We start from the raw sequence: 55,536 nt of genomic DNA, 5'->3' as shown, positions 1-55,536 counted from the left end.
AGGAACTTCCAGGATATCGGATCAGTCGCCACGCCACTCTTCAGGAAGCTCGGCGCCGAGAGCCGCTAATGGCGCCCTCGCCTTAGTCGCCACTTCATCGACCTCATCGGCGGCGATCGACCCCCAGGTGATCCCTCCCCCCGCGCCGATGACGGCACTGTGCTCGCTTATGACGATGCTGCGGATCACCATCGCCAGATCGATCGCACCATTCGCGCCGACATAGCCGAAGCATCCGCTGTAGACACCGCGCGGGCGGCCTGCCTCGAGTCCGTGCAGCAGTGTCATCGCAGACAGTTTCGGTGCGCCGGTCATGCTCCCCGCGGGGAAGACTGCATCCCACAACCTCTGCACGGTCAGTCCTGCTTTCGGCACACCGCTCACTGTGCTCACGAGCTGGTGCACGGCGGGATAGGACTCCACCTCCCACAGTCCCTCGACCCGGATCGATGACGGCTCGCATACCTGCGAGAGGTCATTGCGCATGAGATCGACGATCATCACGTTCTCAGCGCGCTCCTTAACGCTTGAGACAAGCTCGGCGGCCAGGGCGGCATCCGACTCCTGATCTTCTCCTCGCGGGCGAGTGCCCTTGATCGGACGAGTGCGGATGCGTCCATCGGATGCGTGCAGAAAGGTCTCGGGGCTCGCGCTGAGCAGAGCTCTGTCGCCGATGCGGATGAATCCGCCGTGATGCGCCGGAGTGACTTCGCGCAGACGCAGGTAAGTCTGGATGGGATCGTGAACCCCTGCGACGCTGAATCGCGTCGTCAAGCACAGCTGGTACGCGTCTCCCGCGCGAATCGCGTCACGGCAGCGCTCGATCAGCGCCGCGTACTCGGCCGGCGTGTGCCGGGCTGCAGCGACGTGGCGCGGCGCCGCCACCGGATGCCGCGGTATCGCAGTGCCGTTCGCGACGAGCGGCTCGCCGAGTTCCCAGACGGCGCCGGTCGCGTGGTTCACAGCTATCGCCGCGCTCACCCGCAGCCATGCAGGCCCGCCCTCGGAAGGACCCGTCGGCGCGCCCGCCGCGGCGACTCCAGATTCGAAGTCGAGCCAGCCGACCCATCCGCCGCGGAACGGCGGCAGATCGTCCGCCTCCCGCGAATCAGCATCGATTCGGACGCTGCCCGGCCCCTCAGCATCCAGTTCGCCGATACCGAGGATGCTCCACCCTTCGGTGGCTCCCGCACCCGCATCCAACCAGAAGACGTCAGCGCTGTCCGCTGCCAGAGAAGCGAACACGAGCGCGAGATCCGCGCTCGTCTCCACGCGGCGAGCGGCGAGTAAGAGATCGTGGGGCACGATCTCAGCGTAAGGTGCGTATCCTCATGTGGGTGGACGACTTCCTGCTCTGGCTTCTGGATGCTGTGCAGGCCGTTGATCCCATTGCCCGCACACTCATCGCCGGTCTCGCGGTGATGCTGGAGACCAGCATCCTGATCGGGTTGATCGTCCCCGGCGACACGATCGTGATCATCGCCTCGATGGGAGTCGACGGCCCCGTCGAGGCCATCGCTCTCGCGATCGCGGTTGTCATCGGCGCACTCATCGGTGAGAGCATCGGCTTCTGGCTCGGTCGGTGGCTCGGTCCGCGCATCCGGCGCTCCTGGATCGGGCAGAAGATCGGCGAGAAGAACTGGACGCGCGCAGAGATCTACCTCCAGCGGCGCGGTGGGCTCGCCATCTTCCTCTCTCGGTTCCTTCCCGTGCTGCACTCCCTCGTGCCGCTCACCGTCGGCATGAGCGAATACTCCTACCGTCGTTTTCTCGCCTGGACAGCACCCGCGTGCGCACTGTGGGCTGTCGCATACGTGAGCATCACGTCGCTCGCAGCCGGCGGGTTCCGTGAGCTCGTCGAGCGTGTGCACTTCGCGGGGTATCTCTTCGTCGGCGTGATCGTGCTCTTCATCGTCGTGCTCTTCTTCGCCAAGAAGATCCTGCAGAAATGGGAAGCTCGCCACATGCGCCCCACGGGATCAGACGAGAGCACGACGCGCGACATGAAAGACTGAGTGGATGTCTGAAGACAGTCCCCCCAAGACCAGGATCCACTGGTTCGCGCGCCTGGAGCGTCGGGTGCATGCGTGGCGCGAGAGCCGCGCGCGCCGTCGCGGACGCACCGCGACTGTTCTTCCGTTCGCCGGCTACGGCGGTACAGGGTGGACCCGCGTACTCGGTCGAGTGCTGATCGTCCCCCCGCGCCGGCGCGGGGCCGATGGCCAGTACGGTTCAGTGCGGGGATGGCGCAGTTTCGTCGGAATCCCGGTGGGTTCGGCCCGAGTGAGCATCACGATCGCCGGGCGCACACATGAAGTGGTCGCCGACCGCGGTGGTGTGGTCGATGTCGTGCTCGAGACGGACTTCCCTCCGGGGTGGCAGAGCTTCACGATGACAGTCGAGGGTCAGGAGCCTGTCGAGGGCACGACGTTCATCGTCGGCGATGACGTCAAGGTCGGCATTCTCTCCGACATCGATGACACGGTGATGGTCACCGCTCTCCCCCGCCCGTTCATCGCGGCATGGAACTCGTTCGTCGTCGACGAGCACGCCCGGATCCCGGTACCCGGCATGGCAGTGCTGCTCGAGCAGCTCATCCGTCAGCATCCGGGTGCCCCGATGATCTACCTGTCTACCGGAGCATGGAACGTCGCTCCCACCCTCAGCCGTTTCATGAGTCGCCACCTGTTCCCGCGGGGCTCGATGCTGCTCACCGACTGGGGCCCGACGCACGACCGCTGGTTCCGCAGCGGTCGTGACCACAAACTCAGCAATCTGCGCCGGCTCGCCGAAGAGTTCCCGAACGTGCGATGGCTTCTGATCGGCGATGACGGCCAGCACGACGAGTCGATCTACACCGAGTTCATGGCCGAGCATCCTGACTCGGTCGCCGGGGTCGCTATCCGTCAGCTCTCCACCGCCGAGGCGATGCTCGCCGGTGGGCGCGCGGCAGCTGACGATCACTCCGCGGATTCCGCGCCCTGGGTGGCTGCGTCCGATGGCGCGGGCCTCCGTGAGAAGCTCACGGCCGTGGGCATTCTGCACTGACTGCACAACCGATGATCTCGCTCGAACATGAAACCTGGTCGGCGCGCGAGCACGCCCACCAGCAGCGTGCCGACGCTCTCACCGCCGCGCACCGCGAGCGTGCGTCACGGGGCGAGAAGCATCCGGTCTGGGATTTTCTGTTCACCTACTACTCGCATTCGCCTTCGCAGCTGCGACGCTGGCATCCCGGCGCGGGCGTCCAGCTCGAGGATGCCCCAGAGCGCAGAGAATGGCGCTGGTATGCGGAAGGCCCTGCCTCCGGATCAGTCATTCCCGACGCTGCGTCGTTCGCGAACGAGAAGTCGGCGCTCGCAGACCTCATCGAACGCATCCTGCGCCGCACGGCCGCGCGCCCAGGACAGTTCGGATGCTTCGGACTCCACGAGTGGGCAATGGTCTACCGCGAGGACGAGCATCGGCACTCCGCTCCCCTGCGCTTAGGGCAAGCCGAGACGGATGCTGTCGTGGAGGCGCACGATCTTCGTTGCACGCACTTCGACGCGTTCCGCTTCTTCACACGTGATGCGGTGCCGCGCAACCGGCTGTCGCTCACACGCGCCGACCAGCCCGAGCGAGAGCAGCCCGGTTGCCTGCACGCGGGTATGGACCTGTACAAGTGGGCGATGAAGCTCGGGCCGCTCATTCCCGGAGAACTGCTGCTCGACACGTTCGAACTCGCCCGTGACATCCGCCTGCTCGATATGGAGGCGGCACCGTACGACCTGTCGGCATGGGGTGTGATCCCGGTACCGATCGAGACCGCGGAGGGCAAAGCCGAGTACGTGCGTCGTCAGCGTGAGTTCGCCGAGCGCGGCAATGTGCTGCGCGGTCGCATGCTCAGCGCTTGGCTGGGAGCCGACGTCCTCAGCGCTTGAGGGCGTCGGCAATCGGCTCGGACGACTCTGCCGTGCCGTTGCCGAATCGGATCGTGCGGCCGATCGTCAGAGGCTGTTGCAGCGTTGCCGCGATGACCGCGGCGACATCGGCGCGTGCGACCTTGCTGCGGCCGAGTGCGTCGAGTTCGATGCGACCGGTCGGCTCGTCGAAGGTGAGCGCGCCGGGGGCGAGGATCGTCGCTCCGAGGTCAGTGCTGCGCAGGTGCTCATCTGCCGCCCACTTCGCATCCGCGTACGGGAAGAACGAGTCCGTCTCCGGGATGCCGTGGTCGGCGGTCGATCCGAACCAGGACACCATGATGTAGCGGTCGGCGCCCGCTGCGGATGCGGCATCCATCGATCTGATCGCGGCGTCGCGATCGACGGCGTAGGTGCGCTTCGGGTCCCCTCCTCCGGCTCCCGCCGACCAGACGACGGCGTCATGTCCGCGGATGAGGTCGGAGATCGCCTCTGTGTCGAGCTGTTCGAGGTCAGCGACGAGCGCGACTGCCCCGGCGCCCTCGACGTCACCGGCGTGGTCGGGGTTGCGGATGACCGACGTGACCTCGTCGCCGCGGGCGACCAGGAGAGGAGCGAGATGCAGAGCAATGCGACCGTGGCCGCCGAAGATGATGACGCGAGACATGGCTCCAGGCTAACCGGGTCAGCTGCTCATCGCACGACTCTGGGACAGCGCGTTCTGCACGCCCTTGGCCGCGGTGCGTCCCGCGCGGTTCGCGCCGATGGTGCTGGCGGACGGACCGTAACCGACGAGCTGGATGCGCGGTTCCTTCACTGCGGTCGTTCCGCGGCCGCGACGATCGAGCTGGATGCCGCCGGCTTCGCTGCGCAGGCGGAGCGGTGCCAGGTGACCGATGGCGGGTCGGAAGCCCGTCGCCCAGAGGATCGCGTCCACACGTTCGAACGAGCCGTCAGCCCAGCGCACGCCGTCGGGTTCAATGCTCTGGAACATCGGCCGACGATCGTCGTACGCACCGAGACGCTCGGCCTCGCGCTCCTGCTCCCGAAGCATCAGTCCGGTGACGCCCACGACACTCTGCGGCGGCAAGCCCTGTGCGACGCGCTGCTCGACGAGTGCGACGGCCGCGGCCCCGGCCTCCGGAGTGAAATCGTCGTCACGCCAGACCGGTTCCCGGCGAGTGACCCACAGCGTATCGGTGATCGGCGCGAGCGCACCGAGGAACTGCACCGCGGAAGCACCTCCGCCGACGATCAGCACGTGCTTGCCACGGAAGTGGTCGGGACCGGGATAGTCGATCGTGTGCAGCTGTTCGCCGAGGAACGTCTCCATGCCCGGGTAGTGCGGAAGGAATGGCTGCGTCCACGTTCCGGTGGCGTTCACCACAGTGCGCGTGCGCCATTCCCGCTCACCCGCATGCACGACGAGGATGCCGTCGCTCTCGGTCACGCGATCCACATGGACCGGCCGGAGGATCGGCAACTCGTAGTCGCGTTCGTAGTCGGCGAAGGATGCCGGAACCGCAAGGTTCGCGCGCTGCGCATCACGTGCCGGAGCTTCTGCTCCCGGGAGCTCAGCGACGCCGTGCACGTCTCTCATGGTGAGCGCGTCCCACCGATGCTGCCACGCACCGCCCGGTGCGTCATTCGCGTCGAGCACGAGGTGATCGATCCCGAGACGTGTGAGGTGGAAGGAGGTCGAAAGACCCGCCTGGCCTGCGCCGATGACGATGCTCTCTCTGGGTTCCATATCTGTGTCAACGCGTACCTCGACGGGACTGTTCCCGCAGACCCGCCCGGCATGATGGCGATTCGCGCCCACTGCTTCGGGTGTTGTATTCTTTTCAAGTTGCCTCGTTCACGCGAGGAAATGATGGGCCTGTGGCGCAGCTGGTAGCGCACCTGCATGGCATGCAGGGGGTCAGGGGTTCGAGTCCCCTCAGGTCCACCAAAGAATCCCGTGAGAGATCGCGGGATTTCTTCGTATGCCGTGAGGGACGACCCTCGACGGATTGCTCAGATGGGGACGGCCCCGCGAGGAGTCCCGTCCATGCGAAGCCTTACCCGGTTCATCGCCGCATCCGACCTCGTCCAGGTCGCTGTCGGCTGGGGTGCCCTCGGTGTTCTGCTGTTGGCTGCTCCCCTGCTCCGCCCGCCGGCGCCAGCGCCACTTCTCGTCGTCGCACTCGTGATCATCGTCGCAGTGATCCTCGTGTGCGCTTTCGGCGTCGTCACACAGGCTGAGGCACTCGCCCGCCGCCTCGGCGACCCCTACGGTTCGCTCGTACTCACCCTGTCGATCGTGATGATCGAGGTTGTCCTGATCTCCGCCGTCATGCTCGGCCCGGGCGAGCACACCACGATCGCGCGCGACTCCGTCATGGCCGTGTCGATGATCATTCTGAATCTGGTCGTCGGTCTGGCGCTGCTGCTCGGCGGCATCCGTTATCGCGGTATGACGCACAACCGCACCGGCACTTCCGCATATCTCGGGATGCTGGTCGTCCTGATCGCCCTTGCGTTCGGACTTCCGGCAGCCATCGGAGATGGCGGCGCGTTCACCATCTCGCAGGCGATCGCCGTCGTCGCTGTGACCGTCGTGCTGTACGGCTTCTTCCTCTACCGGCAGATGGGTGCGCAGGCAGGCGACTTCACAGAAGTCGATCCATCCCTCGCTCACTCGACAGCGCTGGCTGCTGAGGCCGACGGCGACAGCATCCGTGACATCTTGCGCGCGCACCGCATCGAGATCCTCACCCGGCTCATCCTGCTGATCACTACTGCGGTGCCGATCGTGCTGCTGTCGCACGATATGGCCGCCCTCCTCGACGACGGCCTTGGACGACTCGGCGCACCGCCGGCACTGGCTGGCGTACTCATCGCGGCGATCGTCTTCCTCCCCGAGTCCATCACCGCGATTCGCGCCGCACTCGGTCGTGAGGTGCAGCGTGTCATCAACCTCTGCCACGGCGCACTCGTCTCCACCGTCGGCCTCACGATTCCCGCTGTTCTCCTCATCGGGATGGCAACAGGACAGAGAGTCGTCCTCGCCGAGACTCCCGCGAATCTCCTTCTGCTGGCAGCCACACTGCTGCTCTCAGTCGCCACTTTCGCCGCGAAGCGGGTGAACGCGATGCAGGGCGCCGCACACCTCGCACTTTTCGCCGCATACACGATCGTGCTCTTTGCGTGACGAGGTGCTCGCCTCGGTGCGAAGATGAAGGAGATGCCGACGGAGGAGAAGGTCATGACTGAAGCGCCACTGACTCACACGAATCTCACTGAGCTCCAAGAGAACCTGCTTGAGAAGGCACGTGGCTCCTCCGCACGTCGCGCAGCCACGACGATCTACGGCGGACATGATGCGGTGCTCCGACAGACCGTGGTGGCGTTACTCGGCGATGCAGAGCTCCCCGAGCACGAAAGCCCTCCTGAGGCGACGCTGCAGGTGCTGAGCGGTCATCTGCGGCTCACCGGTCAGGGGCGATCGTGGGAACTCGGTGAGGGCGACATCATCCCGATCCCGCCGGAGCGTCACGCGGTCCTCGCACGCGAGGACAGCGTGTTCCTGCTGACGGTGCGCCGCTCGGTCTGAGCTGGTTCAGACGCCAGGCCGCACCGACAGATCGGTGATCTGTGCGTCGCGTGGCAGGTCGAGCGCGGTGAGGATGCTGGTGGCAACTGACTCAGGATCGATGAAGCGCGTGGGGTCGTACTCCGCGCCCTCCTGCTGGTGCACACGTTCCTGCATCGGGGTCGCTGTGCGCCCTGGGTAGACCGACGTCACACGCACGCCATTCTCGGACTCTTCTTCACGCAGCGAATCGGCCAGTGCTTTGAGGCCGTGCTTGGATGCCGCGTACGCGCTCCATGCGGCATGCGCACGCAGACCTGCGCCAGAGTTCACGAACAGCACCTGTCCGCGTGACACGCGCAATACGGGCAGCAGCAGTCTGGTGAGCTCGGCCGGCGCCATCAGGTTCACCGCGAGTTGACGCGCCCACACGGAGGGCGACAGATCTGCCACGAGCCCCAGGTCGACGACGCCCGCAACATGGATGAGAGAGTCGATGCGCCTCGGCAGCTGTTGCTTCGACAGCGCCCACGACAGGCGCCCTGGCTCTGCCAGATCGCCCACGAGCGTCGAAGCCCCCGGAAAACGCTCCGCGAGCGTGCGTGCCCGACCAGCATCCCGAGCCATGAGCACGAGATCATCACCGCGCTCGAGCAGGCGCTGCGCGAGTGCTGCACCGATGCCGGATCCGGCGCCGGTGAGCAGATGCGTGGTCATCTCAGACGCGCTCAGCGGTATCGGAGAGCTCGAAGGGAACGACAGGGCAGTCCTTCCAGAGCCGCTCCAGGCCGTAATAGACGCGCTCTTCGCCGTGGAAGACGTGCACGACCAGGTCACCGAAATCGAGCAGCACCCACCGCGCCTCGGCGCGACCTTCACGGCGCACGCGCTTGTGCCCCGCTTCGAGGAGCTTGTCTTCGATCTCGTCGGCGATCGCGGCGACGTTGCGCTCGCTGTTTCCTGTGACGATGAGGAAGATGTCGACGAGCGGAAGCGGCTCCGACACGTTCAACGCGACGAGGTCTTCTCCGCCCTTGGACACCGCGGCATCGGCCGCGATCTTCAGCATGGCTTCAGCGGTCTGAGGTGATTGCATCATCCGAACACATTCGTAGTGAAGGCGACGACCAGCGCGACCGCGAGGGCGAGCGCGAGCCCACCCGCCGTGATCGCCAGTGTCAACATGAGTTTGTTGCCCTTTTCGGGCGCCGGGGGTCGGATGACCTCACCGGCAGGCTTGAGCGTGCTGATCGCGGAGCTCGCCGCGATCGGCGTGGGAGAGGATCCCGGCGGCAGCTCTTTGTCGATGAGAGACGCATCGATTTCTTTGCCGTCAGCAGCACCGTGAGCATGCCCCTGCGACCCCAGCCCCTGCGGGAGTTCATAACTGCCGGTGATCAACAGCTCACCCGTCGAGGCCACCGGACCAGAGAGCGAGCTCGCCCCCGGGTGCGTGAAGATCAGGGTGTTGGGCGCACGATTCGAACCGCCCGAGTCCGAGGTGATGAGCTCGTCGAAGGACGGGCTGAACGAAGGAACATCGCCCTTGCCGACCTTCTCTTCGAAGAGCTCCTTGCCGAACGTCGGGCTGACGACAGGACGCTCGCCGGTGATGACGGCATCAGCAACGGGAAGCTCATCGCCCTCGCCGATGTCGTCCTGCTCTGCGTCTTCCTCTTCAGCTTCTTCTTCACTGACCCCGAACACAGTGCTGAACTCGTCAGATTCTGCGTCGACATCAGCTTCGAATGCCGTCTCTTCGTCCGCCGCGGCATCCGGCTCAACAGGCTTCGCAGGTACCGGCGCGAACGACGGGACCTCCGAGACCAGTTCGTTCTCGTTCTCGCTGTCGTCCGGCTCCTGAGCCTCTGGCGTCTCGTTCTTCTCTTCGGGCTGGATCAGCGGTACAGAAGCGGTGCGAATGCGCTCCTGCGCCCTGGCCTGGCGCCGGGTCAGCGGAGCGGAGTGCGTATCGACCTGAGCAGCATCGACAGGTGCCGGTGGCACCTCGACGGGCGCGGCAGGTTTCGGCACCGGCGCAGCGGGTATCGGTCGAGCTTTCTTCGCGGCAGCCGCGGCCTCTTCTTCACCGATCACCGGCGTCGCGCCCGTGAGACGGATCTCCCGCAGCTGTTTGCGGGTCAGCGGCTGATCGCCCTGCTGATCCCTTGTGCTCATGCCTTGCTCCGATACAGATGGTGCTTTGCGATGTACTGAACGACTCCGTCGGGGACGAGGTACCAGACCGGCTGATCCTCGTTCACTCGCTCGCGGCACGCGGTAGACGAGATCGAGAGCGCCGGAACCTCCAGCTGGCTGACGTTCTCACTCGGAAGACCATCGGTGCTCAGAACATGTCCTGGGCGTGACACCGCGACGAAATGAGCCAGTTCCCACAGTTCATCATGGTCCCTCCAACTGAGAATTTGCGCTACGGCATCTGCTCCGGTGATGAAGAACAGCTCAGCGTCGGGACGTTCGGTCTTCAGCTCACGGAGTGTGTCGATCGTGTAGGTGGGGCCTTCACGGTTGATATCGACCCGACTCACCGTGAACTGCGGGTTGGATGCTGTGGCGATCACGGTCATCAGATACCGGTGCTCGCTCGGGGAGACGTTCGACTTCTGCCACGGGTGCCCCGTGGGGACGAACACCACCTCATCGAGATCGAAGGAGTGCGCGACTTCGCTCGCCGCGACCAGGTGCCCGTGGTGGATCGGATCGAACGTCCCACCCATCACTCCGATTCGGGGGGCACGCGTGGTCGGTTTCTCCATACGCCTTAGTGGTGCCCTGCGCCGTGGTCGTCGGCGCCGTGCTTCTGCGCCCAGGCCTCAGCCTTGGCGGAGTGGCGGTTCGCGACGTGGCGGTACGAGAAAGTAGCGAGTCCGAGAACCGCGAACAGGGCCGCAGCGATGAGCCCGAAGATGAGCGTTTCCAGCGCCACGTTTCCGTGGTGCTCGGTTTCTGCTGCTGCCATCGCAATCTGTGCGACGAGGTTCATCCTGACTCCGTTTCGTGACCGGGTGCGAGAAGACGCTCCCCCATCCTATCGCTCAGCCGCGGGTCTGACCTGACCCACGCGCGAGCCACTTCGTGCTGGTGAGCTCAGAAAGTCCCATCGGGCCTCGAGCATGCAGTTTCTGCGTGGAGATGCCGACCTCTGCACCGAAGCCGAATTCGGCGCCATCAGTGAACCGGGTCGATGAGTTCACCATGACGACGGCGGAATCGACCTCGGCGAGGAAGCGCTCTGCGTTGCGGGTATCGGTGGTGATGATCGACTCGGTGTGACCGGTGCTGTAGGTGCGGATGTGCGCCAGTGCGTCGTCGAGGGTGTCGACGACCTTCATCGCGATGTCGAGGCTGAGGTACTCGGTGGACCAGTCCTCTTCTGTTGCGGGAATGACGTTGCTCACGAGACCCATGACGGTGTCATCGCCGTGCACGGCAACTCCTTCGCTCTGCAGAGCACTGGCAACGAGCGGCACGAGGCGCGGCGCGGCCTGGCGCAGCACCAACACGGTCTCGACGGCGTTGCAGACGCTCGGCCGCTGCACCTTGGCATTGACGACGATCTCCTGAGCCCAGTCATCCGGCGCTGTCTCATCGAGCACGATGTGGACATTCCCCGCCCCGGTCTCGATCACCGGCACGGTCGACTCGGTGACGACGGTCTCGATGAGCGCTGCGCTGCCTCGGGGAACAAGCACGTCGACGAACCCTCGTCCCTGCATAAGAGCCTTCGCTCCATCACGTCCGAAATCGTCGACCGTCTGAATGACCTCCGGAGTGATTCCCGCGCGCTCGAGCGCTCCGCGCATGACGCCCACGAGCACCGCATTCGACTCGCGCGCCGCGCTTCCTCCTCGCAGCACGCTGGCGTTTCCGGAGCGCAGAGCGAGGGCCGCGATATCGACAGTCACGTTCGGGCGAGCTTCATAGATCGCCCCCACCACACCGAAGGGCACGCGCACCTGCTCGAGCGCCACGCCGTTCGGCATGCGATGGCCTGCAACGACCTGACCGATCGGATCCGGAAGAGCCGCGATCTCACGCACGGCTGACGCCAGCGAAACCACCCGCTTCTCGTCAAGGCGAAGCCTGTCGATCAGCGCATCGCCGATGCCGTCGCGTCGCCCGTTCTCGATATCGCGTGCGTTGGCCTCGATGATCACTGCCGCGCTCTCTTCGAGCGCGTGCGCGATGCTTTCGAGTGCCTGGACCTTCTCATCGCTCGTCAGGCGCGCGCTCACGCGCGATGCCTCCTTGGCGCGTGCGAGACGGTCCTGCGGAGTATCGGTGGTCATGTCCTCAGCTTACGAGACCGGAACATCCTCAGAGGCCGATGTTGCGGGCTCGAACCACGTGCCGATCTCGGCACCGCTGAGTGCGCGCTCGACCAGATCTGCGCTGGTCACGAGCACCCCGATACCGGATGCCGCGGCCAGGCGTGCGGCGGAAACCTTCGTCGCCGCTCCCCCTGTGCCGACGCTGTTGACGACTGTGGCGCCGAACTCGAGACCTACGAGCTCATCGTCAGCCGCAATGACGTCGATCGCCTGGGCACCGGGCTCCGTCGGCGGCTTCGTGTACAGGCTCTCGACGTCGCTCAGGAGCACGAGTGCGTCAGCATGCACGAGCTGTGCGACGAGGGCTGCGAGCCGATCGTTGTCCCCGAAGCGGATCTCCTGCGTGGCGACAGTATCGTTCTCGTTGACGATGGGCATAACGCGAAGCGACAGCAGCCGTTCCATGGCGCGCTGAGCGTTGCTACGCGATGTCTGGGTCTCAAGATCTGCCGTGGTCAGAAGCACCTGGCCGGCGACGATCCTGAAGGGCCGCAGAGCTTCCTGATACCGGTAGACGAGAACAGTCTGGCCAACGGCCGCTGACGCCTGCTGCGTCGCCAGATCGTTGGGCCTGGCGTCGAGATCGAGAAACGGGATGCCCGTCGCGATCGCACCGGAAGACACGAGCACGATCTCGCATCCACGCGCGTGCGCGTCTGCGAGGGCGTGCACGATCATCGGGATCCGCCACGATGACGTCCCACTGATCGACGACGAGCCGACCTTGACCACAATGCGTGAAGCAGTCGCCAGATCAGCTCTGGCGCGTGCTGTCACGCGTCGTCTCCATCCAGGTCCTGTCCGGCCGTTGCCCGACGCTTCTCCTCCTGATCCGCACGGAATGCGGCGCGGGAATCCATCCGCTCGTAATACTTCTCACGACGCTCGCCGGTGGTACGGCGCGAATTCGGAGCCAGGCGCGGGTCGGTGCCGCGAGGTGCAGTCATGAGCTCGGCAGCCGAGCGCATGGACGGCTCCCAATCGAAGATCAGACCGTCGCCCTCACCGATGACGACGGTTGCCCCAGGTGTCGCACCAAGGCGGAAGAGCTCGTCTTCGATGCCGAGGCGCTCCAGACGGTCAGCGAGGTAGCCGACGGCTTCTTCGTTCTGGAAGTCGGTCTGCTGAACCCAGCGCACCGGCTTCTCTCCGAGGATGCGGTAGAACGTGCCGTACGAACCGCCATCGACGCGGATGCTGAATGGCTTGCGGGAGCCGCGGGGGCGAATGACGACCCGCTCGGCAGGAGCCTCGACGGCCAGCTCGGCCCTGTGCTTGTCGACGATCTCGCCGAGCGCGAAGGTCAACGGGCGCAGTCCTTCGCGGGCGACGGTCGAGATCTCGAAGACGCGGAATCCACGTGCTTCGAGTTCTGGGCGCACGAGGTCGGCGAGCTCCCGCGCCTCGGGCACGTCGATCTTGTTCAACGCCACGAGCTGCGGACGCTCAAGCAGAGGCGTCTGGCCCTCGGGGACTGTGTACGCTCCGAGCTCGGCGAGGATGACGTCGAGATCGGAGATGGGATCGCGGTTCGGCTCAAGCGTTGCGCAGTCGAGGACATGCAGAAGTGCGGAGCAGCGTTCGACGTGGCGCAGGAACTCCAGTCCGAGACCGCGCCCTTCGCTCGCACCTTCGATGAGTCCCGGCACGTCGGCGACGGTATAGCGGAAGTCGCCAGCCTGTACGACGCCCAGGTTCGGGTGCAGCGTGGTGAACGGGTAGTCCGCGATCTTCGGGCGTGCTGCCGAGATCGCCGCGATCAGGCTGGATTTTCCGGCCGACGGGTAGCCGACGAGAGCAACATCCGCGACGGTCTTCAGCTCGAGGACGACGTCGCCCTCGTAGCCGGGCGTTCCGAGCAGAGCGAAGCCGGGCGCCTTGCGCTTGGGGCTCGACAGCGCCGCGTTGCCGAGGCCGCCTCGACCACCCTCTGCGACGACGAACCGCTCGCCTGGGATGACCATGTCGATGAGGACTTCACCGTCGGTGTTCTTCACGACGGTGCCGACGGGCACGAGAAGCTCGAGCGGCTCCCCTGCATAGCCCGAGCGGTGGTCGCCCATGCCGAATCCGCCGTTGCCCGAGGAGCGATGCGGCGAGTGGTGATACGAGAGGAGCGTGCCGGTCTGCGTGTCTGCGACCAGGATGATATCGCCGCCGTCACCGCCGTTGCCCCCGTCAGGACCGCCGAGCGGCTTGAACTTCTCGCGGTGAACGGAGACACAGCCGTTGCCGCCCTTGCCGGCGCGCAGATGCAGCGTCACCGTGTCGACGAACGTGACCATGTATAACTCCCTGAATACGCAGACGGGGCGAGCCGAAGCCCGCCCCGTCCGGATGTCTGCTGCGCTGCGGTTACTGCGCAGCGGCGACGATGTTGACGACCCTGCGGCCGCCCTTCGCGCCGAATTCGACAGCGCCCGCTTCGAGAGCGAACAGCGTGTCGTCGCCGCCACGGCCGACGTTCACGCCGGGGTGGAAGTGAGTGCCGCGCTGACGGACGATGATCTCGCCTGCGCTGACCTGCTGGCCACCGAAACGCTTGACGCCAAGTCGCTGAGCGTTGGAATCACGACCGTTGCGGGTGGAGCTTGCGCCCTTCTTATGTGCCATGTCCTATGCCTCTTCTGCTTTACTTGATGCCGGTGATCTTGACGCGCGTGAGCTCCTGGCGGTGGCCCTGGCGCTTCTTGTAGCCGGTCTTGTTCTTGTACTTCTGGATGATGATCTTCGGGCCGCGGAGGTTACGAATGACCTCAGCGGTGACCTTGACCTTGGCCAGCTTGTCGGCGTCGGTGGTCACCGTGGTGCCGTCGACGAGGAGCACTGCGGGAAGTTCGATCTTCTCGCCCTCAGCCGCCTTCACACGATCGAGCTGAACGATCGTGCCGACCTCGACCTTCTCCTGTCGCCCACCGGCGCGCACTACTGCGTAAACCACTTGATACCTGTTTCGTTGGGGAGCGGAAAGCTCCGGAAATCTCACGGGAAGACTTTGCCTGCGTTCGTCGCAGGTCTGACGGGTACGAGCACAAGGCTGCAGCACATCGACCTCGGCGGACGATTCAGCTCACGCACCAAGGGACCACTTTACCGGATGGAACGCACTCTCGCAAAGCGAGCCCCGTCCGTGTCGCCCCAGCTTAGGATCACGGAGTGAGCATACTGATCGACGATGCCATCTGGCCCGCACACGGACGCCTCTGGGCGCATCTCGTCAGCGACCGGAGTCTCGAGGAGCTGCATGCTTTCGCGCGCCGCAACCAGCTGCCGCAGCGGTCCTTCGACCGCGATCACTATGACGTGCCCGAAGACGCCGTACCGCGATTGATCGCGGCCGGCGCAGAGCAGGTCGGCGGCAAAGAGCTGGTGCGCCGCCTGATCGGCTCAGGACTCCGAATCCCCGCTCGCGACCGCCGTGGGTGAGGGGTTCACAGCCACCGGAGTGCCTGTCAGTGCGGCCGTCGTCACCCGACGTCGACGTCCCTGACCCGGAGCCTTGGGCTCTGGCAGCGCATCGAGGACTGAATCCAGCAGCTGCTGGGTTTCCGTCTTCGGTGCGCCGTTCTTCTCGGAACCGCGCTTGCGACGCGGCTTCTTGGCGCGCTCCTGCGGAGCAACGTCTTCTGTCACGGCAACCGTGTCGAGCTCGACAACCACTTCGGCAGTCGGCGCGAGGGTAGACGCCGCGATCTGTGCAAGAGCCGACTTCGCTCCCTCTGGGATGCTGTGCGCGACGGGTGCGGCAGGCTGTGAGTTCTGGTTCTGCTGACTATTGCCGCCACGCTGACGACGGTTCCCCGACTGCGAACCCTGAGAGTTCGAGCGGTGCTTGACCACCGGATCGTGGTGAACGACGACGCCACGGCCAGCGCAGACCTCGCACGCTTCGCTGAACGTCTCAAGCAGGCCAAGGCCGAGCTTCTTACGCGTCATCTGCACGAGGCCGAGCGAGGTGACCTCAGCGACCTGGTGCTTGGTACGGTCACGGCTCAAGCACTCGATGAGGCGGCGCAGCACGAGGTCACGGTTGGACTCGAGCACCATGTCGATGAAGTCGACGACGATGATGCCGCCGATGTCGCGCAGACGAAGCTGGCGCACGATCTCTTCGGCAGCCTCGAGGTTGTTCTTCGTGACAGTCTCTTCGAGGTTTCCACCAGAGCCGACGAACTTGCCCGTGTTCACATCGACAACGGTCATCGCCTCAGTGCGGTCGATGACCAGCGAACCGCCAGAGGGCAGCCACACCTTGCGGTCGAGTGCCTTCTCGATCTGCTCGGTGATGCGGAAGGCATCGAAAGGATCGGTCTCGTCCTCGTAGGGCTCGACGCGCTCGAGGAGGTCGGGGGCCACGCTCTCCAGGTAGGAGCGGATCGTCTGCTGCGACTCTTCGCCCTGGATGAGCATCTTCGTGAAGTCTTCATTGAAGACGTCACGGACGATCTTGACGAGGAGGTCGGGCTCGGCGTGCAGCAGCGCGGGTGCCTGCTGGCTCTCGACCTGCTTCCGAATGTGCTCCCACTGGGAGGTGAGGCGCTGAACATCGCGCGTCAACTGGTCCTCAGTCGCTCCCTCGGCCGCAGTGCGCACGATGACGCCGCTGGACTCAGGCAGCACCTCTTTGAGGATGCGCTTCAGACGCGCACGCTCATTGTCGGGAAGCTTACGGCTGATGCCGTTCATCGAGCCGCCGGGAACGTACACGAGGTAACGACCGGGCAGCGAGATCTGGCTGGTGAGGCGTGCACCCTTGTGCCCGATGGGGTCTTTGGTGACCTGCACGAGCACACGGTCGCCGGGCTTCAGCGCGAGTTCGATACGACGCGGCTGGTTACCGGTCTCGACACCGTCCCAGTCGACCTCACCGGAGTACAGCACGGCGTTACGGCCACGGCCGATGTCGACGAAAGCGGCCTCCATGCTCGGCAGCACGTTCTGGACGCGACCGAGGTAGACGTTGCCGATCAGCGAAGCATCCTGGTTGCGAGCGACGTAGTGCTCGACCAGCACGGCATCTTCGAGAACGCCGATCTGCGTGCGGCCGTTCTTCGATCGGACGACCATCTTGCGGTCGACCGACTCGCGGCGCGCGAGGAACTCTGCCTCGGTCACCACAGGGCGGCGACGGCCAGCGTCGCGCCCGTCACGGCGGCGCTGCTTCTTCGCCTCGAGTCGCGTAGATCCCTTGATCGCCTTCGGCTCAGTGATGTATTCGACAGCCCGCTGACGCTGACGCGGTTCATCGCGCTGCTCGTCACCGTCGTTACCACCACGGCGACGACGACCGCGACGGCCAGAAGGTGCATCGTCCTGATCGCTGTCACGATCGATATCGTGATCGCGATCACGATCGCGGCCTGGGCGCGCCGGCAGCGGCAGGATCTCTGGTGCGTAGAAGTGCAGCTGGGTGGACACCCGCGAGACGAAGACCTCGGGAATGAGGCCGAGCGTCACTGCAGTGACCGGCTCCGGCTTCGCCGGCACGACCGGCTCTTCGATCACCTCTGCCACTGCTTCGACAACCGGCTGCGAAGCCGCGTCGGTTGATGCGTCAAGCGCTACCGGAGTGGCTTCTTCCGCATCGAGGGTAGGGGTGTTGTTGTCATTCGTCTCATCGGCCATCTCTGGCGTACTCCCTGCGCGGGACACTCAGTGTTCCGCGAAATCTCGTGCGACGCCCGCGGGTGTCGCTAACTCAATCGATCTGCGACCGGCTCATGGCTCTGATCGCGCGAGGCATTGGGCCCCGAAGTCTGCGGCGATGTGCTGTACGGCGGCGCCGTGCTGTCCATCACAGGCCATTATCGCACCATGTTGGCCAGTTCGTGGCATCCGGGTGTCAACACGGTCCTGATTCGGTGCGCTCTCGCCCGATCCATAGCGGACGCTGGGATAATCCCGATATGAGCGAGCAGCGCACCCGCCCCGTGTTCTATGCCGTCTGGCTGATCATCGCTGGCGTCGTCGGATGGTGGGCAGCTTTCCAGCTGACGCTCGACAAGCTCGTCCAACTCGAGAATCCGAATGCGGATCTCAGCTGCAACGTCAGCGTGATGATCCAGTGCGGCAAGAACCTCGGCTCATGGCAAGGAGAGGTTTTCGGGTTCTCCAACCCGATCATCGGCCTCGCCGGATGGATGGCCCCCATCTTCATGGGCGTCGCACTGCTTGCCGGCGCACGATTCCCCCGCTGGTTCTGGGCGACGTTCGGTGCGGGCATCACGTTCGCGTTCGGGCTGGTGTGCTGGCTGATCTGGCAGAGCCTGTACGCGCCGAACCTCGGTGTGCTCTGCCCGTGGTGCATGCTCACCTGGGCGGTGACGATTCCGACGTTCTTCGCAACGATGGTGCACCTGTTCCGAAACGGAACCTTCAGCAGATCCGAGAAGGTGCAGGAGAACGCAGGGCGTCTGATGGCATGGGTTCCGCTCGCCACGATCCTCGCGTACGCCATCGTCATTCTGCTGGCCCAGCTGCGCGGCCTCGACCTGCTCGGTGAAGTCTTCGGGATGCTGTTCTGATCCGGTCTTGAAACCACGAAGCCCGTCGGAGTCTCTCAGAGAGAACCGACGGGCGTCGTGGTCGGTCCCTGAGCCCGTCGAAGGGTCAGGAGAACCAGATACCCAGCTCGCGCTGTGCGGATTCGACGCTGTCCGAGCCATGAACGAGGTTCTGCTGCACAGCAAGGCCCCAGTCGCGGCCGAAGTCGCCGCGAATGGTGCCAGGAGCTGCCGTCGTGGGGTCGGTCGTGCCCGCGAGCGAGCGGAAGCCCTCGATCACGCGGTTGCCTGAGAGGCGGAGCGCGACAGACGGTCCGGACATCATGAACTCGAGCAGCGGCTCGTAGAAGGGCTTGCCCTCGTGCTCGGCGTAGTGAGCGGCGAGCAGCTCTCGTTCGGGCTGGACGAAACGGATGTCGACGAGCACGTAGCCCTTGGCCTCGATGCGGGCGAGGATGCTGCCGGTAAGACCGCGGGCGACGCCGTCGGGCTTGACGAGGACGAGTGTTTCTTCAGTGGCCATGTCAGTCGCTCTCTGTGTGAGGTGGGGTTTGTTCTTGGTTCGGATTCGCGTCGATCGGACGTCTGGCTTCCAACCGGGGCCCCGTGATCGTCGCATATGCCCACATGCCGCCGAAAATCAGTACGACAAGCAAGATGGCGGGAACGAAGATCGCCGACAGTGCGACGACCACCTGAAGCGCCCAGCCAGCCGGGATCGCCCACGGCTTCGTGATCATTCCTGCGACGACGATCATGGCAAGTGCGACGATGACGCCGCCGATGATCGCCCACCACTGCGGGATGCTCTCCGGAAGATTCTTCAGGCCGAAGATCGTGAACCCGGCGAGGATCACGACGATCGCTTCGAATCCGAGGACGACCGGGGCGAGCTTCTGCGCGAGCGTGCGAGGTGCCCTGGCGCGGCGCGGTGTGCCGCTCATGCGCGCCACCCCGATTTCCAGTCCTCTTCTTCGGCGAGGGCGATCGCCTCACCGGCCAGCACGATGGAGCCGGCGATCACGACGGCACGACGGTCAGACGATGCCGCCCACTCGCGGGCCGCATCTGCCGCATCTGCGAGTGAGTGGTGCACGGTCGCGCGGTACCCGGCGCCCTCGACGATATCTGCGAGGGAATCGGCATCACTCGCGCGATTCGACTCGGGCACCGTGGCGAAGACGTGAGCTGCCGCGGGTGCGAGAGTTGCGACGATGCCTGCGGCATCCTTATCACCGAGAACGCCGAGTACGAGGCCCCACTCGTCGAAGTCGAAGCTGTCATCGAGCGACTGCGCAAGCGCCTGAGCACCGTGCGGGTTGTGCGCGGCATCCACGACGACGGTCGGCGCGATCCCCAGCAGCTGCAGGCGACCAGGCGACGTCGCACCCTGCAGACCCTCGGTGATGATGTCGTCGGCAATGCGCTGCGACCCTGCGCCGATGAGCGACTCGACCGCGGCGACAGCCAGAACAGCGTTGTGTCCCTGGTGCGCACCGTAGAGCGGCAGGTACTCTTCGACGTAGTTCCCGGCGATGCCACGGATCGTCAGGAGCTGACCGCCGACGGCGAGCTTCTGCTCTGCGAGACCGAACTCTTCACCCTCGAACGCGATCGTGGCGCTGTTCTCAGCGGCCACGCGCCGCAGTATCGCTGCGGCCTCTGCGGGCTGCTGTGCGGATACGACCGCAGCACCCTTTTTGATGATGCCGGCCTTCACCGTCGCGATCTTCTCGATGGTGTCGCCGAGACGGTCTGCGTGGTCGATCGCGATGGGTGCGAACACCGCGACGTCGCCATCGGCGGTGTTGGTGGAGTCCCACTCGCCGCCCATGCCGACTTCGAGCACAAGGACGTCTACCGGAGCATCCGATGCCGCGACGAACGCGAGGACGGTGAGCAGTTCGAAGAAGGTCAGCGGTGCCTCGCCCGCCTTCTCGAGCTCGGCATCCACGATTCCGACGAACGGCTCGATCTCGTCCCAGGCGTCGGCGACCGCGGCATCCGCGATCGGCTCGCCGTCGATCATGATCCGTTCGGTGAAGCGCTCCAGATGCGGGCTCGTGAACAGACCGGTGCGCAATCCGTGCGCGCGCAGCAGACTCTCGATCATCCGCGCGGTTGACGTCTTGCCGTTCGTTCCGGTGATGTGCACGACGCGGTAGGTCTTCTGCGGGTCGTCCAGCAGTTCGAGCACGCGGGCGGTGCGCTCCTTGCGAGGCTGCACCCACCGCTCCCCTGCCCGTTCGAGCAGCGCGTTGTAGACGGCATCCGCGCGGTCGCGCTCAGACATTTTCCACTCCATCGAGGTTCGAGTCGATCGTCACGACGATCGGGGCCTTGTGGGATCCGAGCGCTGTCGAGCCGCTGCGGAATACGCCATCACCCGGGCTGGTGACCGCCTTCACGAGCTCATCCATCTCATCGGTCGCCTGAACGGCGAAGCCGATCGCGAGAGTCTCCCCCGCGATCAATTCAGCGTGCGCTTGCAGTGCCTCGGCGTTCTCGGGTGAGACGTTGAGCGCGAGCACGATCCGGTCACTGACCTTGAGGCCGGCATTCTTACGGGCTTCCTGCACCACGCGGATCGCGTCACGCGCCATGCCCTCTGCTTCCAGCTCAGGCGTGGTCTGCGTATCGAGAAGCACGAACCCGCCACCGGGGACGAGCGCGAGCGCTTCTCCCTCGGGTCGGCCTGCGGTCTCGAGAACGAGATCGTACTCCTGAGGTTCGAGCGCGATTCCGTCGACGACGACGACACCGTCCTTCTCTTCCCAGATGCCCGCACGCGCACCCGCGATGACGTGCTGCACCTGCTTGCCGAGACGGGGCCCCGCAGCACGCGCGTTGACGCTCAGCCGGTGGCTGATGCCGTACTCGGCAGCAGTGGTGTCGGTCAGCGGAACGACTTCGACGGACTTGACGTTCAGCTCCTCACGAAGGATGTCCTCGAACTGGCTGAGGGATTGCGCCACAGGAGAGACGACGGTGAAGCGTGCGAGCGGCAGACGCACGCGCAGCTTCTCCTTCTTGCGCAGCGCGTTTCCGACGCTGGAGAGCTCGCGAACAGCATCCATCGCCTCGCGGATGTCGTCGGCAGCGGGGAACGCGTCAGCGTCGGGCCAGTCCGTCAGGTGCACACTGCGCCCACCTGTGAGGCCCTGCCAGATCTTCTCGCTGACCAGCGGCACGAGAGGCGCTGCTACGCGGGTCAGCGTCTCGAGCACCGTGTACAGCGTGTCGAACGCGTCGGTTCCGCCTTCGGCGCCCACCCAGAAGCGGTCGCGCGAGCGGCGGATGTACCAGTTCGTCAGTACTTCGGCGAACTCGCGCAGACGCGCGGATGCCGTGGTCGAGTCGAGCCCTTCGAGGTCGGTTGCCACATCGCGCACCAGCTCGCCGAGGCGGGACAGGATGTAGCGGTCGAGCACATCCGTCGAGTCGGTGCGCCACGTCGCCTCATAGCCGCTCGAATCCCACGCCTGCGCTGAGCCTGTCGAAGCGTTGGCGTACGTGGCGAAGAAGTACCAGGAGCTCCACAGAGGAAGCAGGAACTCCCTCACGCCCGAGCGGATGCCTTCCTCAGTGACCGCGAGGTTTCCGCCGCGCAGCACAGAGCTCGACATCAGGAACCAGCGCATGGCGTCGGAGCCGTCACGATCGAGGACCTCGGAGACGTCCGGGTAGTTGCGCAGCGACTTCGACATCTTGTAGCCGTCACTGCCGAGGACGATGCCATGGCAGCTGACGCCAGTGAACGCCGGACGGTCGAACAGCGCAGTCGAGAGCACGTGCATGACGTAGAACCAGCCGCGGGTCTGACCGATGTACTCGACGATGAAGTCCGCCGGTGAGTGCGAGTCAAACCACTCCTGGTTCTCGAACGGGTAGTGCACCTGTGCGTAGGGCATGGAGCCCGAATCGAACCAGACATCGAAGACGTCCTCGATGCGGCGCATGGTGCTCTTGCCGCTGGGGTCGTCGGGGTTCGGCCGCGTCAGGTCGTCGATGTACGGCCGGTGCAGATCGATCTCGCCCTCGGGGTTGCGCGGCAGTGTGCCAAAGTCGCGCTCGAGCTCTTCGAGAGATCCGTACGCATCGACGCGCGGATACTCGGGGTCGTCGCTCTTCCAGATCGGGATCGGCGAGCCCCAGTAGCGGTTGCGGCTGATCGACCAGTCGCGGGCGCCTTCGAGCCACTTGCCGAACTGGCCCTCCTTGACGTTCTCGGGCACCCAGGTGATCTGCTCGTTGTTCGCGAGCATCTTGTCCTTGATGTCGGTGACACGGATGAACCAGCTCGAGACAGCCTTGTAGATCAGGGGGTTGCGGCAGCGCCAGCAGTGCGGGTACGAGTGCACGTAGCTCTGCTCGCGCAGCAGGCGCGCGTTCTCTTTGAGCAGGCGGATCAGCGGACGGTTGGCATCCATCCACAGCTCGCCCGCGACATCCGTGACGCTCGAGAGGAACTTGCCGCCGTCGTCGAGCGAGAGGATCGTCGGGATGCCGGCCGCGTTCGTCACGCGCTGGTCGTCCTCACCGTAAGCCGGGGCCTGATGGACGATGCCGGTGCCATCCGTGGTGGTGACGTAGTCATCGACGAGGATGCGCCAGGCGTTCTCGGTGCCCCAGGTCTCGGCATCCGCGTAGTAGTCGAAGAGACGGTCGTAGGTGACGTCTTCGAGGTCGGCTCCGCGATGGGACGCCTCGACTGCGGCGAGCGCGTCCTCGGTCGACTCGTAGCCGAGGTCCTTCGCGTAACCGGCGAGGAGTTCGCGGGCGATCAGGTAGCGGTGCGCGGCGCTTTCGGCCACGTCATCACCCACGTGGATGTCGGCGGCGCCATTCGGACCTGCCGGCACGACGACGTAGTCGATATCGGGCCCGACGACGAGGGCGAGGTTGGTGGGCAAGGTCCAGGGAGTCGTGGTCCAGGCGAGAGCGCGCACAGCGGTCAGCCCGAGGGATTCGGCCTTCGCACCGGTGAGCGGGAACGTGACGGTGACCGACGGGTCCTGGCGATTCTGGTAGACGTCGTCATCCATGCGCAACTCGTGTGCGGACAGCGGCGTCTCATCGCGCCAGCAGTACGGCAGCACGCGGTAGCCCTCGTATGCGAGCTCCTTGTCGTACAGGGTCTTGAACGCCCAGAGCACGCTCTCCATGTAGCCCAGGTCGAGCGTCTTGTATCCGCGGTCGAAGTCGACCCAGCGCGCCTGGCGGGTGACGTAGGCCTTCCATTCCTCGGTGTACGCGAGGACGGAGTCGCGAGCCTTGCCGTTGAAGACATCGATTCCCATGTCTTCGATCTCGCTCTTCTCGGTGATCCCGAGCTGCTTCATCGCTTCGAGCTCTGCGGGGAGGCCATGCGTGTCCCAGCCGAACACGCGATCGACCTTCTTACCGCGCATGGTCTGGAAGCGCGGGAAGAGGTCCTTCGCGTATCCGGTGAGGAGGTGCCCGTAGTGCGGTAGGCCGTTGGCGAAGGGAGGTCCGTCGTAGAAGACCCACTCATCGGCGCCGTCGCGCTGATCGATCGACGCGCGGAACGTGTCGTCGCTCTTCCAGAACGCAAGAACATCCTGCTCGATCTCGGGGAACCGAGGGCTGGCAGCAACGGCTGCGGGGCCGAAGGCGGAATCGGTCCCTGAGCTTGTCGAAGGGCGGGGGTAGGTCATGTGCGCTCGCAGTGTCGTGGGTGGATGCTGCGCAAGGACGACCCTCTGTCTTTCACAAGGACCGCGGTACCACCTCGCTAGATGCCGACCCTTCGACAGGCTCAGGGATCGACAACCACTCTCACTGCGGCGATGACGGGCCTGCCCCGCTCGGTTCTACTGGGCCTCGCGGCCGTTCTTCCGAGTGCTCCCCGGTGATGGCCGGATCAAAGCATGTACGCCCATTGTACGCGGCATCCGAAGCAGCTGCACTTCTCCGAAGAAACTGCCCGCGTGGCTACGCGAGTAGCCCGAACACGGCGACATCGTGCCGGGCGGCGCCCACCGGAAGTGCACTGCGCAGCGTGCCATCGCTGGCGTCCGTAGTGCGAGCGTGACGCCGTCTCCCAGATCGCATTCGAACCTCATGGTCGGTGATACCCGTGCAGGTCGTCCTGGACACCGTTGATCCAGATCTCATCTACTCCGTCGGGGTCGGGGATGCGGATGGTCCGCGCGAAGGCCTCATCGACGACGGATGCCTCGAACCCGGCATCCTGCAGACGCACAGCCAGCGCGTCGAGATCACCGCGCGCTTCGAAGGACAGTCCGATCCGAGGCTCCCCCGCATGCAGCCCGACCGACCCGCCTCCCGCAACCATCTCGACCCACCCGCCGCGATCGGCCGCAATGCCACCGCGAAGGCCGAGTGCCTCAAGGATCGCCCAGGGCTCATCGAGATCGCCTTGGAACCAGATCGGCTGAACGCCGACCTGACCTGCGCCCTGCTGGGCGGCTCCTTCGGACACCGAGATCGAGACACCGGATGCCGCGCGCACCACAAGCATCTCCCCCACGCCGTCCATCGTCGTCCGCGTGACGGCGAAGGACGAAAGAGCGGATGCCGCGGCATCCAGATCTGCGACGACGAGGTGAACGTCGACCATGCCCGCCCGGTGCTCAGCGGTCGCGCTGTGCACTGCCAAGACTCCGTCCGCGTGGAACTCCGCCCACTCGGGCGCAGGCGGGAACGGCGCGACGAAGCCGAGAGCTTCGGCGAGACCCCACCATCGCTCAGGGTGATCCGTATACACGATCTGCTGAACAACACTCATGACTTCTCCTCCAGGTACCCGCGCAAGGCCGCTTCGACGAGCGCAGACAGGCTCGTGCCCTCATCGATCGCGCGGTGCTTCACATCACGCACGAGCTCAGGCGAGAGATACACGTTGAACTGCACCTTCTTCGACGCACTCTTCGACTCATTTGCTTGCATGCTAGCAACATAGCATGGATCGCCGAGTATTCTTGAGGCATGGCTCGCAACACTGACTCTCTCGCCGCTCCGCGCGTCTCACCACCCGATCTGCCCGAGAATCTCGCTCTTGCGGAACCGCAACGCAACGCCGATCTGATCGCTGCCCGTCTCGACCTGACTGGCACCGCAGATCTCGCCCACTCGTCACTCGAGCAGTGCGTGATCGCCGCAGATGTCGATCTGCTCGACCTCACCGGCGCCACGATCCTCGACGTTGCGATGCGCGATGTGCGCGCGGCATCCATGCCCATGCGCAATGCGAGCATCCGCCGACTGCGCATCACCGGCGGACGCATCGGCACCCTCGATCTCAGCGGCGCCCGTATCGACGAGCTCGAGCTGCGCGATCTGCGTATCGACTACCTGAACCTCGGCGGGGCGAAGGCCCGCGACATCGTGATCGCCGACTCCGCCATCCGCACGCTCGACCTGCCGCAGGCAGAGCTCACCCGCGTCAGCTTCGAGACCTCTCGCAGCGAAGAGGTCGATCCGCGCGGGCTGCGCGCGAAGGACGTCGACCTGCGCGGACTCGACGCGATGTCATTCACCGATGCGAACAGTCTGCGCGGTGTAACGCTTACGACGTTCCAGGTGCAGCAGCTCGCTCCGGTCATCGCGGCAGGGTTGGGGATTCGGATCAGCGACTGACGCTGCGCATCTCACACGCCGGAGGCAGCCAGCAGTTCCTGAGTGAACGGATGCTGTGGCGCAGCGAACACGGCAGCCACAGGACCCTGCTCGACAACCACACCGTTCTGCATCACGAGCACGTCGTCGGAGACAGCCGCGACGACGTCGAGATCGTGTGAGACGAAGATCATTGTCAGGCCGCGGTCACGCTGCAGCCGTCCGAGCAGCTGCAGCACCTTCTCTCGCACAGACGGATCCAGCGCCGAGACGGGCTCGTCGAGCACCAGAACGTCAGGATCCGCGGCGAGCGCCCGTGCGATCGCCGCACGCTGCCGCTGCCCACCCGAAAGCTGTGCCGGGCGGCGGGCGGCGAGCTCAGGAGCGAGATCGACTTCTGCCATGAGAGCTGCGACCCGAGCTGCACGTGAGACACGCGGGACTCCCCCTGCGGCGAGCGCCTCATGCAGCGAGCGGCCCACGGTCCAGCGCGGATCGAACGCGCCGAGTGGGTTCTGGTGCACGAGTTGCACACGGTGCTCTCCCACCCAGCGCAGGTCCCCCGCATCAGGTGTCTCGACTCCGACGATCATTCGAGCAAGCGTCGTCTTTCCAGAACCTGATTCCCCCACGATCCCCAGCGTCTGTCCCTGCAGCAGAGTGAACGATGCGTCTCTGACCGCGGGCACGCCCGAGAACGACCTCGAGACGTCGATTCCGGTGAGAACTGCGTCCCGGCCCCTGAGCCTGTCCAAGGGCCCGAACCGGTCCGCTCGCGGCTCATGGATCGTCGCAGCGATGAGCTCGCGCGTATAGGCCTCAGCGGGAGCATCCAGCACGTCTGCAACAGCACCCTGCTCGATCACGCGTCCTGCACGCATGACAAGCACACGGTCGGCGACCCTGCGCACTGCTGCGAAGTCGTGACTGATGAAGACGATGGCGGTTCCGGCATCCGCGATATCGCGAAGCAGCGCCAGGACGCGAGCCTGCACCGTGGCATCCAGAGCCGTGGTGGGCTCATCCGCGATGAGCACGACCGGTTCTCCTGCCAGCGCTGACGCAATCAGCGCACGCTGCCTGAGTCCACCCGACAACTCGTGCGGATATTGGGCTGCCCGCTCAGCGGGAGACGGCATCGCGACGGATTCCAGCAGCTCCAGAGCACGCGCGCGGTGCCCTGCGCGCGACAGCCGCATATGGATCGCGAGGGGCTCGGCAACCTCCGCCCCGATCCGTCGCAACGGGTCGAGCGAGACGAGAGCATCCTGCGAAACGAGTCCGATACGGTCGCCACGCACCCCGCGCCACTGCGTCTCTGAGAATCCACGCGCATCCACCCCGTCGATCTCCAGGCGCGAAGCGGTGACTCTGCCGGGCGCAAGCCCGAGAAGTGCGGATGCTGTCAAGGACTTGCCCGCCCCCGATTCGCCGACGATCGCGAGGCACTCTCCCGGCGCGACCTCGAAAGAAACTCCATCGACGAGCACACGGTTCCCGATGGCGATCGACAGGTTCTGCACGCTCAATACGCTCATCACACTCGTCCTTCCGCGCGCGCACGCAGTGTGCGGCCGACGATCGTCGCCGAGATCACTGTGAGCGTGATGGCGAGCCCGGGGAAGACCGCGATCCACCACGCAGTGCCGAGAGAATTGCGACCGCCGGAGAGCATGAGGCCCCACTCCGCGGCAGGCTCGCTCTCGCCCAGCCCCAAGAAGCTCAAGCCCGCGATGGCGAGGATGCTCGACCCGATCCCGATCGTCGCCAGAATGCTCAGCGAACCCAGCACGCCGGGCATGACATGCCGGACGAACGCCCGCATCCGCGGCACCCCGAGGATCCGTGCCGCCTCGACATGCTCAGCGAGCGCAAGCGTGCGCGTCTGCACCCGAGCGAGCCGCACGTACACCGGGATCGCGGCAATGGTCACAGCGATCGCGACTTTCTCCGGCCCAGGCCCGAGGATCGCGACGACGACGAGCGCGACGAGGAACTCCGGGAATGCCATGAGCACGTCGTTCATGCGCATCGCCACGGTATCGACGGCACGAGGGGCGATGCCAGAGAGGGCACCGATGATGAGTCCGATGACAAGGGCGAGTGCCGTCGCGAGCAGACCGATGCCGACCGAGCGGCCAGCACCGTGCACGACGCGGGAGAAGACATCGCGACCGCTCTGATCGGTCCCGAACCAGTGCGCGGCACTGGGAGCCTCGAGCGCAGCCCGCACGTTCGTCTGCAGTGGGTCTGCGGGGGCGATGATCCCAGGGAAGAGTGCCATTGCCGCCACGACGACCAGCACGAACACTGCGGTAGCCAGCAGCACGCGACGAGAGAGGGTCATGTGCGCACCACCCGTCGCTGTCGCGGATCGAGCAGCGGATGCAGCAGTTCGACGATGACGTTGACGATGACGAACACCAGTGCGCTGAAGAGAATGATCCCGGTGATGACCGGCAGGTCGCGGTCGGTGATCGCCGCCAGAGTGACGCGCCCGATGCCGGGCCGTGCGAACACCGTCTCGACCAGCACGGCGCCGCCCAGGAGAGACCCCACCAGGTATGCCGTGAGCGTCAGAGCACCGGCCGCCCCGTGGCGGAGGGTGTGGTGAGCCGTCAGCCGGACCTGCCCCGCGCCGCGCGCACGAACAGTCGTTGCGAACGGCTGACGTTCGGCGGCTTCGATGCCGTCTCGCAGCACCTGACCGAGGAGCGCTGCGACAGGAAGCGCCAGCGTGACCGCAGGCAGCACGATCGTCGCGGGATTGCGGGTGCCCGATACCGGGAACCAGCCGAGGCCGAAGGCGAACGTGCTCAGCAGCAGCAGACCGATCCAGAACACCGGCGACGACAGCACGATCAGCTCCAGGCCGGCAACGACTCCGCGCCCGACGCGTCCGCGCACGAACAGTGCGACGGCAAGCGCGATCACGAGCGCGATCACGAGCGCCAGAGCAGTCAGCTGCAGCGTCGCACCGAGCTGCCGCCCGATGACCTCCGTCACCGGCATCCGCAGTTGGTAGGACTCGCCCAGGTTCCCCTGCACGATCTGCCCGAGGTACGACAGGTACCGCTCGAGAGGTGGGCGGTCGAGTCCGAGATCGGCACGGATGCCGTCTTTGACGGCGTCGCTCACCTGAGCCTGCGGCCCGAGCATGACCGAGACCGGGTCTCCGGGAATCACCCGGAACGCGAGGAACGCCAGTGTCGCCGCGCCCCAGAGGACGACGATGACGGATGCTGCGAGCCCCGCGATCCGGACGAGAAGCGGTTTCACGAGTGGATCAGCCGACCGTGACCTCATAGAACAGCGGACGACCGTACAGGTCGTACTCGAGACCCGAGATCGTGTCGTTGTACGCGGTGATCAGCGACGGGCTGTACAGCGGCACGATCGCCGTGTACTCGGCATTCCACTGCTGCAGCTTCTGGTAAATGTCTGCGCGCTCATCGACATCGCTCGTCGAGATCCCCTGTTCGAGAAGTGCGTCGATCTCGGGGTCGGTGACCTGCGAGGCGTTCTGGAAGCCTTCGGTGTGCAGGTGACTGCGCAGCAGGTCGCCGTCGACACCGGAGAAGCCCCAGTCGGTGAGGTCGAAGGTCTTGGGACCGTACTGCTCGTTGTACGCGCCCGGTTCGAGGACCTCACGCTTGACCTCGAACCCGATCTCGGCGAGGTCGGACTGAATGGCGTTGCCGAGGGCGGCCTTGTCATCCGGGACCGGCGTCCAGGCGATCCAACGCACCGAGAGACGCGTGCCGTCCTTCATGCGGATGCCGTCGCTGTCGCGCTCGGTCCATCCTGCGTCGTCGAGCAGTGCGTTCGCCGCATCCTGGTCGAAGGGCCAGGAGTCCTCGAGCGAGGCGTCGTATCCAGGGGTGGTCGAACCGAGGATGCTCCACGCCCGCGGGAACTGACCGAAGAAGATCTCCTCGACGGCGGCGTCGATGTCGATACCGCGAGCAAAGGCCTGACGGACCTTCTCGTCGGCGAAGACGCCGTACTTCTCGTTCAGGTACAGCGAGTAGGGCAGACCCGGGTACTCGACGGAGTCGACCGTGAGAGTGTCAGGGAGTTCGACGGCGAGGTTCGGAGGAATATTGCTGGCAAGGTCCGCCTCGCCGCTTTCCACAACACCGGCACGCACCGATGCTTCGGGAAGCAGCTCGACCCGCAGGGTCTCGAACTGCGCGGCCTCTGCCCCGCCTGGACCCCAGGTGTAGTCGGGATTGCGGGTGTAGACGAGCTCCTGGTCAGGGGTGTACTCGGTCAGCTCGAACGGGCCGGTGCCGACGTTGATTCCGGGGCCACCCGCTTTGAGCTGATCCGCGGAGGTCTCGAGCACCGCGGGCGAATAGAAGCCGAGGTTCGCCGTGCTCGCTGCCTGCAGGAAGGGAGAGTACGGCTGAGTGAACGTCACCTCGACCATGTACTCGTCGACAACGGTCGTCGCCTCGTAGAAATCGGCGCCGAGCATGCTCGCGGCCTGGGCAGAGGCGGTCTCAGGATCGACGATGCGATCGAAGTTTGCCTTCACTGCTTCGGCGTTGAAGGCCTCGCCGTCGTGGAAGGTGACATCGTCGCGCAGCTCGAACGTGTAGGTGGTGCTGTCGTCTGACACTGTCCAGCTCTTCGCGAGCCACGGCGAAAACGAACCATCGGCCTCTTGGAACACCAAGGAGTCGAGAACAGCGCGCTGCACCATGCCCGAGACATCGAGCTGGCTGGTCTGCGGGTCCATGTGGCCGGCAGCGAGGTTCGCTCCCTCGATGGCCCAGACGACTTCGCCGCCGCTGTCCGCACTGTCATCGGCTGCGCCGGCACAGCCGCTCAATAACAGAGCGGATGCCGCGAAGAAGGCGGTCACGGGAAGAAAACGGCGCACGAGAGAGGTGGGCATGCGAATCCTCAGAAAGATGGAAGGGGGTGCATTCAGTTTAGCGATGATTATTGGACAGGGTCGATTTAGACCAGGATGCGTTCTGCACACTGCGAGCTAGACTGTTGAGCGCATCCCACACACTCAGGCACGTACACACCGTGCCGCATACATCGCTCAAGGAGACCTCGATGTCAGCAATCCCCGACAAGCCCGCACTCGAAGGTCTAGAAGCGAAGTGGGATGGCGTCTGGTCCGAGCAGGGCACTTACCTGTTCGACCGCCTGCGTTCTGCAGAACTCGGCCGCGAGAGCGTCTACTCGATCGACACTCCTCCGCCCACAGCATCCGGATCTCTGCACATCGGTCACGTGTTCTCGTACACGCACACCGACGTCAAAGCCCGCTACGAGCGCATGCGTGGCAAGAACGTGTTCTACCCGATCGGCTGGGACGACAACGGCCTGCCGACCGAGCGCCGCGTGCAGAACTACTACGGCGTGCGCGTTGACGTAACGCTCCCCTACGACCCCGACTTCACCCCGCCGTTCGAGGGCAACGCGAAGAGCCTCAAGGCCGCCGACCAGCAGCCCGTGAGCCGCCGCAACTTCATCGAGCTGTGCGAGAAGCTCACCGTAGAGGACGAGAAGCAGTTCGAAGACGTCTTCCGCCAGCTCGGACTCAGCGTCGACTGGACGCAGACCTACCGCACGATCTCCGATGAGACGATCCGCCAGAGCCAGCTCGGTTTCATCCGAAACCACGAGCGCGGCGAGGCGTACCAGGCCCTTGCGCCGACGCTGTGGGACGTCGACTTCCGCTCCGCGATCGCACAGGCTGAGCTCGAAGACCGCGAGCAGCCGGCCGCATACCACCGTCTTGCGTTCCACAAGACCGACGGCTCGGGCGACATCCACATCGAGACCACGCGCCCAGAACTGCTCGCAGCGTGTGTTGCTCTCGTGGCGCACCCCGATGACGAGCGCTACCAGCCGTACTTCGGCAAGACCGTGCGCACACCGCTGTTCGATGTCGAGGTTCCGGTGCGTGCGCACCACCTCGCGCAGCAGGACAAGGGCTCCGGCATCGCCATGGTCTGCACCTTCGGCGACGTGACCGACATGGTGTGGTGGCGCGAGCTCGACCTGCCGATCCGTACGATCCTCGGCCTCGACGGTCGCGTGATCGCAGAGGCTCCCGAAGCCATCACCTCAGAGGCAGGCCTTGCCGCCTACGCCGAGATCGCCGGGAAGACGGTCTTCAGTGCCAAGAAGCGCATGGCGGAGCTGCTCGAAGAGTCCGGCGAACTGCTCGAGGTGTCCAAGCCCTTCAACCATGCGGTGAAGTTCTTCGAGAAGGGCGACCGCCCGCTCGAGATCGTCTCGACGCGCCAGTGGTACATCCGCAACGGCGCCCGCGACGAGGACCTGCGCGATCAGCTCATCGCACACGGCAACGAACTCCAGTGGCACCCTGACTTCATGCGCGTGCGCTACGAGAACTGGGTGGGTGGCCTCACCGGCGACTGGCTGATCTCGCGTCAGCGCTTCTTCGGTGTTCCGCTGCCCGTCTGGTACGGACTCGATGAGAACGGCGATCGCGAGTACGACCGCGTGCTGATGCCGGCGCCAGAGCTGCTTCCCATCGATCCGACGATCGACGTGCCGGCCGGCTACACGGAGGACCAGCGCGGCAAGGCAGGGGGCTTCGAGGCAGAGACCGACATCCTCGACACCTGGGCGACCTCGTCGCTCACCCCGCAGCTGGCTGGCGGCTGGCAGCGTGACGAAGAGCTGTGGAACCTCGTCGCCCCGTTCGACGTGCGCCCCCAGGCCCAGGACATCATCCGCACCTGGCTGTTCTCCACCATGCTTCGCTCGACCCTCGAGGACCAGCGTTCGCCGTGGAAGCACGCGTCGATCTCGGGCTTCATCGTCGATCCCGACCGCAAGAAGATGTCGAAGTCCAAGGGCAATGTGGTCACGCCCGCTGACATCCTCGACAAGCACGGTTCGGATGCTGTGCGCTACTGGGCAGCCTCCAGCCGCCTGGGCGTCGACGCCGCGTTCGACCCGCAGAACCCCACGCAGATGAAGATCGGTCGCCGCCTGGCGATCAAGATCCTCAACGCTGCGAAGTTCGTGCTGTCATTCCCGGTCTCCGAGGGCGCGCAGGTCACACACGCTCTGGATGCTTCGATGCTCACTGCCCTCGACCAGGTGGTCGCTGACGCCACGGCGGCATTCGAGGCATTCGACCACGCTCGCGCGCTGGAAGTCACCGAGTCGTTCTTCTGGACGTTCTGCGACGACTACCTCGAGCTCGTCAAGGAACGCGCCTACGACCAGACCGACGTCGGACAGCCCTCTGCCGCGCTCGCGCTGCGCATCGCGCTGTCGACCCTGCTGCGTCTGCTGGCTCCGGTCGTCTCGTTCGCGGCCGAAGAGGCCTGGAGCTGGTTCGAAGAGGGTTCGATCCACACCGCCGCATGGCCGGAGCCGGGATCGCTGAGCCTGTCGAAGGGTCCCGGCGGAGACGCCACGGTGCTCGATGTTGCCAGCGCTGCGCTGATCGGCATCCGTCGCGCGAAGACCGAGGCGAAGGTGTCGCAGAAGACGCCGGTGTCACGCGCTGTGATCGCCGCCCCCGCTGACTCGATCAAGGCGCTTCGCGCGGCTGCGGGCGACCTCAGCGCCGTGGGACGCATCGCCGAGCTCGAGATCGTGGCGGGCGACGAGCTCACCGTCACCGAGATCGTGCTCGCTCCCGCGGAGGAGAACTGATGCAGCTGGGTACGCGCTGGCCGGCAGGGTCGGAGGCTCCGGCCTCTGTTCCTGCCGCACTGCGGCCAGCGATCGCCGAGGTCGAAGCACGCGCCCTTCGACAGGCTCAGGGCCCGCGGTCCTGGTGGACGCTCACCTGGCTCGAGGGTCGACCGATCGCCGAGTTGGATGCCGGCTGGGAAGTCTTCCAGGACGCATCGGGCGAGGTCATCGCCCGCCCCTTCCAGGACTGACTCAGCGCCGCGGCATCCCCATCTGCGCCAGCAGGTGGTCTGCCGCCCGTGGGTCGGGCTTTTGCGTCTGCTCCGCCTGGATCGCCGCGAGCATCGCTTCGCGTCGGTCTTCCCGACGCTCGGCGCGAGCTGTCGCCCATCGGGCGACGGTTTCGGCTACCCCGATCGACCACCGCTCGAGTGAGGTCGCACCGCGCGGAACAGGGTATGTACGAGCTACTGCTACTGCGCTCATGATGCGTTCTCCTTCTTGTTCTTGAGGTTCTTGAGGGGGAAGATGTCAGCGCGGACGCTGACCCGGCGAACACCTTCGCCCTTCTGATCGCGATAGGCATCGGCGGCCTCGTCGATGACAGCTTCGATCTTCTTGATGAGTTCGGCGGTCTGCGCCGCGGTCATGCTGATGCCGCTGGTCATCGACGCGCTCGCGTCGACCCATTCGGTCGGTTCCTGGTCGATCCGACCGCTGAAGAACTCCATGAGCTCGTCGTGGCGCCGACGCATTGCCTCTGCGACTGCCACCTGGAGCGCCGCTTCACCCGCAGGCGATCCCTGTACAGCACGCGAGTCGTAGATGATGCCGCCGGGCGGGCGCTCCCACCAGCGCTCGCGGCCGCCGCGATCGCCCTCGAGCTCGCGAATGAGATCGTGGCGGGCGAGCGAGCGCAGGTGATAGCTCGTGGCCCCCGAGGACTCCCCCAGGATCTCGGCGAGAGTGCTGGCTGTCTGCGGCCCCTCCTGCGCAAGAATGTCGAAGATCCGCACGCGCAGCGGGTGAGACAGTGCGCGGAGCGCTCCGGCATCCAGCACACGACGTCCGCCGGGGTTCTTCTCACTCTCGGTCATATTGCAAAGATATCCTTGCAAAGCTTTCTTTGCAAGTGTTTCTTTGCATGCGAACGATCCCTGAGCCTGTCGAACGATCCCTGAGCCTGTCGAACGATCCCTGAGCCTGTCGAACGATCCCTGAGCCTGTCGAAGGGTCGTCGTAGGCTCTTTTCATGACCGATGCCGCGAATCCGCTCCTCGTTCCTTCTGCTCTGCCCTATTCACTGCCCGACTATGCGTCGATCCGTCCAGAGCACTACCTGCCGGCATTTCTTGTCGCCTTCGATGAGCACCTCAACGAGATCGCAGCGATCACGCGCGTGCGATCCATGCCGACATTCGAGAACACGATGGTGCCGCTGGAGCAATCCGGCGCCATGCTCGATCGCATCACGCATGCCTTCTACACCGTCAGCGCAGCGGATGCGACCGCAGAGATTCAGCAGATCGATGAAGATCTCGCGCCCCGCATGGCGGCGCACGAAGACGCCATCCGCCTCGACGCCGAGCTGTACTGGCGTGTGAAGACCCTGCACGAGCAGATCGACCAGCTCGAACTCGATGCCGAGGGCCGCTACCTGGTGATCAGGCATTTCCGCGAGATGACCCACGCAGGCGCCGCGCTCGACGACACGGCCAAGTCGACACTCACCGCCGTGAACCAGAAGCTCTCCACGCTCACGACGACATTCGAGAAGAACCTCCTCGCCGACACCAACGATCTCGCCGTGTTCTTCGAGACCGCCGAAGAGCTCGACGGCCTCGCCGACGGTGAGCTCTCAGCTGCCGCGCGCGCGGCAGCTGACCGCGGCCACGAGAGCGGCTTTCTCATCACGCTGCCGCTGTTCACGGGGCATCCGTACCTGTCGTCGCTGACGAACCGCGAGAGCCGCCGGAAGATCATGCAGGCGTCGCGCTCGCGCGCGTTCCGCGGCAACGCCAACGACAACCGCGGCGTACTGACCGAGATCATCGCCCTGCGCGCGGAGCGCGCAGCCCAGCTCGGCTACGACTCGCACGCCGCCTATGTCACCGCGGATGAGACGGCGGGAACCCCGGAGGCCGTCTCAGACCTTCTCCACCAGCTCGCTCCCGCCGCGGCATCCAATGTGCGCGCGGAACAGGCCGCTCTGCAGACGATCATCGACGAGACCGAGACGGAGCCGTTCGCCCTTGAGGCGCATGACTGGGCGTTCTACACCGAGAAAGTGCGCGCCGCGAAATACGACATCGACATCGCCGCACTCCGGCCGTGGTTCGAAGGCGAGCGGGTCCTGCAGGACGGCGTCTTCTACGCGGCGACCCAGCTGTACGGCGTGACGTTCCGCGAGCGCGACGACCTCGTCTCCTATCATCCCGGTGCTCGCGTGTTCGAGGTGTTCAACCCTGACGGTTCCGCACTCGGCCTGTACGTGCTCGATCTGTATACGCGCGACACAAAACGCGGCGGTGCGTGGATGAACCCGATCGTCAGCCAGTCCGCGTTGCGCGGCACAGCTCCCGTGGTCGTGAACAATCTCAATGTGGCACAGCCCGGAGACGGCCAGCCGACGCTGCTGACGCTCGATGAAGTCACGACGCTGTTCCACGAGTTCGGTCACGCCCTGCACGGCTTGTTCGCAACGGTGAACTACCCGCACTTCGCGGGGACGAACGTATTTCGTGACTTCGTGGAGTTCCCCAGCCAGGTCAACGAGATGTGGATTCTCTGGGCAGAGGTGCTGGACAACTACGCGCGGCACTATGAGACCGATGAACCGTTGGATGCTGCGATCGTCGAGCGACTGCGCGCGACGGAGACATTCAATCAGGGCCATGACACGAGCGAGTACCTGGCGGCCGCCTGGCTCGATCAGGCGTGGCACCGGCTCAGAGCCTCTGACTCGGTGACCGACGTCGCCGAGTTCGAAGCCGCCGCCCTCGCCGAGATCGGACTGGACAACCCCGCGGTGCCGACCCGCTACTCCTCTACCTACTTCGCGCACGTCTTCTCGGGCGGCTACAGCGCCGGGTACTACTCGTACATCTGGAGCGAGGTGCTCGACGCCGACACCGTGGAGTGGTTCCGCGAGAACGGCGGCCTCACCCGCGGGAACGGCGACCGCTTCCGCGCACGGCTGCTCGGCGCGGGCGGATCGAAGGACCCCCTCGAGGCGTACCGCGACTTCCGCGGTCGCGACGCCGAGATCGCTCCGCTGCTCACACGCCGCGGGCTCGGAGGGTGACGGGCGCCGCTGAGCACGATCACATCGAGAGACGCACGAGAGCAGCGGGGTGCATCTGCTCCTCAGTCGTCGTCTCGTCAGGCGCTCTTGCGCTTACGCTCCATGACAACGGTCGGCGGGGCGCCCTCGTCGACGGCAGCGCGGGTCACGATGACCTTCTTGACGTCGTCCGCCGAGGGAATCTCGAACATGATGGGGCCAAGAACGTCTTCGAGGATGGCACGCAGACCACGCGCACCGGTCTTGCGCTCAACAGCGAGGTCGGCGATCGAGCGCAACGCGTCTTCTTCGAAGTCGAGTTCGACCCCGTCGAGCTCGAACATCCGCTGGTACTGCTTGACCAGGGCGTTGCGGGGCCCGGTCAGGATGTCGATGAGTGCGTCCTGGTCGAGCGGAGTCACCGAGGCCACCACAGGGAGACGCCCGATGAACTCGGGGATCAGGCCGAACTTGTGCAGGTCCTCCGGAAGCACCTCGCTGAACAGGTCCATATCCTTCGACCGGTCGTGCAGTGGTGCACCGAAACCGACGCCGTGCTTTCCGACGCGCGAAGAGACGATGTCTTCAAGCCCCGCGAAAGCACCGGCAACGATGAACAGGACGTTCGTCGTGTCGATCTGCAGGAACTCCTGGTGCGGGTGCTTGCGACCGCCCTGCGGCGGTACCGACGCAACGGTTCCCTCAATGATCTTCAGCAGCGCCTGCTGCACGCCTTCACCGGAGACATCACGAGTGATCGACGGATTCTCGGACTTGCGAGCGATCTTGTCGATCTCATCGATGTAGATGATGCCCTGCTCAGCGCGCTTGACGTCGTAGTCAGCGGCCTGGATGAGCTTGAGAAGAATGTTCTCAACGTCTTCGCCGACGTAGCCGGCTTCAGTCAGCGCCGTAGCATCCGCCACCGCGAACGGCACGTTCAGACGCTTCGCGAGCGTCTGCGCCAGGTAGGTCTTTCCGCAGCCGGTCGGACCGATCATCAGAATGTTGCTCTTGGCGATCTCGACCTCGTCAGCCTTCTGCTCAGCGAGCTGAAGGGTGCCGTGCGCGCGCACGCGCTTGTAGTGGTTGTACACGGCCACGGAGAGCGAGCGCTTGGCCTGCTCCTGGCCGACGACGTATTCTTCGAGGAACGAGTAGATCTCGCGCGGCTTGGGAAGTTCGAAGTCCGCAACGCCTTCTGCCGAGGACTCTGCCATGCGCTCTTCAATGATCTCGTTGCAGAGCTCGACGCATTCGTCGCAGATGTACACGCCGGGGCCAGCGATCAGCTGCTGCACCTGTTTCTGGCTCTTTCCGCAGAACGAGCATTTGAACAAGTCAGCGCTTTCACCGATTCTGGCCATGCGCATCCTCCTTGGTGGGAACCTGAGATCCTGCTCAAAAGCCTAACCGCTCCCTCCGACACTGAGCCGCATTGGCGCGGTCAGAGGGCAGACTCAGACTCGAACGTCAGTAGTCGCCGCTCGCTTCATCGTCTTCGACGATCGATCGCGTGCTCGAGACGCCCAGCCGTGTTGCACCAGCAGCGATCATCGCCTCAGCGACCTCGCGCGTGCGGATGCCACCGGATGCCTTGACCTCGAGGCGGTCTCCGACAGTGCTCTTCATCAGTTCCACGGCGTGAACGCTCGCTCCTCCGGCGGGGTGGAAGCCGGTCGATGTCTTGACGAAGTCTGCACCGGCGGCCTCTGCCGCCCGGCTGACAGCCACGATCGCCTCGTCGCTCAGCGCAGCGGACTCGATGATGACCTTGAGCACGGTCGGTGCGGGAGCAGCGCCGCGAACGGCGCGGATGTCGTCCTCGACGCGCTGATAGTCGCCCTCGATAGCGGCGCCGACGTCGATGACCATGTCGAGTTCGTCAGCACCCTGCGTCACAGCGAGTGCCGCCTCAGCAGCCTTGATCTCGGAGTGGTGCTTGCCACTCGGGAATCCGATCACGACCGCCAGCTTCAATCCTTCAGGGACCTCAACGGGAAGGACGGACGGCGACAGGCAGACGCTGTACGCGCCGAGCTTCGCAGCCTCAGCGATGGTCGCCGCTACGTCTGCGCGGGTAGCTTCTGGCTTGAGCAGCGTGTGGTCGGCGTAGCGCGCGAGATTCTGCGTCATGAGTTACTCCTTGGAATGCGGATGCGACAGCGGAACGGGCCGCCGGTCAGAAAACCGACGACCCGCAGCCGATCACGCGCGCTTGCGCGTGGTGAGCACCTGGTCAACGATGCCGTACTCGAGCGCCTGCTGCGCCGAGAGGATGTTGTCGCGATCGATGTCGCGGTTGACCTGCTCCACCGCGCGGCCCGTGTGCTTGGCCATGGTCTCTTCGAGCCAGGTGCGCATGCGCAGTATCTCAGCCGCCTGGATCTCGATGTCCGACGCCTGTCCCTGGCCCGCCTCGCCCATGGCGGGCTGGTGGATCAGGATGCGTGCGTTCGGCAGCGCGAGGCGCTTGCCCGGCGCACCAGCGGCCAGGAGCACGGATGCCGCAGACGCGGCCTGTCCGAGAACGACCGTCTGGATGTGCGGCGCGACGTACTGCATCGTGTCGTAGATCGCCGTCATCGCGGTGAAGGAGCCACCGGGTGAGTTGATGTACATCGTGATGTCGCGCTCAGCGTCTTGGCTCTCGAGAACCAGCAGCTGTGCCATCACGTCATCGGCCGACGCGTCATCAACCTGAACGCCGAGGAAGATCACACGATCTTCGAACAGCTTGTTGTACGGGTCCTGACGCTTGAAGCCGTATGCCGTGCGCTCTTCGAACTGAGGAAGCACGTACCGGCTGGAAGGCAGGTTGCCAGCGGATTGGAAAGTGGGGGTGTACATATTCGTCCTCTCGAATCCGTTACTCAGCCGAGTCCGTGCCGCCGCCGCCGATGACATCGGTGGCGGACTCGCGGATGTGATCGACGAATCCGTACTCCAGCGCCTCATCAGCGGTGAACCAGCGGTCGCGGTCGCCGTCTGCGTTGATCTGCTCGACCGACTTGCCGGTCTGCGCTGCGGTGATCTCGGCAAGGCGCTTCTTCATCGACAGGATGAGCTGCGCCTGGGTCTGGATGTCACTCGACGTACCGCCGAAACCACCGTGCGGCTGGTGCAGGAGCACGCGAGCGTTGGGCGTGATGTAGCGCTTGCCCTTGGTGCCCGCGGTCAGCAGCAGCTGGCCCATTGATGCCGCCATGCCGATGCCGACAGTCACGATGTCGTTCGGGACGAACTGCATGGTGTCGTAGATCGCCATTCCCGCGGTGATGGAACCGCCGGGAGAGTTGATGTAGAGGTAGATGTCCTTGTCAGAGTCCTCTGCGGCGAGAAGCAGAATCTTCGCGCAGATCTCATTGGCATTCGCGTCACGCACCTCTGACCCCAGCCAGATGATACGGTCCTTCAGCAGTCTGTCGAAGACGCTGGTCGCGACAAGCGGTTCAGCCATTTCACGCTCCTGTTTCCGTGTTCGGTGATTCGAATCTACCGGCGACGACGCAGCCCTCAGGCCTTGTTCGCCGTCGGCATATCAGGCGTCGCTCTCGCCGATCTCCTGGCGCAGGAGCTGACGCGCGAGGGCGGATGCCGAAGCATCCGCCCTCGCGTCAGAATCGCAGTGCGATCACTCAGCCTTGTCGGCCGCCTTCTTGGCCGGAGCCTTCTTCGCTGCGGGCTTCTTGGCGGGAGCCTTCTTCGCAGCAGGCTTCTCTTCGGCGGCTTCATCAGCCTCGTCAGCCTTCTTCGCCGGAGCCTTCTTCGCCGCGGCCTTCTTCGCAGCAGGCTTCTTGGCCGGCTTCTCGTCAGCCTTCTCGTCGTCTGCAGCCTCGTCGTCGACGGCAACCAGGCTCGACAGGTCAACAGTCTTGCCGTTGGTGTCGACGACCTTGACCTTGCCCAGTGCGATCGCGAGTGCCTTGTTACGGGCGACTTCGCCGACGAGCGCGGGAAGCTGGTTCGAGGACTGCAGCGCCTCGACGAACTCCTGCGGCGCCATGCCGTACTGCGCTGCCGACTGGATCAGGTACTGGCTCAGCTCTTCCTGCGAGACCTGTACGTCAGACTGCTCGGCGATCGTGTCGAGCAGCACCTGCGTGCGGAACTGCTTCTCGCTGGCCTCGGTGACCTCGGCGCGGTGCTCGTCGTCCTCAAGGCGGTTCTCGGACTCGAGGTGGTTGTGCACCTCGTCCTCGATGAGCTGCGGCGGAACCGGGATCTCGATCTTCTCGAGGAGGGCCTCGATGAGCTGGTCACGAGCTGCGGAGCCCTGAGCGAAGACGCCCTGCTCGTTCACGCGCTCAGCCATGCTGTCGCGGAGTTCAGCGATGGTGTCGAACTCGCTGGCGATCTGTGCGAAGTCGTCGTCTGCCTCGGGGAGCTCGCGCTCCTTGACCGCCTTGATGCTGACGGAGACCTCTGCCTCTTCGCCCGCGTGGTCGCCACCGACCAGCTTCGAGCGGAAGGTGGTGTCCTCGCCCGCGGTCAGCGACTCGACAGCGTCATCGATGCCCTCGAGCAGCTCGCCGGAGCCGACCTCGTAGGAGACGCCCTCGGCGCGGTCGATCTCTGCACCGTCGATCGACGCGACGAGGTCGAGCTCGACGAAGTCGCCCTTGGCTGCGGGACGGTCGACGGGGATGAGCGTGCCGAAGCGGGCGCGCAGGTTGTCGAGCTCAGCATCCAGTGCGGCATCGTCTGCCTCGACGGCGTCGACGGTCAGGGTGATGTCGGAGAGCGACGGGATCTCGATCTCGGGGCGAACGTCGACCTCGACCTCGACGAGCAGGTCGCCGGAGAAGTCCTTCTCGTTCGGCCACTGCGTGATGTCGGCCGCCGGGCGGCCCACGACGCGAAGGTTGTGCTCGTTGGCAGCCTCGCGGAAGAACTTGTCGAGCCCCTCGTTGACGGCGTGCTCGATGACGGCGCCGCGTCCGAGACGCTGGTCGATGATCGGAGCCGGGACCTTGCCCTTGCGGAAACCGGGGATCTGCACGTCCTGAGCGATGTGCTCGTACGCGTGCTTGATGGAGGGCTGCAGGTCTTCCGGGGTGACCGTGATCGTGAGCTTCGCCCGGGTCGGGGTCAGCTTCTCAACGGTGCTGTTCGCCATGCTTGTGTGTTCTCCTTTTGGTTTCCGCGCAACCGGCGCGGCCTGAGGTTCGGGGGCCGTGGTCGGGGCGACAGGATTTGAACCTGCGACTTCCCGCTCCCAAAGCGGGCGCTCTACCAAGCTGAGCTACGCCCCGTTTCAACCCCGCACAGGCGGGAACGGCCTCCACGAGTCTAACGGACGGGAACGCCCGAAACGTCCGCTATGATCGATAAGTCCGGTTCGCGCCGGATTCGGTCTCTGAGCCACGCTCAGTTTCCGGGGCTGTAGCTTAGTGGTAAAGCCTCTGTCTTCCAAACAGATGATGCGAGTTCGATTCTCGTCAGCCCCTCCATCTCCCCCGAGGAGGAACGCCCGTGGCAATGTCACCAGTTCCTTCGCATGGCGGCCATCATCTCGCTCCGGCGTTCGGTGGCACGGGCATCTCCCCCGCCGCCTCTCACAGCACCCCACGTCGCAGACGAACTGGCGCCCTGCTCGCCGTGCTCAGTGCGGTGATCATCTGCGTCGCGTGCATCGGAACACAGTGGGGTGCCAACGTCGCTTACGACGACGCACGCGAGTCGTTCCAGGATGCCGTCGTGCAGACCACGTCCGGTCAGAACCAGCTCGAACAGGACATGGCTGCGCTGATGGCAACGACGGATGCCGCATCGGCCGTCGCTGCGGCGGATACCGGCTCTCTCATGGATCCCGGCGCGAAAGAGGTCCTCACCGCCGCACTGGCGGCCGCGGCAGATACCGAGGCTTCGACGAGCGTGCTCGTAGACGAGGCGCTCCCGACGGCAGAGAAGAAGCCGACCTGGGCATGGGAGCTCTTCGGCGAGGCCGCCGAGCTGAACGAAGAGCGTGACACCATGTCTGGACTGCGCTCAGAGCTCGAGTCCGCGCGGATGGCGGCTGATGATGCTGCCGAGACCGTGAATGACGCTGGCACAACGGCAATCCTGTCGGCAACGGATGCTGCGGGTGCTTTCGAGGCAGCGCACGTCTCGGCGCGCAATCTCGACATTCTCGCCTTGCGCAATACGGCGGCGGGGCTCGTCGGAGTCGAGACGCTCGATTCCGCGGTCTCCGGCACGTATGAACAGCTCGAAGCTGCGGCAGCAGCGATGCTGAGCTCGGAGCAAGCCGAGATCGCAGAGAAGCAGGGTGCTCTGTTCGAAGCTCGAACAGAGGCCGAAGCATTCGCGCGCAGCCTCGCGCCGGGAGTGCTGCTCGACTTCGACTGGTCGGCGTACGTCAACGGCTACGGCGATGCTGACAGCATGGGCGGGTTGGCCACCTGGTGGTACGGAGACCCCGGCTACGCCACGATCGAACTCTCGAACTCGGTCGCCGCCCTCTGGCCGAGCGCGCGCAGTCAGGCGCTCATCGCACATGAAGTCGGACACGCGATCAGTGTGAAATGCGAAGGCATGTATGACGACTCGAACCCGCAGAGCATCGAAGCGTGGGCGACTGCCTGGGCGATCAGCCAGGGCTTCACCGATGCCGCCAACGGGACCTCTGCGTACGGCCCTCCGCCGCAGGAGCTGGTCGCTGCAGCCGCCGGGTGCCGCTGAGCGCCTACGCCGAAGCCGCCGTGACCCTCAGGGCACGACGGCTTCGAAAAGTGATGGATCAGGCCTGTCCGCGGCGCTCACGCAGCTGCGTGAGGGCGTCATCGAGAAGCTGTACCGCTTCGTCATCGGTACGACGCTCCTTCACGTATGCGAGGTGCGTCTTGTACGGCTCGTTCTTGGCCAGCTCCGGCGGGTTCGCCTTGTCGCGGCCGGCCGGAAGACCGGACTGCGGGTGGTCGATCGTTTCGGGAATCTCGTCGTCAGGGAGTCCCGCCGCAAAGTAGCGCACGGTCTCGTTGCCGAGACCGTCCCAGTACGAGACGGCGATGCGGTCGGCGTGGTAGCCGTGATCCTGCTCGCCCATCGGTCCGGAACCGACGCGGGTTCCGCGGATCGCGTTTCCTCCAGTGGCCATGTCAGAGCACCTCGAGCTTCGTGATGAGACCCAGCGCGACGATGGAGATGAACCACACGAGCGCCAGGACGATGGTGAAACGGTTGAGGTTGCGCTCAGCGAGACCAGAGGAACCGACCGCAGAAGTCATCCCGCCACCGAACATGTCGGACAGACCGCCGCCGCGGCCCTTGTGGAGAAGGATGAGGAGTGTCAGCAGGACGCTGGTGATGCCCAGCAGAACCTGCAGAACGAACTCAAGAATTGCCACGAGGGAATGCCTTTCGATTGGGCCGTGATTGCCCGCAAGGGTCAAGTATACGCAGGTGGGGGGCCGCAGCCCCCGCACCTGCTCAGACTCCGACGTGCTTTTCGAAGCGGATGATCGCGGCGAAATCGTCGACGACGAGGCTTGCGCCACCGACCAGCGCGCCATCGACATCGGGCTCACGCATGAAGCTGGCGATGTTCGCAGCCTTCACGGATCCGCCGTAGAGGATGCGCGTGCGCGCAGCAGCGTCGTCATCCAGTGTCTTCGCCAGCACACCACGCAGAGCCGCGCAGACATCCTGCGCCTGCTGCGGTGTCGCAGCCTGGCCCGAGCCGATGGCCCAGACCGGCTCGTACGCGACCACGACGTCTGCAGAAGCAGGAACATCCTTCAGCGCCGCCTCGAGTTGACCGGCCGGCACAGCACTCGCGCCGAACTTCTCGAGGTCCTCTGCTGTCTCACCGACGCAGATCACCGGCACAAGACCGTGCTTGAGCGCTGCCTGAACCTTCGCCGCCACAACATCGTCGCCTTCGGCGTGGTACTCACGCCGCTCGGAGTGGCCGATGATGACGTACTTCGCGTCGAGCTTCGACAGGAACGCACCCGAGACCTCGCCGGTGTACGCACCGGAGTCATGAGCCGACAGGTCCTGTGCACCGAGTGCGAACGGAATCTTGTCCGCGTCGATCAGCGTCTGGACGCTGCGAATGTCGGTGAAGGGCGGGAAGACCGCGACCTCGACCGAGCCGTCCTCGTGCTTGGCGTCTTTGAGAGCCCAGTGCAGCTTCTGCACGAACGCGACCGCCTGCAGGTGGTCCAGGTTCATCTTCCAGTTTCCCGCGATCAGCGGGGTACGGGTTGTTACGCCCATCCGAGCACCTCCAGGCCGGGTAGTTTCTTGCCCTCGAGGAACTCGAGGCTTGCGCCCCCGCCCGTCGAGATGTGACCGAACTGGTCATCGGTGAAGCCGAGCTGACGCACAGCAGCCGCCGAGTCGCCGCCGCCGACCACCCCGAGGCCGTCGACCTCGGTGAGCGCCTGTGCGACGGCCTTGGTTCCCGCAGCGAAGGCGGGGAACTCGAACACGCCCATCGGGCCGTTCCAGAACACGGTCGCCGAGGAGCGGATCGCGTCTGCGAATGCCGCAGCGGTCTCGGGTCCGATGTCGAGTCCGATTCCGGATGCTCCGAACGAGGACTCTTCGATCGCATCCGCTGCGACGGTCTCGTGTGCAGCATCCGCAGAGAACGACGCGGCGACGACGACATCCGTCGGCACGACGATCTCCACTCCGCGCTCGGTCGCTTCGCTGAGGTAGCCGCGCACTGTATCGAGCTGATCCTTCTCCAGAAGGCTGGAGGCCACCGCATGCCCCTGAGCGGCGAGGAAGGTGAACAGCATTCCCCCGCCAACGAGAATCCGGTCGACGCGCGGCAGCAGGTGTGAGATGACACCGAGCTTGTCGCTGACCTTCGATCCGCCGAGCACGACCGTGTAGGGGCGCTCGGGGTTCTCGGTGAGACGGTCGAGCACATCCAGTTCAGTGGCGATCAGAAGACCGGCCGCCGAAGGAAGGATCTCGGCGAGGTCGTAGACGCTCGCCTGCTTGCGGTGCACGACGCCGAAGCCGTCCGAGACCAGCGCGTCACCGAGCTCTGCGAGCTCGCCGGCGAAAGCCTTGCGGACGGAGTCATCCTTCGAGGTCTCCCCCGCGTTGAATCGGAGGTTCTCGATGACGACGACTTCGCCGTTCTCGAGCGCCGCGACTGCCGCGCTTGCGGACTCCCCGACGGTGTCCGACGCGAATGCAACGGGCTTGTCGAGAAGCTCGGCCAGGCGCAACGCGACCGGCTCGAGGCTGTACTGCGGGTCCGGCGCACCGTCTGGGCGTCCGAGGTGAGAGCACACGATGACGCGTGCACCCTCATTGATGAGGGCGTTCAGGGTCGGCAGCGAGGCACGAACACGGCCATCGTCCGTTATGACGCCGTCCTTCAGGGGGACGTTCAGATCACAACGGACGATGACGCGCTTGCCCTCGAGCGAACCCAATGAGTCCAGGGTGCGCAGGGTCATGAGTTTCTCAGAGACGCTCTGCGACGTACTCGGTCAGGTCGACGAGACGGTTGGAGTAGCCCCACTCGTTGTCGTACCAGCTCGAGACCTTGACGAGGTTGCCGCTGACGTTGGTCAGCTCCGAGTCGAAGATCGACGAGTGCGGGTTGAGCTGGATGTCGCTCGACACGATCGGGTCCTCGGTGTACTCGAGGATTCCGTTGAGGCGACCGTCAGCTGCGGCCTCGCGGTACGCAGCGTTGATCTCTTCAACCGTGAGGTCATCGCGGTCCGAGACGATCGTCAGGTCGACAATCGAGCCGGTGGGAACCGGAACGCGGTACGAGGAGCCGCTGAGCTTGCCGTTGAGCTCGGGCAGCACCAGGCCGATGGCCTTCGCCGCACCGGTGGAGGCGGGGACGATGTTGATCGCGGCAGCGCGAGCGCGACGCAGATCGCTGTGCGGACCGTCCTGCAGGTTCTGGTCAGCGGTGTACGCGTGTGCGGTCATCATGAAGCCGCGCTGGATGCCGAACTTGTCGTTGAAGACCTTCGCAAGGGGCGCGAGGCAGTTTGTGGTGCACGATGCGTTCGAGATTATGTTGTCATTGGCTGCGTCGTAGGACTCTTCGTTCACGCCCATGACGAAGGTGCCGTCGACGTCCGTGCCGGGAGCCGAGATGATGACCTTCTTGGCGCCGCCGGCGATGTGCTTGCCAGCGTCAGCAGCGTTGGTGAAACGACCCGTCGACTCGATGACGATGTCGACGCCCAGGTCGCCCCAGGGGAGGTTGGCGGGATCGCGCTCTTCGAAGACCTTGATGGCCTTGCCACCGACGGTGATCACGTCACCCTCGTGCGAGACCTCGACGCCCAGGGGGCCGCCGACGGAGTCGTACTTCAGGAGGTGCGCGAGAGCCGCGTTATCGGTGAGGTCGTTGACTGCAACGATCTCGATGTCAGCGTTCTGTGCGAGAGCCGCACGAAGGAAATTACGTCCGATACGACCGAAGCCGTTGATACCGATCTTGACAGACACTAAGGTCTCTCCCTGTTTGTCATGCGCCGAACACAGCAGTAACACCTGCGCCGTACGCGGGGGATTTTGGCTGAGACTGCGTCCCGACGAGCCGGAGCCCGTCGGGACGCGACCCGGTTACGACAGTACCAGCAGGCCGTTCGTCTGCTTGCGCGCGACGTCGAGACGCTGCGCGACGTTCTCCCAGTTGGCGATATTCCAGGCAGCCTTGACGTAATCTGCCTTCACATTGAGGTAGTCCAGGTAGAAGGCGTGCTCCCACATGTCGAGCTGGAACAGCGGAATCGTGCCCTGTGCCGAGTTCGACTGCTGATCGAACAGCTGCTGGATGATCAGGCGCTGCCCGATCGAGTCCCAGCTGAGCACCGACCAGCCGGAGCCCTGGATGCCCATGGCCGTTGCGGTGAAGTGCGCCTGGAACTTCTCGAACGAACCGAAGTACTCGTCGATGGCTGCCTTCAGCTCACCCTCGGGCTGCCCGCCGCCGTTCGGCGAAAGGTTCGTCCAGAAGATGGAGTGGTTGACGTGACCGCCCAGGTTGAACGCGAGGTCCTTCTCGAGCTTGTTGACGTTCGCGAGGTTGCCGCTTTCGCGTGCCTCGGCGAGACCGTCGAGCGCTGCGTTGGCGCCGGTGACATAAGCCTGGTGGTGCTTGTCGTGGTGCAGCTCCATGATCTTGCCGCTGATGTGCGGCTCCAGCGCTGCGAAATCGTAGGGGAGGTCGGGGAGCGTGTATGTAGCCATGTCGCTTTTCATCCATTCCGCGCCGCGCCGCGGCGCTTGTCGGTTTCCCCACGCCATCCGAGTGCGGCGCGGAGGAGACATTTTCATCCTACTGACGACAACGCCCCTGTGGCACGGAAGCTTCCGCGAATCCCGAACGCTCTAGACGTCGAGGCCGGCAGGCACTGCCGATTCCGTCCCGGGGATGCCCTCCTGCTGCGCACGCTTGTCTGCCATCGCCAGTAGACGGCGGATTCGACCGGCAACGGCGTCCTTGGTCAGAGGCGGCTCAGCGTGATGGCCGAGTTCATCAAGACTGGCATCGCGGTGCGATAGGCGCAGTTCGCCGGCGAGCCGCAGATGGTCAGGGATCGTGTCGCCGAGGATCTCGAGAGCCCGCTCGACACGTGCACATGCGGCAACCGCCGCCTGTGCGGATCGGCGCAGGTTGGCGTCGTCGAAGTTCACGAGGCGATTCACTCCCGCACGCACCTCGCGCCGCTGGCGCATCTCTTCCCACGTCGCAGCCGTCTTCTGCGCGCCCATCTGAGCGAGGATCGATCGGATCGCTTCGCCCTCACGCACGACGACACGCGGCAGTCCGCGTACTTCTCTGGCTTTCGCTGCGACACCGAGGCGGTGCGCCGCGCCGACGAGCGCCATTGCGGCTTCCGAGGTCGGGCACGAGACTTCGAGCATTGCGGAGCGGCCAGGTTCCGACAGCGACCCCGCAGCGAGGAAGGCTCCGCGCCAGAGGCCGGCGATCTCTTCGCGAGATCCGGTCGTCAGACGGTTCGGCAGCCCGCGCACTGGCCGGCGGCGCTGATCCAGCAGACCGGTCTGGCGTGCGAGGGTCTCCCCCGCGCTGATCACACGCACCGCGTAGCGTGCACCGTCGTGTGAGCTCGCCGACTGCACCTGCGCGATCTCAGGACGCACGCCGTAGATCTCGGCAAGGTCGCGCGCCACACGACGCGCGAGCAGCTCAGCATCGACTTCGGCTTCCACCGCTACTCGACCTGCGATCGAGTGGAGCCCGCCAGCGAACCGAAGGATCGCAGTGACCTCTGCAACGCGCACCGTCGGCGGTGCGTTACGGATGCTGACGAGTTCAGCCTTGACATCGGTGGTAAGTGCCACGGGACTCCTTGAAAAGCTTGACGCGTCGGATCGCGACGCAAACAATCAGTTTACCGGCCCGGGCTCGCGTCGATTACTCCCGGCCGAGATCGCGATGGCGCACGCTGACCGCGACGCCGGGAATTTTGGCCAGCCGCTTCGCCAGCTCTTCAGCGACGGCTACGGAGCGGTGCTTGCCTCCGGTGCATCCGATCGCAACCGTCGAGTGGCCCTTGTTCTCGCGCTGATAGCCCTCCAGCACCGGCACGAGCGCGGTGGCATAGGCCTCGAGGAACTCCGATGCCCCCTCCTGCGCGAGAACGTAGTCGCGCACCTGCGGGTCTTGACCGGTGAATCCTCGCAGATCGTCATTCCAGTACGGGTTGGGCAGGAACCGCATGTCTGCCACGAGGTCCACATCCGTGGGGAGCCCGTATTTGAAGCCGAAGCTGAGAACCGTGAGCCGGTGTCGAGCAGCCCCTTCTTCAGAGAAGGTCTCAGAGATCTGCGTCGCCAGCTGATGGATGTTCAGCGAAGAGGTATCGATGACGATATCGGCGGCCTCGCGCACGAGCGTCAGGCGCGAGCGCTCCAATCGGATGCCGTCGAGAAGGGTGCCGTCCTCCTGCAGGGGGTGCGGGCGTCTGACCGATTCGAACCGTCGGACGAGCACATCGTCTGAGGCGTCGAGGAACAGCACGCGCACGCTTCCGCGCGAGCGCAGGGCTCGCGCGACCTCGGGGAAGTCGTTGAAGAGGTTCCGGCCACGGACATCGACGACCGCGGCAACCTTCGGCAGCGCGCCCCCACCGAGATCCGTGAGATCCAGCAGCGGGCGCAGCATCTGCGGGGGAAGGTTGTCGACGACGTACCAGTCCAGATCCTCGAGTGCGTTCGCGACCGTGGATCGCCCCGCACCGGACATGCCGGTAACGATGAGGAATTCGTTCTTGTCCTCGTCGGTCATCGGTGCTCCTTCCCTGTGGAGACCAGCCTATCTACTCGCGAGGTGGCTGTGGATGCTGTCAGCGAGCGTGGGGCCGATTCCAGGGATCTCCTGGATCTGCTCCGCGGTCGCATTCTTGAGCGCGGAGACCGAGCCGAAGTGCTTCAGCAGCGCCTTGATTCGGGATGCGCCGAGGCCGGGCACCTCTTCGAGAACCGTGGAGATGTCGCGTCGGCGTCGCTTTCGCTGATGGGTGATGGCGAAGCGGTGCGCTTCGTCGCGCAGTCGCTGCAGCAGATAGAGCGCTTCGCTGGTGCGCGGCAGAATCACCGGGAAATCCTCGCCCGGGAGCCACACCTCTTCCAGGCGCTTGGCAATGCCGCACAGGCCGATCTCGGTGTGTCCGGCGTCACGCAGCGCGCGTGCTGCCGCCTCGACCTGCGGCTTGCCGCCGTCGACGAGAAGCAGTTGCGGCGGATAGGAGAATCTCGGCCTCTTGCGGGTGGTGATGACTTCGCCGTCTGCCAGAGCATCATCGGTTATCGCCAGTTCGACGGGCTCGGGCTCTTCAGGTCGATCCAGGTACGCCAGTCTGCGCATGAGCACCTGATGCATGGAGTCGGTGTCATCGGTGGTCTCAGCGATGTTGAACGAGCGGTACTGGTCTTTGCGCGGCAGCCCGTCTTCGAACACCACCATCGACGCGACCACATTCGTGCCGCCGAGGTGAGAGATATCGAAGCATTCGATCCGCAGCGGCGCGGCATCGAGGCCGAGAGCCTCCTGCAGATCAGTCAGCGCCTGAGTTCGTGCGACGTAATCACTGGTGCGTTTGGTCTTGTGTCGGATCAGTGCCTGCTGCGCGTTGAGCGTGGCCGTGCGCATGAGTTCGGCACGCTGGCCGCGCTGTGCCACCGCGATCTCGACTTTGCGTCCGCGACGCTCTCGCAGCCAGAGTTCGAGTTCGACCGCGTCGTCGGGCAGCGATGGAACGAGTACGCGGCGGGGGATGTCGACACCGTCACCGTACGCGCGCTGCAGCACCTGATCGACGAGGTCGGAGCCAGAGATATCGAGCTCTTTCTCGATCGTCGTCGCGCGAACACCGCGAACGCGTCCGCCACGGATCGTGAAGTGCTGCACGGTCGCGGCGAGCTCATCCTCAGCGATGCCGAAGAGATCCGCATCTTCGTCAGCCGCCAGCACGAGCGAGCTCTTTCCCAGCACTGCCTCGATTGACGCGAGCTGGTCACGGTATCGTGCGGCGGCTTCATAGTCCATCGCCGCAGACGCCGCGTGCATCCGCTTGGTGAGTTCTTTCGTGAAGCGCTCATCACCACCCGCCATGAAGGCGACGAAGTCGTCGACGATCGCACGGTGCTCTTCGATGGTGACCTTCATCGAGCACGGGCCACCGCACTTGCCGATCTGCCCGGGAAAGCACGGGCGCCCCGTCGCCATGGCGCGCTTGTAGCTGGAGTCGCTGCAGGTGCGAATCGGGAATGCCCTGATCATCAGATCGATGGTCTCGTGCACCGCCCAGACCTTCGGGTACGGCCCGAAGTATCGTGCCCGCGGGATCTTGTGATTGCGCGTCACCAGTACGCGCGGAGCTTCATCCCCCAGCGTCACCGCCATGAACGGGTAGGACTTGTCGTCTTTGTAGCGCACGTTGAATGGCGGATCGAATTCCTTGATCCACATGTACTCCAGCTGCAGGGAATCCACATCGGTGGGTACGACGGTCCATTCCACGGATGCCGCAGTCGTCACCATGCGTCTGGTGCGCTCGTGCAGCGTGCGCAGTGGCGCGAAGTAGTTCGACAGACGCTGTCGCAGGTTCTTCGCCTTGCCGACGTACAGCACGCGGCCCGATGCATCGAGGAAGCGATACACCCCGGGAGCCGTCGGAATCTCTCCCTGCTTCGGTTTGTATGGGAGGACGTCGGCCATCAGCTGGCCTTCCGAGCCCCGCGCCCGTCTTCGAGGATCTCGGCGAGGAAGAGCCCGGTGTGACTGGATTCGACCTGCGCGATCTGCTCAGGAGTTCCGGTCGCGAGGATCTCTCCGCCACCTGCACCACCTTCAGGACCGAGATCGATGACCCAGTCCGCGGACTTGATCACATCGAGGTTGTGCTCGATCACGATCACCGTATTGCCCTTATCGACCAACCCGCCCAGCACCTCGAGAAGTTTGCGCACGTCTTCGAAGTGGAGACCGGTGGTCGGCTCGTCGAGCACGTAGACGCTGCGACCGTTGCTGCGGCGCTGGAGTTCGGTTGCGAGCTTCACACGCTGCGCCTCACCGCCCGACAGGGTCGTCGCCGACTGTCCGAGACGGACATACCCGAGGCCGACGTCGACGAGGGTCTTCATGTAGCGGTGGATCGCCTGGATCGGCTCGAAGAACTCGGCTGCCTCTGCGATAGGCATCTCGAGGACTTCAGCGATGTTCTTTCCTTTGTAGTGCACGGCAAGTGTGTCGCGGTTGTAGCGCTTTCCGTGGCAGACCTCGCAGTCGACGTAGACGTCGGGGAGGAAGTTCATCTCGATCTTGATCGTTCCATCGCCGGAGCACGCCTCGCAGCGGCCTCCCTTGACGTTGAAGCTGAACCGGCCCGGCTGATAACCGCGAACCTTCGCCTCTGGCGTCTCGGCGAACAGCGATCGGATGCGATCGAAGACACCCGTATAGGTCGCCGGATTCGACCGCGGGGTACGCCCGATGGGCGCCTGATCGACGTGGACCACCTTGTCGAGGTTGTCGAGACCGGTGACACGGGTGTGTTTGCCCGCGAGCTTGCGAGCACCATTGAGCTTGGAAGCGAGAACGCGATAAAGGATGTCGTTGACCAGCGAAGACTTTCCCGAACCGCTGACGCCGGTTACAGCGGTCAGCACGCCCAGCGGGAAATCTGTCGTGACGTTCTTCAAGTTGTTCTCACGAGCGCCCACGACGGTCAGCTGTCGCTTCTTGTCGATCTTGCGCCGCTTCTTCGGCGTGGGAATCTCACGCCGACCTGCGAGGTAGTCGCCGGTCACCGATTCCGGTTCGCTGAGCAGCGCCGAATACGGACCGGAATGCACCACTGCGCCGCCGTTGACACCGGCTCCAGGACCGATATCGACGACCCAGTCGGCCGCTTCGATCGTCTCTTCGTCATGCTCGACGACGATGAGCGTGTTGCCGAGATCGCGGAGTTTCTGGAGCGTGTCGATCAGTCGCCGGTTATCGCGCTGGTGCAGACCGATCGAGGGCTCATCCAGCACATAGAGCACACCGGTGAGTCCAGAGCCGATCTGAGTGGCCAGCCGAATACGCTGCGCCTCGCCGCCCGAGAGCGAACCGGCGGCCCGGCTGAGGTTCAAATAGTTCAGACCGACCTGCAGCAGGAAATCGAGGCGAAGGCGGATCTCGCGCAGCACCTGGGCTGCGATCTTCGCCTCGCGCTCGGTGAGCGTCAGCTGCTCCATGAAGGTTCGCGCGTCCGAGAGGCTGAGCTGAGAAACCTCGGCGATCGAGCGATTGTGCACCTTGACTGCGAGCACTTCTGGCTTGAGGCGAGTGCCGTCGCACACCGGGCATGGGACCTCACGCAGGTATTCGCCCCAGCGCGCACGCTGGGTGTCGCTCTCTGCCTGTGCGTACTGCCGCTCGATGTAGGGCACGACGCCCTCGAATCCCGAGGCGTACCGCATCTCCCTGCCGTAGCGGTTCTTCCACTTGACGGTGACCTTGTAGTTGTCTCCGCGCAGCACAGCGTCCTGCACATCGACGCGCAGGTCTCGCCACGGCGTATCGAGCGAGAAGTTGAGGTCGCGCGCAAGACCCTCGAGCAGTCTCTCGTAGTACTGGAAGAGCCCCTTGCCCTGAGTGGTCCACGGAATGATGGCGCCCTCACGGATCGAGAGGTCTTCATCGCCGAGCATGAGATCGACGTCCACCGACATGCGAGTGCCGAGTCCCGAGCAGGTGGGGCAGGCGCCGAACGGCGCGTTGAACGAGAAGGTGCGGGGTTCGATCTCAGTCAGCGTGATGGCGTGCCCGTTCGGACACGCGAGCTTCTCGGAGAACGACTGCCATGCGTCATCGCCCTCGCCGTCAACGAAGTTGATCTGCATGACACCGCCGGCCAGCCCCAGGGCGGTCTCGACTGAATCAGTGACGCGTCCGAGAATGTCATCGGATGCCACCAGGCGGTCGACGACGACGGCGATGTCGTGCTTATAGCTCTTCTTGAGCTTCGGCGGCTCGGCGAGCTGGATGAGCTCACCGTCGACGATCGCACGCGAGTAGCCCTTCGCCCCGAGCTCACGGAACAGATCGACGAACTCGCCCTTCTTCTGCGAGACGATCGGCGCGACGATCTGGTAACGGGTGCGGTCTTCCAGCTCCATAAGCTGGTCGGCGATCTGCTGCACGGTCTGCCGCTGGATGCGTTCGCCGCATTCCGGGCAGTGCGGGATCCCGATTCGCGCCCAGAGGAGGCGCATGTAGTCGTAGATCTCAGTGATCGTGCCCACGGTGGAACGCGGGTTGCGGTTCGTCGACTTCTGGTCGATCGAAACCGCAGGACTCAATCCTTCGATGAAGTCGACGTCGGGGCGATCAACCTGCCCGAGGAACTGCCGCGCATATGCGCTCAGCGACTCGACGTAGCGACGCTGTCCCTCCGCGAAGATCGTGTCGAACGCGAGGCTGGACTTTCCGGAACCGGAAAGACCAGTGAACACCACCAGCGAGTCGCGTGGGATGTCGAGATCAACGTTCTTGAGGTTGTGTACGCGGGCACCACGAACACTGAGTTTTCCTGGGGTGGCAACGGGGACAATGGGCACCGCACAAGTCTACGAGGGGCTACGGACATTGGCTCCACGCGCACTCAGGAGCGCGGAGAGCCCACACCTGTGCGCAGCAGGAAGAGCACCGCGAAAGCCGCGGCGGCAACGGCCCCGGCCAATGCAGCGAGCCCGAACCCGTCCTCGCGCTGGACGAGCATCGCGGCCACCGTGAGCGGCTGTGCAATCGCCTGCACCGCGAGCAGCCGGTAAAGTCCCGGACGGAGGGCGCGAAGCACAACCCGTCCCCGCCACGGTACGAGCGGCAGCAGTGTGCACAGCGCACACATGATGTGCGCGACTGCAACCGCGACCATCGCCTGCCAGATGCCGGGATCCGCCATCAGCATCCCGATTGCCACGCACACAATCGACAGCCATCCGCCAAGACTCTGCGGAAACAGCATCCCGAGCAGTGCGGTACCGACGACGATGAACTGCCACCCCGCGACGGGAATCAGCAGAACCGCTCCCACCGCAGCCACCACGACCAGCGAGAGATGCAGCACAGCACCAGGAACGGCGGGGCCGGTGCGCATCTTGTCGTTCGTGCGTGCACCCGTGTTCATCGTCGGCTCCTCGCCATTGCGGCCAGGTC

At 64.9% G+C, this 55,536-nt stretch carries 55 protein-coding genes and 3 tRNA genes (1 of these 58 only partly in view); 14 read left to right on the top strand and 44 right to left on the bottom strand.

From position 1 onward, the window contains the following. Window positions 1–21: 21 nt before the first annotated feature. Complete coding sequence (locus ACN0RC_RS10475; protein ID WP_417511444.1) at window positions 22–1,305, bottom strand: anthranilate synthase component I family protein; 1,284 nt, start codon at window positions 1,303–1,305, stop codon at window positions 22–24. A 32-nt stretch (window positions 1,306–1,337) separates the two neighbouring features. On the opposite strand from ACN0RC_RS10475, the gene ACN0RC_RS10470 reads away from it, so the two are divergent. From ACN0RC_RS10470 to ACN0RC_RS10460, 3 genes are read left to right on the top strand one after another with little or no spacing between them, the layout of a single operon-like run. Next, entirely contained in the window at window positions 1,338–2,015 is a 678-nt protein-coding gene (locus ACN0RC_RS10470) for a DedA family protein (RefSeq protein ID WP_417511442.1), read from the top strand. 4 nt (window positions 2,016–2,019) lie between these two features. After that, window positions 2,020–3,048, top strand: coding sequence for an App1 family protein (locus ACN0RC_RS10465; protein WP_417511440.1), 1,029 nt, complete (start codon window positions 2,020–2,022; stop codon window positions 3,046–3,048). Between the two features lie 11 nt (window positions 3,049–3,059). After that, complete coding sequence (locus ACN0RC_RS10460; RefSeq protein ID WP_417511438.1) at window positions 3,060–3,923, top strand: 3-methyladenine DNA glycosylase; 864 nt, start codon at window positions 3,060–3,062, stop codon at window positions 3,921–3,923. Here ACN0RC_RS10460 and ACN0RC_RS10455 read toward each other — a convergent pair. Next, the gene (locus ACN0RC_RS10455; RefSeq protein ID WP_417511436.1) at window positions 3,913–4,569 is read right to left on the bottom strand and encodes an SDR family oxidoreductase; all 657 of its coding nucleotides are present in this window, start codon (window positions 4,567–4,569) and stop codon (window positions 3,913–3,915) included. The two genes, ACN0RC_RS10460 and ACN0RC_RS10455, sit on opposite strands and share 11 nt — an antisense overlap. Window positions 4,570–4,587: 18 nt before the next feature. Continuing rightward, entirely contained in the window at window positions 4,588–5,652 is a 1,065-nt protein-coding gene (locus ACN0RC_RS10450) for an NAD(P)-binding domain-containing protein (RefSeq protein WP_417511434.1), read from the bottom strand. Window positions 5,653–5,777: 125 nt separating this feature from the next. On the opposite strand from ACN0RC_RS10450, the gene ACN0RC_RS10445 reads away from it, so the two are divergent. From ACN0RC_RS10445 to ACN0RC_RS10435, 3 genes are all read left to right on the top strand, one after another. Continuing rightward, a tRNA-Ala gene (locus tag ACN0RC_RS10445) sits at window positions 5,778–5,853 on the top strand. Window positions 5,854–5,952: 99 nt separating this feature from the next. After that, on the top strand, window positions 5,953–7,095 hold the full coding sequence (locus ACN0RC_RS10440; protein WP_417511432.1) for a calcium:proton antiporter: 1,143 nt from the start codon (window positions 5,953–5,955) through the stop codon (window positions 7,093–7,095). A 54-nt stretch (window positions 7,096–7,149) separates the two neighbouring features. Further along, window positions 7,150–7,497 (top strand): cupin domain-containing protein, encoded by a 348-nt coding sequence (locus ACN0RC_RS10435; RefSeq protein WP_417511430.1) that lies wholly within the window; start codon window positions 7,150–7,152, stop codon window positions 7,495–7,497. A gap of 6 nt (window positions 7,498–7,503) precedes the next feature. Here ACN0RC_RS10435 and ACN0RC_RS10430 read toward each other — a convergent pair whose 3' ends face one another. The 10 genes from ACN0RC_RS10430 to rplU form a co-directional block, all read right to left on the bottom strand. Continuing rightward, window positions 7,504–8,193 (bottom strand): SDR family oxidoreductase, encoded by a 690-nt coding sequence (locus tag ACN0RC_RS10430; protein WP_417511428.1) that lies wholly within the window; start codon window positions 8,191–8,193, stop codon window positions 7,504–7,506. 1 nt (window position 8,194) lies between these two features. Then, window positions 8,195–8,572, bottom strand: coding sequence for a ribosome silencing factor (gene rsfS, locus ACN0RC_RS10425; protein ID WP_417511688.1), 378 nt, complete (start codon window positions 8,570–8,572; stop codon window positions 8,195–8,197). Further along, window positions 8,572–9,654, bottom strand: a complete 1,083-nt coding sequence (locus tag ACN0RC_RS10420) for a hypothetical protein (protein ID WP_417511426.1) — start codon at window positions 9,652–9,654, stop codon at window positions 8,572–8,574. Before ACN0RC_RS10420 ends, rsfS begins: the two co-directional genes overlap by 1 nt. Next, window positions 9,651–10,253, bottom strand: coding sequence for a nicotinate-nucleotide adenylyltransferase (nadD, locus tag ACN0RC_RS10415; protein WP_417511424.1), 603 nt, complete (start codon window positions 10,251–10,253; stop codon window positions 9,651–9,653). The genes ACN0RC_RS10420 and nadD overlap by 4 nt, the downstream gene beginning before the upstream one ends. A gap of 5 nt (window positions 10,254–10,258) precedes the next feature. Continuing rightward, window positions 10,259–10,480, bottom strand: a complete 222-nt coding sequence (locus tag ACN0RC_RS10410) for a hypothetical protein (protein WP_417511422.1) — start codon at window positions 10,478–10,480, stop codon at window positions 10,259–10,261. 52 nt (window positions 10,481–10,532) lie between these two features. After that, entirely contained in the window at window positions 10,533–11,786 is a 1,254-nt protein-coding gene (locus tag ACN0RC_RS10405) for a glutamate-5-semialdehyde dehydrogenase (RefSeq protein ID WP_417511420.1), read from the bottom strand. Between the two features lie 9 nt (window positions 11,787–11,795). Further along, window positions 11,796–12,605: a glutamate 5-kinase gene (gene proB, locus ACN0RC_RS10400; RefSeq protein WP_417511418.1), complete on the bottom strand. Its 810-nt coding sequence runs from the start codon at window positions 12,603–12,605 to the stop codon at window positions 11,796–11,798. After that, window positions 12,602–14,113: a GTPase ObgE gene (gene obgE, locus ACN0RC_RS10395; RefSeq protein ID WP_417511416.1), complete on the bottom strand. Its 1,512-nt coding sequence runs from the start codon at window positions 14,111–14,113 to the stop codon at window positions 12,602–12,604. The genes proB and obgE overlap by 4 nt, the downstream gene beginning before the upstream one ends. 70 nt (window positions 14,114–14,183) lie before the next feature. Next, on the bottom strand, window positions 14,184–14,441 hold the full coding sequence (gene rpmA / locus ACN0RC_RS10390; RefSeq protein WP_417511414.1) for a 50S ribosomal protein L27: 258 nt from the start codon (window positions 14,439–14,441) through the stop codon (window positions 14,184–14,186). Between the two features lie 19 nt (window positions 14,442–14,460). Next, a complete protein-coding gene (gene rplU, locus ACN0RC_RS10385; RefSeq protein ID WP_417511412.1) occupies window positions 14,461–14,769 on the bottom strand; it encodes a 50S ribosomal protein L21 in 309 nt (102 codons plus the stop codon). Between the two features lie 215 nt (window positions 14,770–14,984). On the opposite strand from rplU, the gene ACN0RC_RS10380 reads away from it, so the two are divergent. Continuing rightward, the gene (locus ACN0RC_RS10380) at window positions 14,985–15,254 is read left to right on the top strand and encodes a DUF4031 domain-containing protein (protein ID WP_417511410.1); all 270 of its coding nucleotides are present in this window, start codon (window positions 14,985–14,987) and stop codon (window positions 15,252–15,254) included. Here the strand turns inward: ACN0RC_RS10380 and ACN0RC_RS10375 are convergent. Continuing rightward, the gene (locus ACN0RC_RS10375) at window positions 15,216–17,453 is read right to left on the bottom strand and encodes an Rne/Rng family ribonuclease (RefSeq protein ID WP_417511408.1); all 2,238 of its coding nucleotides are present in this window, start codon (window positions 17,451–17,453) and stop codon (window positions 15,216–15,218) included. The genes ACN0RC_RS10380 and ACN0RC_RS10375 overlap by 39 nt on opposite strands. Before the next feature lie 281 nt (window positions 17,454–17,734). Between ACN0RC_RS10375 and ACN0RC_RS10370 the strand changes: the two genes are divergently transcribed. After that, on the top strand, window positions 17,735–18,352 hold the full coding sequence (locus ACN0RC_RS10370) for a vitamin K epoxide reductase family protein (protein ID WP_417511406.1): 618 nt from the start codon (window positions 17,735–17,737) through the stop codon (window positions 18,350–18,352). Window positions 18,353–18,437: 85 nt separating this feature from the next. Here the strand turns inward: ACN0RC_RS10370 and ndk are convergent, their stop codons facing one another. The 6 genes from ndk to ACN0RC_RS10340 form a co-directional block, all read right to left on the bottom strand. Next, window positions 18,438–18,854 carry a nucleoside-diphosphate kinase gene (gene ndk, locus ACN0RC_RS10365; protein ID WP_417511404.1) on the bottom strand — a complete coding sequence of 139 codons (417 nt, stop codon included), beginning with the start codon at window positions 18,852–18,854 and terminating at the stop codon, window positions 18,438–18,440. Window position 18,855: 1 nt separating this feature from the next. After that, window positions 18,856–19,275, bottom strand: coding sequence for a DUF4233 domain-containing protein (locus tag ACN0RC_RS10360; protein WP_417511402.1), 420 nt, complete (start codon window positions 19,273–19,275; stop codon window positions 18,856–18,858). Continuing rightward, window positions 19,272–20,624, bottom strand: coding sequence for a bifunctional folylpolyglutamate synthase/dihydrofolate synthase (locus ACN0RC_RS10355; protein ID WP_417511400.1), 1,353 nt, complete (start codon window positions 20,622–20,624; stop codon window positions 19,272–19,274). The genes ACN0RC_RS10360 and ACN0RC_RS10355 overlap by 4 nt, the downstream gene beginning before the upstream one ends. After that, window positions 20,617–24,009, bottom strand: coding sequence for an isoleucine--tRNA ligase (gene ileS, locus ACN0RC_RS10350; RefSeq protein ID WP_417511398.1), 3,393 nt, complete (start codon window positions 24,007–24,009; stop codon window positions 20,617–20,619). The genes ACN0RC_RS10355 and ileS overlap by 8 nt, the downstream gene beginning before the upstream one ends. Before the next feature lie 404 nt (window positions 24,010–24,413). Next, window positions 24,414–25,103 (bottom strand): hypothetical protein, encoded by a 690-nt coding sequence (locus tag ACN0RC_RS10345; protein ID WP_417511396.1) that lies wholly within the window; start codon window positions 25,101–25,103, stop codon window positions 24,414–24,416. Then, window positions 25,100–25,264 carry a CopG family transcriptional regulator gene (locus ACN0RC_RS10340; protein ID WP_417511394.1) on the bottom strand — a complete coding sequence of 55 codons (165 nt, stop codon included), beginning with the start codon at window positions 25,262–25,264 and terminating at the stop codon, window positions 25,100–25,102. The genes ACN0RC_RS10345 and ACN0RC_RS10340 overlap by 4 nt, the downstream gene beginning before the upstream one ends. 39 nt (window positions 25,265–25,303) lie before the next feature. Here ACN0RC_RS10340 and ACN0RC_RS10335 point away from each other — a divergent pair, with 39 nt between their 5' ends. After that, window positions 25,304–25,954, top strand: a complete 651-nt coding sequence (locus ACN0RC_RS10335; RefSeq protein ID WP_417511392.1) for a pentapeptide repeat-containing protein — start codon at window positions 25,304–25,306, stop codon at window positions 25,952–25,954. Window positions 25,955–25,965: 11 nt separating this feature from the next. On the opposite strand, the gene ACN0RC_RS10330 is transcribed toward ACN0RC_RS10335, so the two are convergent. The 4 genes from ACN0RC_RS10330 to ACN0RC_RS10315 are packed head-to-tail and all read right to left on the bottom strand — an operon-like array spanning window position 25,966 to window position 30,836. Continuing rightward, the gene (locus tag ACN0RC_RS10330) at window positions 25,966–27,471 is read right to left on the bottom strand and encodes a dipeptide ABC transporter ATP-binding protein (protein ID WP_417511390.1); all 1,506 of its coding nucleotides are present in this window, start codon (window positions 27,469–27,471) and stop codon (window positions 25,966–25,968) included. Then, a complete protein-coding gene (locus tag ACN0RC_RS10325; protein ID WP_417511388.1) occupies window positions 27,471–28,280 on the bottom strand; it encodes an ABC transporter permease in 810 nt (269 codons plus the stop codon). The genes ACN0RC_RS10330 and ACN0RC_RS10325 overlap by 1 nt, the downstream gene beginning before the upstream one ends. After that, on the bottom strand, window positions 28,277–29,212 hold the full coding sequence (locus ACN0RC_RS10320; protein WP_417511386.1) for an ABC transporter permease: 936 nt from the start codon (window positions 29,210–29,212) through the stop codon (window positions 28,277–28,279). Before ACN0RC_RS10320 ends, ACN0RC_RS10325 begins: the two co-directional genes overlap by 4 nt. 7 nt (window positions 29,213–29,219) lie before the next feature. After that, window positions 29,220–30,836, bottom strand: coding sequence for an ABC transporter substrate-binding protein (locus tag ACN0RC_RS10315; RefSeq protein WP_417511384.1), 1,617 nt, complete (start codon window positions 30,834–30,836; stop codon window positions 29,220–29,222). Between the two features lie 170 nt (window positions 30,837–31,006). Between ACN0RC_RS10315 and valS the strand changes: the two genes are divergently transcribed. Both valS and ACN0RC_RS10305 read left to right on the top strand, forming a co-directional pair. Continuing rightward, window positions 31,007–33,598 carry a valine--tRNA ligase gene (gene valS / locus ACN0RC_RS10310; protein ID WP_417511382.1) on the top strand — a complete coding sequence of 864 codons (2,592 nt, stop codon included), beginning with the start codon at window positions 31,007–31,009 and terminating at the stop codon, window positions 33,596–33,598. Further along, complete coding sequence (locus ACN0RC_RS10305; protein WP_417511380.1) at window positions 33,598–33,831, top strand: hypothetical protein; 234 nt, start codon at window positions 33,598–33,600, stop codon at window positions 33,829–33,831. Before valS ends, ACN0RC_RS10305 begins: the two co-directional genes overlap by 1 nt. A gap of 1 nt (window position 33,832) precedes the next feature. On the opposite strand, the gene ACN0RC_RS10300 is transcribed toward ACN0RC_RS10305, so the two are convergent. Together ACN0RC_RS10300 and ACN0RC_RS10295 are read right to left on the bottom strand one after the other, a co-directional pair. Next, window positions 33,833–34,066, bottom strand: coding sequence for a hypothetical protein (locus tag ACN0RC_RS10300; protein WP_417511378.1), 234 nt, complete (start codon window positions 34,064–34,066; stop codon window positions 33,833–33,835). Next, the gene (locus ACN0RC_RS10295) at window positions 34,063–34,677 is read right to left on the bottom strand and encodes an ArsR/SmtB family transcription factor (protein ID WP_417511376.1); all 615 of its coding nucleotides are present in this window, start codon (window positions 34,675–34,677) and stop codon (window positions 34,063–34,065) included. The genes ACN0RC_RS10300 and ACN0RC_RS10295 overlap by 4 nt, the downstream gene beginning before the upstream one ends. A 155-nt stretch (window positions 34,678–34,832) precedes the next feature. Between ACN0RC_RS10295 and ACN0RC_RS10290 the strand changes: the two genes are divergently transcribed. After that, a complete protein-coding gene (locus ACN0RC_RS10290) occupies window positions 34,833–36,884 on the top strand; it encodes a M3 family metallopeptidase (protein WP_417511374.1) in 2,052 nt (683 codons plus the stop codon). Window positions 36,885–36,961: 77 nt separating this feature from the next. On the opposite strand, the gene clpX is transcribed toward ACN0RC_RS10290, so the two are convergent. The 6 genes from clpX to ACN0RC_RS10260 all read right to left on the bottom strand — a co-directional run bounded on the left by clpX (window position 36,962) and on the right by ACN0RC_RS10260 (window position 42,118). Beyond that, complete coding sequence (clpX, locus tag ACN0RC_RS10285; protein WP_417511372.1) at window positions 36,962–38,230, bottom strand: ATP-dependent Clp protease ATP-binding subunit ClpX; 1,269 nt, start codon at window positions 38,228–38,230, stop codon at window positions 36,962–36,964. Between the two features lie 106 nt (window positions 38,231–38,336). Next, the gene (gene deoC / locus ACN0RC_RS10280; protein WP_417511370.1) at window positions 38,337–38,999 is read right to left on the bottom strand and encodes a deoxyribose-phosphate aldolase; all 663 of its coding nucleotides are present in this window, start codon (window positions 38,997–38,999) and stop codon (window positions 38,337–38,339) included. A gap of 72 nt (window positions 39,000–39,071) precedes the next feature. After that, window positions 39,072–39,713 (bottom strand): ATP-dependent Clp protease proteolytic subunit, encoded by a 642-nt coding sequence (locus ACN0RC_RS10275; protein ID WP_417511368.1) that lies wholly within the window; start codon window positions 39,711–39,713, stop codon window positions 39,072–39,074. Window positions 39,714–39,732: 19 nt separating this feature from the next. Next, window positions 39,733–40,383: an ATP-dependent Clp protease proteolytic subunit gene (locus ACN0RC_RS10270; protein ID WP_417511686.1), complete on the bottom strand. Its 651-nt coding sequence runs from the start codon at window positions 40,381–40,383 to the stop codon at window positions 39,733–39,735. 114 nt (window positions 40,384–40,497) lie between these two features. Next, a complete protein-coding gene (gene tig / locus ACN0RC_RS10265; RefSeq protein WP_417511366.1) occupies window positions 40,498–41,982 on the bottom strand; it encodes a trigger factor in 1,485 nt (494 codons plus the stop codon). Between the two features lie 59 nt (window positions 41,983–42,041). Continuing rightward, window positions 42,042–42,118, bottom strand: a tRNA-Pro gene (locus ACN0RC_RS10260). 124 nt (window positions 42,119–42,242) lie between these two features. On the opposite strand from ACN0RC_RS10260, the gene ACN0RC_RS10255 reads away from it, so the two are divergent. Then, window positions 42,243–42,316 (top strand) — tRNA-Gly (locus ACN0RC_RS10255). 22 nt (window positions 42,317–42,338) lie between these two features. Beyond that, window positions 42,339–43,547, top strand: a complete 1,209-nt coding sequence (locus ACN0RC_RS10250; protein WP_417511364.1) for a hypothetical protein — start codon at window positions 42,339–42,341, stop codon at window positions 43,545–43,547. Window positions 43,548–43,605: 58 nt separating this feature from the next. On the opposite strand, the gene ACN0RC_RS10245 is transcribed toward ACN0RC_RS10250, so the two are convergent. The 12 genes from ACN0RC_RS10245 to ACN0RC_RS10190 all read right to left on the bottom strand — a co-directional run. Next, window positions 43,606–43,962: an RNA polymerase-binding protein RbpA gene (locus tag ACN0RC_RS10245; protein ID WP_417511362.1), complete on the bottom strand. Its 357-nt coding sequence runs from the start codon at window positions 43,960–43,962 to the stop codon at window positions 43,606–43,608. A 1-nt stretch (window position 43,963) separates the two neighbouring features. Next, on the bottom strand, window positions 43,964–44,212 hold the full coding sequence (gene secG / locus ACN0RC_RS10240; protein WP_417511360.1) for a preprotein translocase subunit SecG: 249 nt from the start codon (window positions 44,210–44,212) through the stop codon (window positions 43,964–43,966). Window positions 44,213–44,294: 82 nt separating this feature from the next. After that, complete coding sequence (gene tpiA / locus ACN0RC_RS10235) at window positions 44,295–45,086, bottom strand: triose-phosphate isomerase (protein WP_417511358.1); 792 nt, start codon at window positions 45,084–45,086, stop codon at window positions 44,295–44,297. Then, entirely contained in the window at window positions 45,077–46,291 is a 1,215-nt protein-coding gene (locus ACN0RC_RS10230) for a phosphoglycerate kinase (protein WP_417511356.1), read from the bottom strand. The genes tpiA and ACN0RC_RS10230 overlap by 10 nt, the downstream gene beginning before the upstream one ends. 7 nt (window positions 46,292–46,298) lie before the next feature. After that, window positions 46,299–47,309, bottom strand: a complete 1,011-nt coding sequence (gap, locus tag ACN0RC_RS10225; RefSeq protein WP_417511354.1) for a type I glyceraldehyde-3-phosphate dehydrogenase — start codon at window positions 47,307–47,309, stop codon at window positions 46,299–46,301. A 117-nt stretch (window positions 47,310–47,426) separates the two neighbouring features. Then, on the bottom strand, window positions 47,427–48,053 hold the full coding sequence (locus ACN0RC_RS10220; protein ID WP_417511352.1) for a superoxide dismutase: 627 nt from the start codon (window positions 48,051–48,053) through the stop codon (window positions 47,427–47,429). A gap of 141 nt (window positions 48,054–48,194) precedes the next feature. Then, the gene (gene whiA, locus ACN0RC_RS10215; RefSeq protein ID WP_417511350.1) at window positions 48,195–49,172 is read right to left on the bottom strand and encodes a DNA-binding protein WhiA; all 978 of its coding nucleotides are present in this window, start codon (window positions 49,170–49,172) and stop codon (window positions 48,195–48,197) included. 73 nt (window positions 49,173–49,245) lie between these two features. Further along, window positions 49,246–50,118, bottom strand: a complete 873-nt coding sequence (gene rapZ, locus ACN0RC_RS10210) for an RNase adapter RapZ (protein ID WP_417511348.1) — start codon at window positions 50,116–50,118, stop codon at window positions 49,246–49,248. 27 nt (window positions 50,119–50,145) lie between these two features. Further along, entirely contained in the window at window positions 50,146–52,050 is a 1,905-nt protein-coding gene (gene uvrC / locus ACN0RC_RS10205; RefSeq protein WP_417511346.1) for an excinuclease ABC subunit UvrC, read from the bottom strand. Beyond that, window positions 52,050–54,938 carry an excinuclease ABC subunit UvrA gene (uvrA, locus tag ACN0RC_RS10200; protein WP_417511344.1) on the bottom strand — a complete coding sequence of 963 codons (2,889 nt, stop codon included), beginning with the start codon at window positions 54,936–54,938 and terminating at the stop codon, window positions 52,050–52,052. The genes uvrC and uvrA overlap by 1 nt, the downstream gene beginning before the upstream one ends. Window positions 54,939–54,982: 44 nt before the next feature. Next, window positions 54,983–55,507, bottom strand: coding sequence for a hypothetical protein (locus tag ACN0RC_RS10195; RefSeq protein ID WP_417511342.1), 525 nt, complete (start codon window positions 55,505–55,507; stop codon window positions 54,983–54,985). Further along, window positions 55,504–55,536, bottom strand: the end of a protein-coding gene (locus ACN0RC_RS10190) for a DUF58 domain-containing protein (protein ID WP_417511340.1). 1,233 nt of this gene lie beyond the right edge of the window; only the last 33 of its 1,266 coding nucleotides appear in the window; its start codon lies beyond the right edge, outside the window; it ends in the stop codon at window positions 55,504–55,506. The genes ACN0RC_RS10195 and ACN0RC_RS10190 overlap by 4 nt, the downstream gene beginning before the upstream one ends.

The organism is Microbacterium sp. (assembly GCF_048259935.1).
In the GTDB taxonomy this organism is placed as follows: Bacteria; Actinomycetota; Actinomycetes; order Actinomycetales; family Microbacteriaceae; genus Microbacterium.
Note: the sequence above shows the minus strand (reverse complement) of the source record. Positions and strands in the feature narration are given on the sequence as shown.

Bases quoted from the DNA above. Each gene is read 5' to 3' on its own strand.
- ACN0RC_RS10465 (WP_417511440.1), top strand. From the start codon at position 2,020: ATGTCTGAAGACAGTCCCCCCAAGACCAGGATCCACTGGTTCGCGCGC.
- ACN0RC_RS10460 (WP_417511438.1), top strand. From the start codon at position 3,060: ATGATCTCGCTCGAACATGAAACCTGGTCGGCGCGCGAGCACGCCCAC.
- ACN0RC_RS10455 (WP_417511436.1), bottom strand. From the start codon at position 4,569: ATGTCTCGCGTCATCATCTTCGGCGGCCACGGTCGCATTGCTCTGCAT.
- ACN0RC_RS10450 (WP_417511434.1), bottom strand. From the start codon at position 5,652: ATGGAACCCAGAGAGAGCATCGTCATCGGCGCAGGCCAGGCGGGTCTT.
- ACN0RC_RS10440 (WP_417511432.1), top strand. From the start codon at position 5,953: ATGCGAAGCCTTACCCGGTTCATCGCCGCATCCGACCTCGTCCAGGTC.
- ACN0RC_RS10435 (WP_417511430.1), top strand. From the start codon at position 7,150: ATGACTGAAGCGCCACTGACTCACACGAATCTCACTGAGCTCCAAGAG.
- ACN0RC_RS10430 (WP_417511428.1), bottom strand. From the start codon at position 8,193: ATGACCACGCATCTGCTCACCGGCGCCGGATCCGGCATCGGTGCAGCA.
- rsfS (WP_417511688.1), bottom strand. From the start codon at position 8,572: ATGCAATCACCTCAGACCGCTGAAGCCATGCTGAAGATCGCGGCCGAT.
- ACN0RC_RS10420 (WP_417511426.1), bottom strand. From the start codon at position 9,654: ATGAGCACAAGGGATCAGCAGGGCGATCAGCCGCTGACCCGCAAACAG.
- nadD (WP_417511424.1), bottom strand. From the start codon at position 10,253: ATGGAGAAACCGACCACGCGTGCCCCCCGAATCGGAGTGATGGGTGGG.
- ACN0RC_RS10410 (WP_417511422.1), bottom strand. From the start codon at position 10,480: ATGAACCTCGTCGCACAGATTGCGATGGCAGCAGCAGAAACCGAGCAC.
- ACN0RC_RS10405 (WP_417511420.1), bottom strand. From the start codon at position 11,786: ATGACCACCGATACTCCGCAGGACCGTCTCGCACGCGCCAAGGAGGCA.
- obgE (WP_417511416.1), bottom strand. From the start codon at position 14,113: ATGGTCACGTTCGTCGACACGGTGACGCTGCATCTGCGCGCCGGCAAG.
- rpmA (WP_417511414.1), bottom strand. From the start codon at position 14,441: ATGGCACATAAGAAGGGCGCAAGCTCCACCCGCAACGGTCGTGATTCC.
- ACN0RC_RS10375 (WP_417511408.1), bottom strand. From the start codon at position 17,453: ATGGCCGATGAGACGAATGACAACAACACCCCTACCCTCGATGCGGAA.
- ACN0RC_RS10370 (WP_417511406.1), top strand. From the start codon at position 17,735: ATGAGCGAGCAGCGCACCCGCCCCGTGTTCTATGCCGTCTGGCTGATC.
- ndk (WP_417511404.1), bottom strand. From the start codon at position 18,854: ATGGCCACTGAAGAAACACTCGTCCTCGTCAAGCCCGACGGCGTCGCC.
- ACN0RC_RS10360 (WP_417511402.1), bottom strand. From the start codon at position 19,275: ATGAGCGGCACACCGCGCCGCGCCAGGGCACCTCGCACGCTCGCGCAG.
- ACN0RC_RS10355 (WP_417511400.1), bottom strand. From the start codon at position 20,624: ATGTCTGAGCGCGACCGCGCGGATGCCGTCTACAACGCGCTGCTCGAA.
- ileS (WP_417511398.1), bottom strand. From the start codon at position 24,009: ATGACCTACCCCCGCCCTTCGACAAGCTCAGGGACCGATTCCGCCTTC.
- ACN0RC_RS10345 (WP_417511396.1), bottom strand. From the start codon at position 25,103: ATGAGTGTTGTTCAGCAGATCGTGTATACGGATCACCCTGAGCGATGG.
- ACN0RC_RS10340 (WP_417511394.1), bottom strand. From the start codon at position 25,264: ATGCAAGCAAATGAGTCGAAGAGTGCGTCGAAGAAGGTGCAGTTCAAC.
- ACN0RC_RS10335 (WP_417511392.1), top strand. From the start codon at position 25,304: ATGGCTCGCAACACTGACTCTCTCGCCGCTCCGCGCGTCTCACCACCC.
- ACN0RC_RS10330 (WP_417511390.1), bottom strand. From the start codon at position 27,471: ATGAGCGTATTGAGCGTGCAGAACCTGTCGATCGCCATCGGGAACCGT.
- ACN0RC_RS10325 (WP_417511388.1), bottom strand. From the start codon at position 28,280: ATGACCCTCTCTCGTCGCGTGCTGCTGGCTACCGCAGTGTTCGTGCTG.
- ACN0RC_RS10315 (WP_417511384.1), bottom strand. From the start codon at position 30,836: ATGCCCACCTCTCTCGTGCGCCGTTTTCTTCCCGTGACCGCCTTCTTC.
- valS (WP_417511382.1), top strand. From the start codon at position 31,007: ATGTCAGCAATCCCCGACAAGCCCGCACTCGAAGGTCTAGAAGCGAAG.
- ACN0RC_RS10305 (WP_417511380.1), top strand. From the start codon at position 33,598: ATGCAGCTGGGTACGCGCTGGCCGGCAGGGTCGGAGGCTCCGGCCTCT.
- ACN0RC_RS10300 (WP_417511378.1), bottom strand. From the start codon at position 34,066: ATGAGCGCAGTAGCAGTAGCTCGTACATACCCTGTTCCGCGCGGTGCG.
- ACN0RC_RS10295 (WP_417511376.1), bottom strand. From the start codon at position 34,677: ATGACCGAGAGTGAGAAGAACCCCGGCGGACGTCGTGTGCTGGATGCC.
- ACN0RC_RS10290 (WP_417511374.1), top strand. From the start codon at position 34,833: ATGACCGATGCCGCGAATCCGCTCCTCGTTCCTTCTGCTCTGCCCTAT.
- clpX (WP_417511372.1), bottom strand. From the start codon at position 38,230: ATGGCCAGAATCGGTGAAAGCGCTGACTTGTTCAAATGCTCGTTCTGC.
- deoC (WP_417511370.1), bottom strand. From the start codon at position 38,999: ATGACGCAGAATCTCGCGCGCTACGCCGACCACACGCTGCTCAAGCCA.
- ACN0RC_RS10275 (WP_417511368.1), bottom strand. From the start codon at position 39,713: ATGTACACCCCCACTTTCCAATCCGCTGGCAACCTGCCTTCCAGCCGG.
- tig (WP_417511366.1), bottom strand. From the start codon at position 41,982: ATGGCGAACAGCACCGTTGAGAAGCTGACCCCGACCCGGGCGAAGCTC.
- ACN0RC_RS10245 (WP_417511362.1), bottom strand. From the start codon at position 43,962: ATGGCCACTGGAGGAAACGCGATCCGCGGAACCCGCGTCGGTTCCGGA.
- tpiA (WP_417511358.1), bottom strand. From the start codon at position 45,086: ATGGGCGTAACAACCCGTACCCCGCTGATCGCGGGAAACTGGAAGATG.
- ACN0RC_RS10230 (WP_417511356.1), bottom strand. From the start codon at position 46,291: ATGACCCTGCGCACCCTGGACTCATTGGGTTCGCTCGAGGGCAAGCGC.
- ACN0RC_RS10220 (WP_417511352.1), bottom strand. From the start codon at position 48,053: ATGGCTACATACACGCTCCCCGACCTCCCCTACGATTTCGCAGCGCTG.
- rapZ (WP_417511348.1), bottom strand. From the start codon at position 50,118: ATGACCGACGAGGACAAGAACGAATTCCTCATCGTTACCGGCATGTCC.
- uvrC (WP_417511346.1), bottom strand. From the start codon at position 52,050: ATGGCCGACGTCCTCCCATACAAACCGAAGCAGGGAGAGATTCCGACG.
- ACN0RC_RS10195 (WP_417511342.1), bottom strand. From the start codon at position 55,507: ATGAACACGGGTGCACGCACGAACGACAAGATGCGCACCGGCCCCGCC.